This is a genomic window from Shewanella sp. 10N.286.48.B5 (assembly GCF_002874355.2).
Taxonomy (GTDB): domain Bacteria; phylum Pseudomonadota; class Gammaproteobacteria; order Enterobacterales; family Shewanellaceae; genus Shewanella.
This window is the reverse complement of record NZ_MCVG02000003.1, coordinates 346,030-403,700: the sequence shown is the minus strand read 5'-3', so window position 1 is coordinate 403,700 and position 57,671 is coordinate 346,030. Positions and strand designations below refer to the sequence as shown.

The window sequence follows — 57,671 nt, the reverse complement described above, 5'->3', positions numbered from 1 at the left end:
TTTCACGGGCTTTACGCGCCGCTTCACGAGCACGTGCCGCATCAACGATTTTACCAACAATTAATTTTGCATACGTTGGGTTTTCTAATAGGTAATCATTTAATTGCTCACCCATTGTTTGTTCAACCGCACCTTTCACTTCACTCGACACTAACTTGTCTTTAGTTTGTGAACTGAATTTAGGATCTGGCACTTTTACTGAAATAACCGCGGTTAACCCTTCACGAGCATCATCACCCGTTGCATTGGTTTTACCTTTTTTATTGAAACCTTCACGCTCCATATAGTTATTTAAGTTACGGGTTAATGCACCCCGGAAACCCGCTAAGTGAGTACCGCCATCACGTTGTGGGATGTTATTGGTAAAACAGAAAATCTTTTCTTGATAACCGTCATTCCACTGCATTGCCACTTCAACGGTAATGCCGTCTTCACGCTCTTGAGTAAAGTGGAAAACCTCTTTATTCACCGGCGTTTTATTGAGGTTAAGGTAATCAACGAAAGCACTGATGCCGCCTTCGTATTTAAAGAATTCATCACGGCCATCACGTTCATCAACTAAACGGATACCCACACCTGAGTTCAAGAATGATAATTCACGAACACGTTTAGCCAAGATGTCAAAGTGGAATAGCACATCTGAGAATGTTTCACTGCTTGGCCAGAAACGGATTGAAGTACCGGTTTTTTCTGATTCACCCACTGGGGTGATTGGCGTATCAGGTACACCCATTGAATAAAACTGCTCGTAAACTTTACCGTTACGACGAATGGTCATTTGCAGTTTTTCAGATAATGCGTTTACAACCGAAACACCAACACCGTGTAAGCCACCTGATACTTTATAAGAGTTATCATCAAACTTACCACCGGCATGAAGTACCGTCATAATAACTTCGGCAGCGGACACACCTTCTTCTTCATGAACCTCTACAGGAATACCACGGCCATCATCTTGTACTGATACCGAGCCATCTGAATGAATGGTGATAGTAATGTCACTACAGTGGCCTGCTAAGGCTTCATCGATAGAGTTATCGACCACTTCGAATACCATGTGATGAAGACCTGTACCATCGTCAGTATCGCCGATGTACATCCCTGGTCTCTTACGAACAGCATCAAGGCCTTTTAAAACCTTAATACTCGAAGAATCATAACTATTCTCTGACATATTTCTCTCTCGTTTTTATTCAACTACCGTGACTTGCCCATGTTCCACATGAAACATCTTACTTGGTGGGCTAGCCAGCGAATCGACTATTGCAACAGGATCAATCGCTGTGACAAAAATTTGTGCACCGGTTTCGGTTAACTGTTTTAGTAATAGTTGCCTATGCTGAGCATCTAACTCAGATGGAAGATCATCCACTAGGTAAATACTATGCTTGTTTTGCTGTTTTTGAAGCAATTTACCCTGTGCAAGGCGCAGTGCACAGACTAATAATTTTAACTGTCCTCGGGATAACGCATCCTGTACCGGTAAGCTGCCAACGCGTAATCGTAAATCCGCTTTATGTGGTCCACTGCCGGTATTTCCCGATGCTAAATCTCGGTGATATTGAGTTTTAAGTAACTCGGCAAATTCCGTTTTGCTATCCCAGCCACGGGTAAAGGAAACCTTAATATCAACCCGTGGTAAAAACTCTTCGATTATACCCTTAAGTAGCTCATTTAACGAGTCCACATATTGATTTCGTATCGAAGTAACCTGCTCAGCATAACGCACCAATTCCTTATCCCAAAATTGTATATTGGTGTAAGAGGCTCCATCTCTAAGAAGCTGATTTCTTTGCTTTAAAATTCTTCTGGTATTCACCCATGCCGTATAAAAATGACTGTCAGCATGAAAAGCTCCCCAGTCGATAAACTGCCGGCGTGCTTTTGGGCCTTCAAATAGTAAAGAAAAACTTTCAGGGGTGATAACTTGAATAGGTAACGTCTCAGCTAATACCGATAATCGCTTCACGTTATCGCCATTAAATTTAACATCAATGTCGCCATTGCGGAACCGTCTAAGGCCTAATTTAGCTTCGCCATTAGGCATTTCGAGCTTGGCAAACAAGGTCAGTTGATCTTGCTCAATATTGATAACCCGCTGGGACAGATGGCTACGAAACGAACGCCCCATACCGAGAAAATAAATGGCTTCTAAAATGCTGGTTTTACCACTGCCATTTTCACCATAAATTAAATTAAGCCCATCACTTGGCGCTAATGTCGCTGACAAAATATTTCGGAAATGTTCGATACTGAGGCGGGTTAAACTCATGGAAAATAAACAGACCCTAATTTAAAAAGAGTGAAACGAAAGAAGGTGCATTAATGTAGCACCTTCTTGGGGTAAAACGTTATAGTTAAACGGCGCTTAATCAAGTTTAAGCGACTATTTACTTATAAGCGCATTGGCATAACCACGTACATAGAGTCTTCTTCTGCGTGGTTTTCAATTAGTGCGCTTGAGTTACCGTCTATTAAGGTTATTCTAACATCATCACTGGCTAAATTATTTAATACGTCCAATAGATAGCTGACGTTAAAGCCAATTTCTAGGTTATCTGAGTTGTATTCAACATCGATAATCTCTTCTGCTTCTTCTTGCTCCGGGTTATTGGCGGTAATGCGCAATAATCCCGGCTCAAGCTGAATACGCACACCTCTGAACTTCTCATTCGACAAAATAGAAGCACGGGTTAACGCTTGTTTTAATTGATTACGACTAGCCACCACAATTTTGGTGCCGCCTTTAGGTAATACGCGGCGATAATCAGGGAAACGACCATCAACTAATTTACTGGTGAATACCGCATTGGCAGTAATCGCACGAATCGCACTATCACCAATCGCAATGGTAATATCACTGTCTTCACTTTCAAGTAAACGCGCCATTTCAACCACGCCTTTACGCGGCACAATCACTTGCTTCTCAGGTAAGCTGGTTTCTATTTGACGATGACTTAATGCTAAGCGATGACCGTCTGTGGCAATGGCCTTTAAGGTGTTACCTGCGGTTTCAAATAACAAGCCATTTAGATAATAACGCACATCTTGGTTTGCCATTGAAAATTGTGTCGAGTCAATAATCGACTTCAAAGTGCCCTGCTTTAAGCTAAATTCAATTTCAGCTTCAAACGCTTCAACATTGGGATAATCTGATGCTGGCAAGGTCGCCAGTGAAAAACGACTACGGCCTGAGCGTAATAACCATTTGTTCTCTTGCTGCTCAATTTTAATTTCAACTTGCTCAGGAAGAGATTTAACAATATCTAATAATTTTTTAGCCGGAACTGTGGTGCGTCCCACTTCAACTTCACCTTGGATGGGCGCTTGACCGACAAGCTCAACCTCTAAGTCCGTACCTGTAAGCTTAAGTGAGCCCTCACTAACTTCAACAAGTAGATTAGATAAAATTGGCAAGTTATGGCGTCTTTCTACTGCGCCACAAACCAACTGAAGTGGTTTTAATAGGGCATCCCTATCAATTGAAAATTTCATTCGTCTCAATTTCCCGATATTAAGAAGATAAGGTACGTATCAAGTTAGCATAATCTTCTTTAATGTCATGACTTTCTTCACGTAACTGAGCAATTTTTCTGCATGCATGTAATACAGTAGTATGATCACGACCACCAAATGCGTCACCAATTTCAGGCAAGCTTTGGTTAGTTAACTCTTTTGATAATGCCATTGCCACTTGACGTGGTCTGGCAACACTGCGCGAACGGCGCTTAGATAACATGTCAGCCATTTTAATTTTGTAATATTCAGCAACGGTTTTCTGAATATTATCAATGGTGACTAACTTTTCTTGTAACGCCAGTAAATCACGTAATGCTTCACGGACAAAATCAATGGTAATTGGACGTCCGGTAAAATTAGCATTAGCAATAACGCGATTTAATGCGCCTTCTAATTCACGCACATTTGAGCGCAAACGCTTAGCAATAAAAAATGCCACTTCATCAGGCAGATTAATGCCGCTCTCTTGTGCTTTACGCATTAAGATCGCCACACGGGTTTCAAGTTCTGGCGGTTCAATGGCAACGGTTAGGCCCCAACCAAAGCGAGATTTTAAGCGATCTTCAACACCATCGATTTCCTTGGGATATTTATCCGAAGTTAAAATGACTTGATGGTTACCTTCAAGTAATGCGTTAAAGGTATGGAAGAATTCTTCTTGAGAACGATCTTTATTGGCAAAAAATTGAATGTCATCAATAAATAATGCATCAACACTGCGGTAGTAACGTTTGAAATCTTCAATGGCGTTATTTTGCAGTGCTTTAACCATGTCCTGAACAAAGCGCTCAGAATGCATGTAAACCACTTTGGCATTGGGATTATTTTTGATGATCCCATTGCCAACAGCGTGTAATAAATGGGTTTTACCTAAACCAGTACCACCATATAAAAATAGTGGGTTATAGGCGCCACCTGGATTTTCAGCCACTTGAAGTGCAGCCGCTTTACCCAGTTGGTTTGATTTACCTTCAACAAAATTATCAAACTGGTAAGTCGGATTAATGTTACTGCGGTGGTTAGCATGCTCAACCGGTTCAGCTTGAGTATTAAACGAAGTACTAACGCGCGCTTTAGTATGGGTATTTTGAGGTTTCTTTATTTCAGCAATCACTGGTGCTGCAGGTTTAGCTGCAGACGGACGACTACCAATATCAAAACGCAGCTTAGGCGCATTGCCACCTAACTGTTCAGTGAAAAATTGATTAATGATATTGATATACTTATCACGAACCCAATCGAGCACAAAACGATTCGGCGCATAAAGTACCAAGGTATCACCATCCATTTCAGCTTGCAGCGGACGGATCCACATACTGAATTGCTGCGCAGACAATTCGTCTTGCAGTCTGCCGATACATTGTTGCCACAGTGAAACCGCCACTAAAAATCCTTAAATACCGTTTGTTGAAGGAGGGGTATTCTATCGTTAGATCTCAATGATCGCTATCGATAAAAAAAATTTTATCCCCAAGCTGATCATTGTATGTGGATATCTGTGATCTTTGAAGATCAAAATCGATCTATTTATTATGAATTGTTCATAGATCCTGCTTTATTAACCGATCAACATTGATCTATAATAGCGCGACTTTGATCTAGTAAAACTATCTTAGATCCACTACATATTGTGTTGGTACACAGAGTTATCCACATCCTGTGGTAGATTTTTAGGGTACTTATCAAAGTTAAATTGGTAAAAATTGTTCATATAGTCATTTTCCTAGTTGACGGTAGTGATTAAAGTGATTACAATTCGGCCTCTTTTTTGCCCTTGCGTCTTATTTCAAGAATGTAAGGTTTATTAACTACTAAATATACGGATTGCCAAAATGAGTAAACGTACTTTTCAACCAAGCAACCTGAAGCGTAAGCGTTCTCACGGCTTCCGCGCACGTATGGCCACTGTAGGCGGCCGTAAAGTGATTGCACGTCGTCGTGCAAAAGGTCGCGCTCGTTTATCTGCTTAATCAGTAGATATTCATAGTGACTAGCTATGCTTTTACGCGGGAGTTGCGTTTGCTAACTCCCGCGCAATTTAAATCTGTATTTTCAAATCCCATCAAAGCATCTTCTGCTGAAATAACTCTGCTTGCTATTCCAAATTCAGAGCAACATCCTCGTATTGGATTAACTGTCGCAAAACGTTTTGTTAAAAATGCCAGTGACCGAAATCGCATTAAACGAGTGATAAGAACTAATTTCCGTTTACACCAGCATGATATTCCAGACCTTGATATAGTTGTCTTGGTAAGAAATGGCGTGGTTGATATGGAAAATGCAGACCTACATAAATTAATAGAGAAGTTATGGCGCAAACTCAGTCGCCGTTACAATGGTTAGCCACAAAGGCTATTCGTGGCTACCAACTCTTTATCAGCCCTATGCTGGGACCCCGCTGTAGATTCAATCCAACATGCTCTTATTATGCAATTGATGCAATAAAAACGCATGGAACTGCGAAAGGTTGTTGGCTTGCGGCGAAACGCATACTAAAATGTCATCCTTTACATCCCGGCGGAAGTGATCCCGTCCCCCCTAAAAACGACAGGTGTAACAAATAGGCTATGGAATCTCAACGTAATTTAATGCTTATCGCTCTGCTTTTTGTCAGCTTTTTAATGTGGCAAGCATGGCAAGACGATAAAGCCCCGCAACCAGTAGCGGCCCAAACAACGTCACAGACTACTAATGTTGCGTCACAAAACGTTAGCGATGTACCAGAGGCTGATGCAGGCATGCCTGTTCAATTACCTGCTACACAAAATTTAATTACTGTGAAAACAGATCAACTAGACATTAAAATCAGCCCAGTAGGCGGTGATATTGTTTATGCTGCATTAGTTGATCATAAAGTTGAAATAGACAGTGATGACCCATTCGTAATACTTGAACAAAATGGTTCATTTAATTACATCTCACAAAGTGGTCTTATTGGCCGCGATGGTATTGATAGCAGCCGCCATGGTCGCGCTCAATTTTCAGCAGAATCTGAAAATTATGTGTTAGCCGATGGCCAAGACTCTTTATCAGTACCGCTTAATTATGTTGATGCTAATGGCGCAGCATATACCAAAGTATTTACCTTCACCCGTGGTCAATTTGATGTGACTGTTGATTACAATGTAAACAACACCACTTCAGCACCGCTGCAAATGCAAATGTATGGTCAAATAAAACAAACTGTACAAGCATCTGAAAGCAGCATGATGATGCCAACTTACCGTGGTGCAGCATACTCGACTAGCGATGTTCGTTACGAAAAGTATGACTTTGATGACATTGCAAAAAGTAACCTAAACCAACAGACACTAGGTGGTTGGGCAGCAATGCTACAACACTACTTTGTATCAGCTTGGGTGCCGCCTGCAGCTGATTCAAATACTATTTTTACCAGCATGAGTGCTGGCGGCCAAGCCAATGTTGGTTTCCGCGGCGCGGTACATGATATTGCACCAGGTGCACAGCAAACCATTAGTGCCCAATTCTATGTTGGCCCTAAAAACCAAGAAGCTTTATCTAAAATTTCTGAAACATTAAACCTTGTTGTAGATTATGGTTTCCTTTGGTGGTTAGCTATCCCAATTCACTGGTTATTGATGTTCTATCAATCCTTTGTAGGTAACTGGGGTGTGGCGATTATTTTAATTACCCTAACCGTGCGTGGTCTTTTATACCCGCTAACCAAAGCACAATACTCGTCAATGGCTAAAATGCGTAACTTGCAGCCTAAACTGACAGAAATGAAAGAACGCTTAGGTGATGACCGCCAGAAAATGGGTCAAGCCATGATGGAGCTGTATAAGAAAGAGAAAGTTAACCCTATGGGTGGCTGTCTTCCTATCTTGCTGCAAATGCCAATTTTCATCGCCTTGTATTGGGTATTACTAGAAAGCTATGAATTACGCCATGCGCCATTCATGCTTTGGATTACCGATTTGTCGGTTCAAGATCCTTACTATGTATTACCATTATTAATGGGTGTGTCTATGTGGTTAATGCAAAAAATGCAACCAATGGCACCGACTATGGATCCTATGCAAGTGAAAATGATGCAGTGGATGCCAGTTATCTTTACTGTGTTCTTCCTATGGTTCCCAGCCGGTCTAGTTCTATACTGGTTAGTAGGTAACTTAGTCGCTATTACCCAGCAAAAGATTATTTATGCAGGTTTAGAGAAAAAAGGCTTAAAATAAGTCATAGCTCAAACTGATATAATCAACAAAGGCGGCTATTAAGCCGCCTTTTCCTTTACTATTTCAACAAGGTTTTCCTCAATGACAGACACTATCGTGGCACAAGCAACCGCACCAGGTCGTGGCGGCGTAGGTATCATTCGTATTTCAGGCGATAAAGCCACGGAAGTCGCACATAGCGTATTAGGCCATTTACCTAAAACCCGTTATGCCGATTACTGTGATTTTAAAAACGCGTCAGGCGAGGTCATTGATCAGGGAATCGCACTGTTTTTTAAAGGACCAAACTCCTTTACCGGTGAAGATGTATTAGAGCTTCAAGGCCATGGCGGCCAAATTGTGCTTGATATGCTGATCAAACGCGTGATGGAAGTAGATGGCATTCGTATCGCTAAGCCCGGTGAATTTAGCGAGCAAGCCTTTATGAACGACAAGCTGGATTTAACCCAAGCAGAAGCCATTGCCGATTTAATTGATGCCACCAGTGAACAAGCGGCTAAGAGCGCGTTAAACTCACTTCAGGGCGAGTTTTCTGATGAAGTACATCAGTTAGTCGAGCAAGTGACTAATTTGCGCTTATACGTCGAAGCAGCCATTGATTTCCCTGATGAAGAAGTCGACTTTTTATCTGACGGTAAAATCGCTAACTCACTGTATAACATCATCGCCAAATTAGACTTAGTCCAAGCCAGTGCCAAGCAAGGCTCAATTATTCGTGAAGGCATGAAAGTGGTAATTGCTGGTCGTCCTAATGCCGGTAAATCAAGCCTATTAAATGCCCTAGCAGGTAAAGAGTCTGCCATTGTCACTGAAATTGCAGGGACTACCCGTGATGTACTGCGCGAGCATATTCACCTTGATGGCATGCCACTGCATATTATAGATACCGCCGGTTTACGTGACACCGCTGATACCGTTGAAAAAATTGGTATTGAGCGTGCGTGGGATGAGATAGCAACCGCCGATAGAGTGTTATTTATGGTTGATGGCACCACTACCACCTATGTAAACCCTCACGATATTTGGCCAGATTTTATTGACCGTTTACCGAAAAAACTCGGCGTCACAGTTATTCGTAACAAAGCGGACTTAACCGGTGAGCCAGTAATGACCACTGATGAGCACGGCTATAGCGTTTATCGCATTTCAGCGAAAACCGGCTTAGGGGTTGAAGAGCTTAAACAGCACCTTAAATCATTAATGGGTTATCAAAGTAACCTTGAAGGCGGTTTTATTGCCCGTCGTCGTCATTTAGAAGCCCTAGATTTAGCTGCCAGTCACTTACAACTGGGTAAAGAGCAGTTAGAAGTGTATTTAGCCGGCGAGTTATTAGCAGAAGAATTACGTATGTGCCAAATGGCGCTATCTGAAATTACCGGTAAGTTCACCTCAGATGATCTGCTGGGTAAAATCTTTAGCTCATTCTGTATTGGTAAATAGGATCGCTCATGATATTGGCAAATAAGGTTATCGTGCTCGATTTCGAAACCACAGGCTTATCACCTAATAATGCAGATCGCGCCATCGAAATTGGTGCGGTAAAACTCATTGATGGCGTGATCGTCGATAGCTTTCAAGAATTAATGAATCCGGGTAGATCGGTAAACAGTTTTATTGAAAATTACACCGGCATCACCAATGCCATGCTTAAAGAGGCAGATTCTTGTGAAGCAGTCATGACTCGCTTTGCCGATTTTATTGAAGACTTTAACTTAGTGGCCCACAACGCCAGCTTTGATAAGAAGTTTTTAGATGCCGAGTTTGAGCATTGTCAGCAACAATATTCTGGCCAATTTGCCTGTTCATTATTACTGTCGCGCCGCATTAGCCAAGATGCGCCAAACCATAAATTAGGCACCTTAGTTGAATATCATCAGCTGCCTAATGATGGCGTGTTTCACCGCGCATTAGCCGATGCCACCATGACAGCACATTTATGGAATCATCAACTGCAGCTGCTGCAACAGCAACTGCCCCATAAAGCGATTACTTTTGAGCTGATTAACCAGATTTCAAAGCGCCCTAAAGCCCAAGTTAATGGTTACTTACAATCTTTATAACGGCTAACTTATAGCAACTAAAATAACCCATAATACGGCTCGTTAAGGTAATTCAGCGGCGAGCTTATCCACCAGTAACCTCACTTTGGGTGACAAATGCCGATTGTGAGGATACAAAGCCCAAATCCCCTCTTGCTGCTGTTTATACGACTCTAAAATAACTGAAAGCTTGCCCTCTTTTATCGCGTCGGCCACGTAGTAACCCGGTAGTTGTACAATCCCCAAACCTTTAATGGCTGCATTGAGTAAACTAATGCCACTACTGCACTGTAAATTGCCCTGCACTTTAATACTTCTAGCTTGGCCCTGTTCATTAAAATGCCAGTGCGGCTGCGAGCCAATCAAACAATTGTGTTGAGCTAATTCAGATAATGAATAAGGCGCGCCGAAACGATTAATATAATCAGGGGCGGCGCAAACAAACTGCTCACGGCTGGTTAAGCGCTTTGCCATCATGCTCGAATCAGGTAAACGCCCTAACCTAATCGCTAAATCATAGCCGCCTTCCACTAAATCTAACTGCCTGTTAGTTAACTCACAAATCACTTCAACATCAGGGTGCTGCTGCATATAGTCAGTGACAATCGGCATCACAAATGACTCACCATAGGTCACTGGTGCGGTAAGCTTAATTAACCCTTGGGGTTTATTTTGCAAACTACTTATAGCCCGCTCAGCTTCTTCAAGGCCATCGATAACTTGGCGGCAATGGCGATAAAATATATGGCCTTCTTCAGTTAACGACACTTTACGGGTGGTGCGATAAAACAATTTTGTGCTTAACCTATTTTCAATTTGGCTAATTTGGCGGCTCACTTGCGCGGTCGAAATAGCTAAACGTTTACCTGCTGCCGTAAAGCTATCCGTTTCAGCCACCGCGACAAATTCGTAAACCCCTTCCCATGGCAACATTATTACCACCTCGTAAAAGTAAATTGTATTTACAGCCCATTATCAACTGACAGAAAATAAATACAATAGATCCATCATCTACTGAGCCTCATCTACACTAAGTAGATCCACTTTTATGGTTAACGTTAAAAGGACAAACACAATGTCAGCACAATTTATGAAATCTAAGGCCGCTATTGCATGGGGACCAGGACAGCCATTATCGGTTGAAGAAGTCGACGTGATGTATCCAAAAGCGGGTGAAGTCATGGTGAAAATCATCGCTTCTGGTGTTTGCCACACCGATGCATTTACCTTATCTGGCGATGATCCAGAAGGTGTTTTCCCGGCTATTTTAGGTCATGAAGGTGGCGGAATTGTAGAGATGGTTGGTGAAGGTGTTACCAGTGTCAAAGTCGGCGACCATGTTATTCCGTTATACACCGCAGAATGCGGTACATGTAAATTCTGCACTTCAGGTAAAACCAACCTTTGTAGTGCAGTTCGTGAAACCCAAGGCAAAGGCTTAATGCCTGATGGCACTACCCGTTTTTATAAAGATGGCCAGCCTATTTTCCATTACATGGGGTGTTCAACCTTCTCTGAATATACTGTATTACCGGAAATTTCATTAGCGAAAGTCAATAAAGACGCACCACTTGAAGAAGTGTGTTTACTCGGTTGTGGTGTAACAACCGGTATGGGCGCGGTATTGAACACAGCTAAAGTCCAAAAAGGCGATACTGTGGCAATCTTCGGTCTAGGCGGTATTGGTTTATCTGCCATTATTGGCGCAACTATGGCCGGAGCATCACGCATTATCGGCATTGATTTAAATGAATCTAAATTTGAACTCGCCACCAAACTTGGCGCGACTGATTGCATTAATCCAAAAAATTATGACAAACCGATTGAGGATGTCATTGTGGAAATGACCGATGGCGGCGTAGATTTCTCATTTGAGTGTATTGGTAACGTCAACGTTATGCGCAGTGCGCTTGAGTGTTGTCATAAAGGCTGGGGCGAATCCGTTGTTATCGGCGTTGCCGGTGCTGGTCAAGAAATTTCAACTCGTCCATTTCAACTAGTTACTGGTCGAGTATGGAAAGGTAGTGCATTTGGCGGCGTTAAAGGGCGTAGTCAGTTACCCGGTATTGTTGAGCAATACTTAAATGGTGAATTTAAACTAGATCAATTCATTACTCATACCATGGGTCTTGAAGGAATAAATGATGCCTTTGATTTAATGCACAGCGGTGAAAGCATCCGCAGTGTCATTCACTTCGATAAGTAAATCTTATTCGTGTATTGGATTAATATCATGCCCTTAACCTTATGCTAAGGGCATTTTTATAAAAAGTGACCAATCAAATGACTTTAGAAAACGTCAGTAGTAATAAAATGTTCGGCGGCTGGTTAAAACAATATAGCCATCACTCTGATACGTTAAACTGCCAAATGCGCTTTGCCATTTATCTGCCGCCACAAGCAGCATCGCAAAAAGTGCCGGTGCTATATTGGTTGTCAGGCTTAACCTGCACCGACGAAAACGTAATGCAAAAATCAGGCATTCAACGAGTTGCAGCAGAGCTTGGCATTGCTATTGTGGCTCCAGATACCAGCCCGCGCGGAGATAATGTCGCAGATGATGTCAATGGCGCTTATGATTTTGGTTTAGGCGCCGGATTTTATCTTAATGCCACCCAAGCGCCCTTTAATACCCACTATCAAATGTATGACTATGTGGTAAAAGAATTGCCAGCCTTTATTGAGCAGCATTTTCCAGTGACAAGCATGCGCAGTATCAGTGGCCACTCTATGGGCGGTCATGGCGCCATTACCATCGGGCTTAAAAATCCGCAGCAATATCAATCTATTTCGGCATTTAGTCCGATCTGTAATCCGATAAGTTGCCCTTGGGGGCAAAAGGCTTTTAACGGTTATTTAGGATCAGATCAAACAAGCTGGGCTGAATACGACAGCAGCGAGTTAATGAAAAACTCGATGGTTAAGGTACCTATGCTGGTGGATCAAGGCACTGAAGATAACTTTCTAGTTGAACAACTAAAACCTGAAAGCTTAATTGAAGCCGCTAAAGCTCAGCAATACCCGCTGACCTTACGCATGCAGGAAGGCTATGATCACAGTTATTTCTTTATCAGTAGCTTTATTGAAGATCATCTTCGGTTTCATGCAAAGTACTTATTAAAGTAAGTCATTATTTGTTATGACCGAACACAAAAAGGGAGTGAATAATCACTCCCTTTTTGATCCGTTATAATGAATATATTTTAGAATTCACGACACATTTATGAATTATTTTGCGCCAATTTTGCAAAGTACTTCTTAGAAGCGGCTCTGACTTTAGGGGCTAATAAAATTGCAGAGGTCATGGTTGGAATCGCCATTAAGGCATAGGCAGCATCAATAATATTAACGATTTCTTGAATGGTTGCTGTTGCAGCAAACAGTATCGCCAGCAAGAAAAATAATTGATATAGGCGTAATCTTTTGCGACCAAATAAAAATGCAAAGCACTGACCACCATAAAATGCTTGAGTAAAAATGGTGCTGATACTGAAAAATACCACGCAAAGGATCAGCAAATACGGACCAACGCCAGGCATAGTAACTTCAAAGGCTTGAGCCGATAAATTAACCCCCTCAGCTTCAGTTCCTTGCCACACCCCCGAAATTAAAATGATCATTGCCGTGGCGGTGCACACTAATAAGGTATCAATAGCAGGACCCAGCATGGCCACTAAGCCTTCTTTTACTGGTTCGTTGGTTTTGGCACTACCATGCGCCATTACTTCAGTGCCAATACCCGCTTCATTTGAAAAAGCCGCTCGGCGGATACCGATCAACATGGTGCCCAATATGCCACCACCAACCGAATTAAGTGAAAATGCTTCAGTGATAATAAGCTTAAAATAACTCGGTATATCAGCAATATTGGCAGCAATAACATAAAAAGCGCAGCCCATATAAATGACGATCATTAACGGCACGACTTTAGTGGCCACCGAAGCAATGCGTTTAATCCCGCCTAATATCACGCTGGCAACGATCAGCATAACCACAATCCCTAAGCTTAAATCCACCCAAAAGGTGGATTGATCACTGGGAAAATAGCCAGGTTTAACAATTAACCACTCACGAATAATCTGTACTAATTGATTGGCATTAAACAACGGAAAATTACCAACAAGACCAACAACACAAAAAAATACCGCTAAAAAGTGCCATTTTTTGCTTAAACCTTGAGTGATTATGTACATGGGCCCCCCTGCACATCACCATTTTCATCCTTGCCGCGATACATAATAGCTAAGGTACAGGTGAAAAATTTAGTCGCCATTCCCACAATAGCGCTAATCCACATCCAAAAGATGGCCCCCGGTCCACCCACCATAATAGCCACTGCAACACTACCAATATTACCCATACCAACGGTGCCGGCCATGGCACTGGATAACGCCCCTGCGTGGCTAATATGCCCCACAGCGCCTTTATCAGGATATTTACCACGGACAATATTTATAGCGTGGCCAATGTAGCGAAAAGGAATAAAACGTGAATAAATCAGGAAGAAAAGCCCACCACCTACCAGTAAAACCAGCATGTGAGGCCCCCATGCTAAATCAGCCATTTGAGCCGTAATTGAAACCAGAGACATAATAAAAGTTAATTTCTTGTTAATTGTAATTATTGAAAATACGGATAAAAACCACTTTGTGCAATGCTAAATAGGCGTAAACTAACCCTATAAGTAGTGTTTAACAGTAATCATCTAGGATAAAACATGGCAAAAATAGATATTTTAGTGGGCTCAACTCAAGGCGGAACCGAATATGTGGCCGACGATATGGCGGCTCAGCTTAACGAAATAGGCCACCAAACCTGCATTCATTTAGCCGCAAACTTGGATGATCTTGACCCTAAATCACTGTGGATCATTGTCAGTTCAACTCATGGCGCAGGCGATCTTCCAGACAATTTAGCCCCCTTTTATCAGCAATTATTGACCTCAAATAGCGATCTAAGCGAGTTAAAATTTGCTTTGTGCGCAATTGGCGACTCAAGTTACGACACTTTTTGTCTTGGGCCTGAAAAAATAATTTCAAGACTCGATCAGCTCGGTGCAAAACAGTTTGTGAATAAGATCCAAATTGATGTTCAAAAGGATCCTGTCCCAGAAGATCCGGCACTAGCTTGGCTTTCAGAATGGCAATCCTCCATTTAGATCCCCAAAAAGCCAGAGAGCTTGGTTAACATCTTTATTTATACCCACAATAACAACCCATCTTATCCACAAAAAGCAAAATACGATCATAACTTTGTGGATAAGCTATTATTTTTACCGATCATAACGCTGTACAGATCTTAAGGTGATCTACTCGAAGATCACCCCTGTGGATAACTAGCCGATCTATCCCCAAGTTATATTGAGTTTGATCCTTCATTGATCACAGGATCGTTTTGTCGTTAACCTATGAAAATAAACAAATAAATGAGTTACCCACAGAAAAGTGCGATCCTAATAGTAATAGTAATAAAAAGATCTATTTAAAGATCTTAAGATCTATTAAGCGAAGCCCGTTAGATCGAAACTAGAAAATTGATCATTCCCGAAAAGCAAACCAAGTGCTAAAATACTCGGCTCAAGCAAGCCCTAGATTTGAAATCTAGTTAAATTTTGCAATATCGAATTTACTTTTATCCAAGGTCACAAAATGCATTTTCATGAACGGTTTGATGTAATTGTTGTTGGTGGTGGTCATGCCGGAACTGAAGCTGCCCTAGCAGCCGCAAGAATGGGGTCAAAAACATTATTGTTAACACATAACATTGATACTTTAGGTCAAATGTCTTGTAACCCTGCCATCGGTGGTATTGGAAAAGGTCATTTAGTTAAAGAAATTGATGCTCTTGGTGGTGCAATGGCTACTGCAACAGATTTTGCAGGTATCCAATTTCGAACATTAAATTCCAGTAAGGGCCCAGCAGTCAGAGCGACTCGAGCTCAAGCTGACAGAGCGCTTTACCGTCAAAAAATCCAACAGATTTTACAACACCAGCCTAATTTACGCATTTTCCAACAAGCGGTAGATGACTTAGTTGTTGAAAATAATACAGTAATTGGTGTAGTCACTCAGATGGGACTCGCTTTTGAAGCGCCAAGCGTAGTGTTAACTACAGGCACATTCCTTAGTGGTAAAATCCATATTGGTTTAGAAAATTACAGTGGTGGCCGAGCAGGTGATCCGCCAGCGATTGCCTTAGCAAATCGACTAAAAGAATTGCCAATTCGTGTTGGCCGCTTAAAAACCGGTACTCCACCACGAATTGACGCTAATAGCATTGATTTTTCCAAGATGGCTGAGCAAAAAGGTGATTCACCTTTGCCAGTTATGTCGTTTATTGGTGATGTTAGTCAACACCCTGAGCAAGTATCTTGTTATATCACTCATACCAATGAAAAAACTCACGATATTATTCGTGGAGGTATGGATCGTAGCCCAATGTATTCAGGGGTGATCGAAGGTATTGGACCACGTTATTGTCCATCGATCGAAGATAAAATAAATCGCTTTGCAGATAAATCATCGCATCAGATCTTTATTGAGCCTGAAGGCTTAACTACCAATGAGATCTATCCAAATGGGATCTCAACCAGTTTGCCATTTGATGTGCAATTGAATTTGGTGCGATCGATTCAAGGCATGGAAAATGCTGAAATCATTCGTCCTGGTTACGCTATTGAATATGATTATTTTGATCCAAGAGATTTAAAAAATTCACTTGAAACTAAAAATATCAATGGTTTGTTCTTTGCTGGACAAATTAACGGTACTACCGGTTATGAAGAAGCCGGTGCTCAAGGGTTGCTAGCTGGTATGAATGCGTCATTGCAAGTTCAAGGCAAAGAGGCTTGGTGCCCACGCCGTGATCAAGCTTACCTAGGGGTGTTAGTTGATGACTTATCAACCTTAGGTACCAAAGAGCCATACCGTATGTTCACCAGTCGTGCTGAATATCGTTTGCTACTACGTGAAGACAATGCTGATTTGCGCTTGACAGAAAAAGGTCGTGAATTAGGTTTAGTTGATGATCATCGCTGGGCATTATTCAGTGAAAAAATGGAATCGATTGAAACTGAGTTGCAACGTTTACGCAGTAATTGGGTTCATAATAATTCACCTTTGCTTGATGTATTAAACCCAGAGCTTAATACCCCAATTTCTCGTGAAGCATCATTTGAAGATCTACTTCGTCGTCCAGAAATGGATTATAAGAAATTAATGAGTTTAGAAGGTTTTGGACCGGGGATTGAAGATCCACGTGCTGCAGAGCAAGTTCAAATTCAAGTGAAGTACTCTGGTTATATTCAAAGACAGCAAGGTGAAATTGATAAAGCGATTCGTAATGAAACCACAATCTTGCCGCTTGATCTTGATTATCAAGAAGTTCCAGGCCTTTCAAATGAAGTGATCGCTAAGATGAATGAGCATAAACCTGAAACCATTGGTCAAGCATCAAGAATTTCAGGAATGACGCCGGCAGCGATCTCAATCTTGCTGGTTCATCTTAAAAAGCGTGGTTTATTGCGTAAAAGCGCATAAATCCCAGCAAAAAGTTGTCTTTTGACCAATAAGGGAAGCTTTGAGGCTTCCCTTAGTCATTTTCGCCATTCATAATACCCGATGATTTTATTATTCCCATTGCTTTTCGAGGTCACCCAGCGTGCTAGCAACTCAACTTAAAACCTATTTAGCTGAAACAAATATTTCAGCCACAGATACACAGCAAAAACAACTGGTTGATTTTGTTGCCATGCTGAATAAGTGGAATAAAGCCTATAACTTGACCTCGGTTAGAGATCCTGAACAGATGTTAATCCGACATGTGATGGACAGTTTGGTGGTTTCTCCTTATCTTAAGGGGCAACGCTTTATTGATGTCGGAACTGGACCTGGTTTACCAGGGATCCCATTAGCCATTTTAAATCCGGATAAAGAGTTTGTATTACTCGATAGTTTAGGCAAACGGATCCGTTTTCAAAAACAGGTTCAATTTGAATTAAAAATAAATAACATCACTTCAATTGAAAGTCGTGTAGAAGCGTATGAGCCTGAGCAAAAATTTGATGGCGTCATCAGTCGCGCTTTTGCATCAATCGAAGATATGCTCAGCTGGTGCCATCACCTTCCTGCTGCAGATGGTATTTTTTACGCCCTAAAAGGTCAGCTTAGTGATACGGAGTTAGCGACAATTCCTCAGGGTTTTGAAATAGCAGAAACGATAGTGCTTAATGTGCCAAAGTTAGATGAACAAAGACATCTATTAAAGCTGGTTAATAAAAAATAACCATAGCTAATAATTTATATTATCGGACATCGTAAATCAGTCATTAGGGTGAACTTGTGGGTAAAGTAATTGCCGTTGCCAATCAAAAAGGTGGCGTAGGAAAAACAACAACTTGTGTAAATTTAGCAGCATCACTTGCAGCCACAAAGCGCAAAGTGTTGTTAATTGATCTTGATCCACAAGGTAATGCCACTATGGGCAGTGGCGTCGATAAATACGACGTTGAAAACACCGCTTATGAATTATTAGTCGAAGAAAAGCCCTTCGATGACATAGTGATCAAAAATACCTCAGGTAAATACGATCTGATCGCAGCCAATGGTGATGTTACTGCTGCCGAAATTAAATTAATGGAGTTTTTTGCCCGAGAAATTCGTTTAAAAAATGCCATTGCAGCTGTTAAAGATGATTACGATTACATTTTTATTGATTGCCCGCCTTCATTAAATATGTTGACCGTCAATGCTATGTCAGCTGCTGACTCGGTACTGGTACCAATGCAATGTGAGTATTATGCATTGGAAGGCTTGACCGCCTTAATTGATACCATCACTAAACTGGGGGCTATGGTTAATCCTAGCCTTAGCATCGAAGGGATTTTACGCACCATGTACGATCCGCGAAATCGTTTATCCAATGACGTGTCTGATCAATTAAAACAACATTTTGGTGAAAAAGTGTATCGCACCGTGATCCCCCGTAATATCCGTTTAGCTGAAGCGCCAAGTTTTGGGGCGCCAGCAATGTATTACGATAAATCCAGTGCAGGGGCGAAAGCTTATTTAGCACTGGCTGGTGAAATCATTCGCCGTGCTGAGCAACAAACAGAATCTAAGTAAGTATTAAGTGTAAGGGAATAAAATGACGTTAAAAAAACGCGGTTTAGGAAAAGGCTTAGATGCATTATTGAGTAACAGTAGTGCTGCGAGTCGCAAAGCTGAACTTACACAACCTAAAGCTGAAATCAGTGAGCCACAAGTGGTTACTGAAGACGGTTTACTGATGCTTGATCTCGACTTACTGCAATCAGGTAAATATCAACCTCGTAAAGATATGTCACCTGAAGCACTTGATGAACTGGCTGAGTCGATTCGCTCACAAGGGGTTATTCAACCGATTGTTGTGCGTAAGGTTGATGATACCAAGTATGAGATTATTGCCGGTGAACGCCGCTGGAGAGCCGCTCAAATTGCTCAATTAAACAAAGTACCTTGTATCGTTAAACAGGTTGCTGATGAAGCTGCCGTTGCCATCGCTTTGATTGAGAACATTCAACGTGAAGACTTAAATGCCATGGAAGAAGCCATTGCATTACAACGTTTACTCGAAGAGTTTGAACTGACTCATCAACAAACGGCTGATGCCGTCGGAAAGTCTAGAGTAAGTGTGTCTAATTTATTACGCTTAAACAGTTTAAATGAGCCTGTAAAACGTTTACTGGAATATGGTGATATTGATATGGGTCATGCCAGAGCCTTGCTTGCCATTGAAGGTGAGGAGCAAACTAGCTTAGCTAGATTGGTCGCATCTAAAGAAATGACAGTTCGTGAAACTGAACGATTAGTCAATAAAGCGCTAAATCCGGCTAAAGAGCCTGAAAAAGTAACTCAAGACCATGATGTAAGCCGCTTAGAGCAACAGTTAATTGAACGATTAGGCGCAAAAGTTGCCATTAATCATGGCAGTAAAGGCAAAGGTAAGATTGTAATAAACTACCAAGATCTTGCTGAATTAGATGGTATTCTCAGTAAAATTCACTAAATTCCTCAACAAAATCATTTCAAAGGTAACTTAGCAACAAGGCGTATTTTTAACTTTTAGAATATTAAACGTTAAATATCAGCTTATATCACTGATAAACCACATATCAAAGTTGCAAACAAGGTGTGAAAAGGTATACTTTGCATGCTTTTTTTTCCCAATAGATTTGTTAATAAATACATTAATAAATTAAGGGAAAATTAAGTATTAATGCGGAGATAAAAAATTGAGTAAGGTTTTAGCGCGTCGTGGCCTATGGTCAGCCTATCGGATAGTGTTGCTACAGGCGGCGATAGCTGGGGGAACTTCAATTTTCTTTTTCGCTCTGTGGGGAGCTCAGTACGGATTTTCTGCTTTAGCAGGAGGTCTCATTGCTGTACTCCCTAATTTTGTATTCGCAACCCTTGCTTTCTCTCATGCGGGAGCTAGAGCATCAAGAAAAGTCGTTTGGTCGTTTTTCTTGGGGGAAGCGGTAAAGTTGCTGCTAACCATAGTGTTATTTGCCTGTGCATTTGGCCTGTTAAATACGTCATTTATGCCGTTATTCATCAGCTATCTGTTGGCATTATTAATACCTTGGACGGCCCCTTTATACTTCAAGCAAAATTAAGTGAGATTAATCATGGCGACAACTGGTGAAGCATTAAATGCTTCCGAGTATATCCAGCATCACCTGACTAATGCGAAAATGTGTTCTGCCGATGGCGGAATCGCTTTTAACTATGCATGTCAAGATGCCGGGTTTTGGACTTGGCACATTGACTCACTTTTGTTTTCAGTAGGTCTTGGGGTTCTATTTTTGTGGGCTTTCTACAAAGTAGGACGAAAAGCAACAACTGGCGTTCCAGGCAAATTTCAATGTTTCGTTGAAATGTGCGTGGAAGGTGTTGATAAAATCGTTAAAGACTCATTCCATGGGCGTAACGCGGTTATCGCACCATTAGGTCTGACTATTTTTGTCTGGGTTTTCCTGATGAATTTAATGGACTTAATTCCGGTTGACTTTGTACCTGAAGCCGCAAACAGATTATTAGGTGTTCCTTACCTTAAAATTGTACCAACAACTGACTTAAACGTAACTCTTGGCTTAGCTTTGAGCGTGTTTGCGTTGATTGTTTTTTACAGTATTAAAGTTAAAGGATTTGGTGGTTTCACAAAAGAAATGACCTTACAACCTTTCAATCATTGGGCACTAATTCCAGTAAACTTAGTATTGGAAACAGTAACCTTGGTTGCGAAGCCGATTTCATTATCGCTTCGTCTGTTTGGTAACCTGTATGCAGGTGAGTTGATCTTTATTCTGATAGCACTGATGCCTTGGTGGGCTCAGTTTGCACTATCAGTGCCTTGGGCTATTTTCCATATTTTGGTTATTGTGCTGCAGGCGTTTATCTTCATGATGCTTACGATTGTATATCTAAGCATGGCACATGAAGAACATTAATTTAATAAAATTAGTTATTTATCGGAGATAAAATGGAAACTGTAATTAGCTTTACAGCAATAGCTGTTGCAATCATGATTGGCTTAGCAGCGCTAGGTACTGGTATTGGTTTTGCTATCTTAGGCGGCAAGTTCTTAGAAGCTTCTGCTCGTCAACCAGAACTAGCTCCAGCATTACAAACTAAAATGTTCATCGTAGCTGGTCTACTTGATGCGATCTCAATGATTGCAGTTGGTGTTGCATTATTCTTCGTATTCGCTAACCCATTCGTAGGTCAGTTACAGGCTGTTGGTTAATCGTCCCTCTTAGTAAGGAGTTGTCGTTATGAGTATTAACGCTACCCTGCTAGGCCAAGCGATTTCTTTTGCTCTCTTCGTGTGGTTTTGCATGAAGTTTGTATGGCCACCATTGATGAACGCTATCGAAGAACGCCAGAAGAAAATTGCCGATGGACTAGCTGATGCAGGACGTGCTGCAAAAGATCTAGAGTTGGCTCAAGCGAAAGCAAATGAGCAACTAAAAGAAGCGAAGGCGACTGCTAACGAAATTATTGAGCAAGCTAATAAGCGCAAAGCTCAAATAGTTGAAGAAGCAAAAATGGAAGCTGATACAGAGCGTGCGAAAATCATTGCTCAAGGTCAAGCTGAAATTGAAAACGAACGTAATCGCGTTAAAGATGACTTGCGTAAGCAAGTTGCTACTCTTGCCATCACTGGTGCAGAGAAGATTCTTCAACGTTCGATTGACCCAGAAGCTCACAGTGACATAGTTAATAAACTTGTTGCTGAAATTTAATTAAGGAAGCGGAGTTATGGCTGAAATAAGCACCATTGCTCGTCCTTATGCAAAGGCAGCTTTTGATTTTGCTGTTGAGCACAAAGCAATTGAAGCTTGGGCAGAAATGCTTAACTTCGCGGCATTGGTAAGTGAAAACGAATCAATTAAGCCGTTGCTAGGTGGCTCATTAGCGAGTGCCAAGCTTGCATCATTATTCATAGAAATATGTGGTGATCAAGTGAACGCGCAAGGTCAAAACCTTTTGAAGGTTATGGCCGAAAACGGTCGTTTAGAGATACTACCTACAGTATCGCTACTTTTTGCTGAATATCGCAATGAGTGGGCAAAAGAAGTTGAAGCCGATGTTGTTTCAGCGACTGAGCTAAGCTCTGAGCAACAAACGCAAATTAGTGTTTCTCTTGAGAAACGTCTCGCACGCAAAGTAAAGCTGAATTGTAGCGTAGATGCATCACTGATTGGTGGTGTAATTATTAAATCAGGCGACTTAGTCATTGACGGCTCTGTTAGCGGTAATTTATCGCGCTTGTCTGATAAGCTACAATCGTAATTGGGAGTTTGAGCATGCAACTGAATTCCACTGAAATCAGCGATCTGATTAAGCAGCGGATCGAGCAGTTCGACGTCGTTAGTGAAGCTCGCAACGAAGGTACAATCGTTGCAGTAAGTGACGGCATCATTCGCATTCATGGCCTAGCCGATGTAATGCAAGGTGAAATGATCGAACTGCCTGGTGGCCGTTTTGCAATCGCGTTGAACTTAGAACGTGATTCTGTCGGTGCCGTAGTAATGGGTCCTTATGCTAATTTAGCAGAAGGCGCAAAAGTTAAGACCACTGGTCGTATTCTTGAAGTACCAGTAGGTCGTGGTTTATTAGGCCGCGTTGTTAACACTCTTGGTGAGCCAATTGACGGAAAAGGACCTATCGACAACGATGGTTTCTCTCCTGTTGAAGTAATTGCTCCTGGTGTTATTGAACGTCAGTCAGTAGATCAACCTATCCAAACTGGTTATAAAGCCGTTGATTCAATGATCCCAATCGGTCGTGGACAACGTGAATTGATCATTGGTGACCGTCAGACTGGTAAAACAGCGATGGCTATTGATGCAATTATCAACCAGAAAGATTCAGGCATTAAATGTGTATACGTAGCAGTAGGGCAAAAAGCTTCTACAATCGCTAACGTGGTACGTAAGCTTGAAGAGCACGGTGCATTAGCTAACACTATCGTTGTAGTTGCAACAGCTTCTGAAGCTGCAGCATTACAATACTTAGCACCTTACTCAGGTTGTTCTATGGGTGAATACTTCCGTGACCGCGGTGAAGATTCTTTAATCGTATATGATGATCTATCTAAGCAAGCAGTTGCTTACCGTCAGATCTCGCTACTATTGAAGCGTCCACCAGGACGTGAAGCATACCCAGGTGATGTATTCTATCTACATTCTCGTTTATTAGAGCGTGCTTCACGTGTAAACGAGCACTATGTAGAAAAGTTCACTAACGGTGAAGTAAAAGGTCAAACCGGTTCTTTAACTGCGTTACCTATTATTGAAACCCAAGCTGGTGACGTATCTGCATTCGTACCGACCAACGTAATTTCTATTACAGATGGTCAGATCTTCCTTGAGACTGACTTGTTTAACTCAGGACTACGTCCTGCTGTTAACCCAGGTATTTCTGTTTCTCGTGTTGGTGGTGCGGCTCAGACTAAGATCATCAAGAAACTGTCTGGTGGTATTCGTACCGCGTTAGCACAGTATCGAGAGCTTGCTGCGTTCTCACAATTTGCATCTGACTTAGATGATGCAACTCGTGCTCAACTTGAGCATGGTGAGCGTGTTACCGAACTTATGAAGCAAAAGCAATATGCTCCAATGAGCGTTGCTGATCAAGCTATCTCAATCTTCTCAGCTGAAAAAGGCTACTTGAAGACTGTAGAATTAAGTAAAATCGGTAGCTTTGAAGCCGCTCTGCTTTCATATATGAACAGCGAACATGCTGAGCTTATTAAAACTATCAATGCAACTGGCAACTACAATGCAGACATTGAAAGTGAATTAAAAGCGGGCATGGACAAGTTCATTGAAACCCAAACCTGGTAATGAATAGAGGTGTCGTAAGACACCTCCGGTCCAGAATTGGAGAGTAAAGATGGCCAACGCTAAAGAGATTAAAACCAAGATCGCGAGTGTTAAAAACACTCAGAAGATCACTTCTGCTATGGAAATGGTTGCAGCCAGCAAAATGCGTAAAGCGCAGGAACGCATGGCTTCAAGTCGTCCATATGCAGAGCATATGCGTCAGGTGATCGGTCACGTTGCGCAAGGTACTCTTGAATATAAACATCCATATTTGGAAGTGAGAGATGCCAAGCGGGTTGGTTACATTGTTGTGTCAACCGACCGTGGCCTTTGTGGTGGTTTGAACGTTAACCTTTTCAAAAAGGTTGTGTCAGACGTGAAGAGCTGGAAAGACCAAGGGGCAGATGTTGAATTTTGTCCTATTGGTGCACGAAGTGTGCAGTTCTTCAAAAGCTTTGGTGGAGAAATCTCTGCCCATGCATCTGGTTTAGGCGATGCGCCTAAATTAGCCGATTTAATCGGTACCGTACGTGTGATGCTACAAGCTTACAACGAAGGTAAATTGGATCGTTTGTTTATTGTGTTCAACAAATTCGTTAACACAATGACTCAAACTCCTGTGATCGAGCAGCTGCTACCTTTGCCTAAGTCAGAAGAAGAAGTAGCTAAGTATCCTTGGGATTATATTTACGAGCCAGATCCAAAAGAAATTTTGGAAGTATTACTGACTCGTTATGTGGAGTCTCAAGTTTATCAAGGTGTTGTTGAGAATATTGCCTCTGAGCAAGCTGCCAGAATGGTAGCGATGAAGGCGGCAACAGACAACGCTGGCGAACTGATCAATGATCTGCAATTAGTCTACAACAAGGCACGACAAGCTGCGATTACGCAAGAATTGTCGGAAATTGTTGCAGGTGCTGCAGCGGTTTAGGTTAGGTAACGAAAACAAGTTTAGAGGATTAATCATGAGCACAGGTACTGTTGTCCAAGTAATTGGCGCGGTTGTGGACGTAGAGTTTCCACAAGATGCTGTACCTCAGGTATATGACGCTCTGAAGATCACAGGTGAAGGCGACTGTAATGGTTTGGTGCTGGAAGTTCAGCAACAACTAGGTGGTGGTGTTGTTCGTGCCATCGCTATGGGTTCTTCTGATGGTCTGCGTCGTGGTCTAGAGGTAGCAAACTCAGGTTCACCAATTTCTGTTCCGGTAGGGGTTGCAACCCTTGGCCGTATCATGAATGTATTGGGCGAGCCTATTGATGAATGTGGCGAAATTGGTGAAGAAGAGCGTTATGAAATTCACCGTGAAGCTCCTTCATATGAAGATCAATCAAGCTCAACTGAACTTTTAGAGACTGGTATCAAGGTTATTGACCTTGTATGTCCATTCGCTAAGGGTGGTAAAGTTGGTTTATTTGGTGGTGCTGGTGTTGGTAAAACCGTCAACATGATGGAATTAATCAACAACATCGCAAAAGCACACTCAGGTCTTTCTGTATTCGCTGGTGTTGGTGAGCGTACTCGTGAGGGTAACGACTTCTACTACGAAATGAAAGATTCTGGCGTACTCGACAAAGTAGCCATGGTTTATGGCCAAATGAACGAGCCTCCAGGTAACCGTTTACGTGTTGCATTGTCTGGTTTGACAATGGCTGAGAAATTCCGTGACGAAGGTCGTGACGTACTGTTATTTGTTGATAACATCTACCGTTATACCTTAGCCGGTACTGAAGTATCTGCACTGTTAGGTCGTATGCCTTCTGCAGTAGGTTACCAACCAACACTAGCTGAAGAAATGGGTGTTCTACAAGAACGTATTACTTCAACTAAGTCTGGTTCTATTACCTCTGTACAAGCGGTATATGTACCTGCGGATGACTTAACCGATCCGTCACCAGCAACAACCTTCGCTCACTTAGATGCGACTGTTGTACTGTCTCGTAACATTGCATCGCTAGGTATTTACCCTGCGGTTGACCCATTGGATTCGACTTCACGTCAATTAGATCCATTAGTAGTTGGTCAAGAGCATTATGATGTTGCGAACGGCGTTCAAACTGTACTTCAGCGCTACAAAGAGCTGAAAGATATTATTGCGATCCTAGGTATGGATGAATTATCTGATGAAGATAAAACAACTGTATTCCGTGCTCGTAAGATTGAAAAATATCTTTCACAGCCTTTCTTCGTTGCTGAAGTATTTACAGGTTCTCCAGGTAAATACGTTTCTCTTAAAGACACCATCCGTGGCTTTAAGGGTATCTTGAATGGTGAGTTCGATCACATTCCTGAGCAAGCGTTCTACATGGTTGGTTCAATCGACGAAGCTGTCGAGAAAGCTAACAAAGCAAAATAACTGAGCATTAGCTTAGTATTTTAGGAGAACTTGATGGCAGCCATGACAGTCCAACTTGATATAGTAAGTGCTGAAAACAGCATGTTCAGCGGTGAAGTAAGCTTCTTAGAAGTGAGCGGCACCGAGGGTGAGTTAGGCATTATGCCTAACCATGCTCCATTACTTACTAGAATCAAACCTGGCATGGCGCGCATGATCAAGCAAGATGGTAGTGAAGAAGTGATGTATCTTTCAGGTGGAATCCTGGAAGTACAACCTGCTTCAATCTCTGTTCTTGCTGACGTCGCTTTGCGTGCCGATGATATTGATGAGCAAGCTGCATTAGAAGCTAAGCAAAAGGCTGAAGCGAATATCGCTAATGCTGGTGCTGACTTTGATTATGAAGCTGCAACAATTGAATTAGCTAAATCATTAGCTCAACTTCGTGTTGTTGAAACCATCAAAAAGAACATTGCCAGATAAAGGTTATTGTTTTGAAAAGGCGACCCTAGGGTCGCCTTTTTTGTATCTAGAATTTGAATCAATTGCATCATAATAGTCGTGCTTATACGCCAATTTTTGACTAATAGTGTAATAATTTCCATACTGATTTCCTGTCCCCCATAATCTAGGTTAAAATCAGCGTCAATAAACTGCATTAGCCAAAATTGAATACTTGTATAAAGGAATCCCGATGTCATTAAATGTTGTAATTTTAGCTGCTGGTAAAGGAACACGGATGCGTTCAGACTTGCCAAAGGTACTGCACCCTATTGCCCACAAAAGCATGGTGCAACATGTTATTGATACTGCAAACTCATTAGGCTCAAACGCTATTCAATTGGTTTATGGCTATGGCGCAGGCAAGCTGCAAGCTTCTTTAGGTGAGCAAGCGGTTAATTGGGTATTGCAAGCTGAGCAATTAGGTACAGGCCACGCCGTCGCGCAAGCCAATCCAAACATTAACGATGATGACACTGTGCTGATTTTATATGGGGATGTGCCGTTAATTAAGCAATCTACCTTAGAAAGCCTACTTGCTGCTCGCCCTGAAAATGGTTTAGCAATATTAACGGTTAATTTAGCTAACCCAAGCGGTTATGGCCGTATCGTGCGCGAAGGTGGCAAGGTTGTTGGTATTATTGAGCAAAAAGATGCTAATGCTGAGCAACTACTTATCAATGAAGTGAATACCGGCATTATGGCGGTACCTGGTAAGCAATTAAAAGCGTGGCTAGGGCGTCTTTCAAACAGTAATGCCCAAGGTGAGTATTACCTAACCGATATTATTGCTATGGCCCACGAAGATGGAGTGGCAATTGATACCGCGCAGCCACAATCAGCAGTGGAAGTTGAAGGCGCTAATAACCGCGTTCAGTTAGCGCAATTAGAACGTGCTTATCAAGCCCGTGAAGCTGAAGCGTTAATGCTGGCTGGCGCAAATTTACGTGATCCTAGCCGTATCGATATCCGCGGTGATGTGACCGTGGGTATGGACGTGATGATTGATGTTAATGTCATCTTTAATGGCAAAGTGACTTTAGGTAACAATGTCACTATTGGCGCAGGCGCGATATTAACTGACTGCGTTATCGCTGATAATGCTGAAATTAAGCCTTACTCAATCGTTGAAGGGGCAAAGCTTGGAGTTGCAGCCAGTGCTGGACCATTTGCTCGTTTACGTACAGGCGCTGAGCTAAAAGATAATGCCCATATTGGCAACTTTGTTGAAATGAAAAAGGCAGTGTTAGGTGAAGGCTCTAAAGCTGGCCATTTGGCTTATTTAGGCGATGCCAATATTGGCGCAGGGGTTAACATTGGTGCAGGTACTATTACCTGTAACTATGATGGTGCGAATAAATTCTTAACCACCATAGAAGATGGCGTATTTGTGGGGAGTGATACTCAATTAATTGCCCCAGTGACCATAGGTAAAAATGCCACTTTGGGTGCTGGTTCAACAATTGCTAAAGATGTCGCTGAAGGCGAGTTAGTTATTACTCGTGTTAAACAGCGCCATATCAGTGGTTGGGCAAGACCAGTTAAAAAAGTCAAATAGACTAAAAAACGATTGAATATCAAACGACAAGCATAGTTGCTTGTCGTTTTTTTTTACATAAAAAACACAAAGGTAAAGGCAATGTAAATAAACTTTAATAATAATCATTCTCATTTATAGTTGCGCCACATAAATACACAATTGCGAAACTTTAGAGGGTGAAGATGTTAACAAAGCTATCTTGTTTGTCACTTGCGGTAACGAGTGCAATTTTATCAATGTCTGTTATAGCAGAAGAACAGAGCCATACCAATCAAGCCAGCTCTCCAGGTATCGAGCATATTGAAGTCACAGGTAGACAATTCAATGACTATAAAGTCGGTACGGCATCCGGCGCAATGCGCGGTGATATTAGCATTTTAGATACCCCTCAATCAGTTACCGTCATTCCTGATTTTATTACCGACGAGCAATTAGCCACGAATTTATCAGAAGTGCTAGTTAATGACTCCAGTGTGACTGGCGGCAGTGAAAAGTGGAATCGTCAGGTATTTAACCTTCGCGGTTTTGAGCTATCTTCAGGCTCAGGTTTCTTGATTAATGGTCAGCAGCAGTGGTCTCACTATGTACAGCCAATCGAAACATTACAGCAAGTTGAAGTGTTAAAAGGGCCTTCAAGCATGTTGTACGGTCAGTCAGGTCCCGGTGGACTGATTAATATGGTTACCAAAAAATCGACTTATGATTCAATGATCGATATCGGTTTTGACATTGATGAGCATGGTTCTACTCGTTTGCAACTTGATGCGGGTGGCAGTTTGAATGAAGCGCAAACGCTGCGCTATCGCACCGTGCTGGTGAAACAAGATACCCAGTATTGGCGAGAGTACCGCGATGACTCTAATCAAGAACGAGATCGTTGGTTAGGCTATTTAAATGTAGAGTTTGATGTCACTGATGATTTGTTGTTGTCGGTTAAATATGACCATACCCAAGACAAAACCGGAATCGATCGTGGTGGTTGGTTAGATGCTGATGGAGAACTTATTGGTGGACGTGACACGATTTGGGATATGCCTTGGGCATTTACCGATAACACCATTAGTAATTTAGGTGCTGAATTAACTTATCATTTAACTGATGATTGGAAAATTAAAGCTGGTTATAACGACCAACAATTTAACCGTCAGCGTTTAGATTCATCGCCAAGCCTATGTACTGCATGTGGTGATGATCCGCTAACAGATGGCTACTATATCAGTCCATTTGATCGTTATGATGATTGGCAGCATAAGACTGGCTTTGTTGATTTAACGGGTAATTTTCAAACTGGTAATTTAGGTCATCAATTGTTAATTGGCGCCAATATGCTTGATTATTATTACGGTCAGCTCAAAGAATCTGGCGACAAATATCAAGTTGTGATGCCTGGGCTGCCCATGCCTAACCCTCAACTTGATTATCGTAATGATGACACTAAATCTGAAAGTGAATACAAGCATTACGGCTTTTATATTCAAGATTTAATAACAATCAATGACTCATGGAAAGCGCTGGCTGGTATGCGTTATGACGAGCAAAAGAAAGAAGGTGCTGGTAACAATAGCTATGCAGTGTCACCTAAGTTTGGGCTTATTTACTCGCCAGTAGAAAGCGCAAGCATTTACCTTAATTATTCAAAAAGCTTCACACCACAAGGTATGGTTAACGATATTAATGATCTTAATGACCAAATGAACCTTGATCCTGAATACGGCGAACAGTATGAACTTGGTGCCAAGTGGGAGCTATTTGACGGCAGTTTATTGCTGACTGGCGCTGTATTTGATATCACAGTGAATAATGTCACAGTAAAAGAGCAGATTGAAAACTCTGAGCAAACCATTACCACTCAATCAGGTGAGCAGCGCCATCGAGGTTTTGAAATAGGTTCACAAGGCCAACTAAGCGATAAATGGTTTATGACCGGTTCAATGATGTATTTAGATGCAGAGTATATCCGCCCAGATCAAGATAGCTTGAATGGCAAAACCCCAGTAGATGCGCCTGAATTATCGGCGAATATCTGGACTCGTTACGAAATGACCCAAGACTTAGCCTTTAATTTCGGGGCAATATATGTTGGCGAACGTTTTGCTAATACCAGCAATGCCATTGTAAAAGACGACTATGTTCGTTTTGACTTAGGTGCTGCCTATTCAATGCCGGTAATGGGAAGCGATATTAGCGTACGCATGAATATCAAAAACCTATTTGATACCGACTATCTTGATGGTGGTTCAGAAACTGATGTCACCGTTGGAGAGGGACGGAACTTTAGCTTAGCATTTGAAGCAAAATTCTAAGTATTAATAAGGCATTAAGTAAATTACTGCCACAATTGTTACAGTGACACTGCTAGCTTACTTTAACTTTTGATTATCAATATCAAGCCCCTATATCAATGATAGGGGCTTTTTGTTGGGCTAAATTTGAAATAGCTAACTTTCAAAGGCTAGTAAAAAAGTTTCGTTTAGTTATAATATGTCTTTCGAACCGAAACTTAAGCTACTGAACATGAATAAAAGAAACACACAGCAGCGACGCCATAGCATTATTAGCCTGTTGAATAGCCAAGGTGAAGTCAGTGTTGATGAGTTATCCTTACGGTTCGAAACTTCTGAAGTCACCATTCGTAAAGACTTAGCCACTTTAGAAAAAACCGGACTGTTATTACGCCGCTATGGTGGCGCAGTTGCTATACCTGATGAAGTCACTCAGGCATTTAGCAGCAAAATAGCCCCTAATAAATTATCAATCGCCAAAGCTGCGGCTGAATTAATTAACGATCACAACCGCATTATCATTGATAGCGGCAGTACCACCTCAGGGTTAATTCAACAGCTCAATCATAAGCGCGGTTTGTTAGTGATGACGAACTCATTGCAACTGGCAAACGCCATCCATGAGTTAGAAAATGAGCCGACATTATTGATGACCGGCGGCACTTGGGATCCGCATTCAGAGTCGTTTCAAGGTCAAATAGCGGAACAAGTACTACGCTCATATAACTTTGACCAGCTATTTATTGGCGCAGATGGCATTGATTTAGCCCGTGGCACCACCACCTTTAACGAATTAACTGGCTTAAGCAAAGTGATGGCAGAGGTCTCAAGAGACGTTATCGTGATGCTTGAATCGGACAAGTTTGGCCGCAGGATCCCCAACCTCGAATTACCTTGGAGCAATATCAGTGTATTAGTCACTGATGACAAGCTACCTGCAGAGACTGTGGCCACAATTACAGAATATGGTGTGAGAGTCATTTTGGCTCCTCACAAAGAATAGTTTTTCATTTTTACTAAATTAAATAATTGGACATAAATTATGTGTGGAATCGTAGGCGCAGTAGCGCAAAGAGATGTGGCTGAAATTTTAGTAGAAGGCCTTAAGCGCCTTGAATACCGTGGTTATGACTCTGCAGGTGTTGCCATCATCAATAATGATCAACTTGGCCGTACTCGCCGCGTCGGTAAAGTACAAGAGTTATCAGATGCGTTAGCCGCAGCACCACTGGCTGGCGGCACAGGTATTGCGCACACCCGTTGGGCAACCCACGGTGAGCCAAGCGAGCGTAATGCTCATCCACATGTGTCTGAAGGCGATATTGCCGTAGTGCATAACGGTATTATTGAAAACCATAATAAACTGCGCGAAATGCTAAAAGGTTTGGGTTACAGCTTTGCATCAGATACTGATACCGAAGTGATTTGTCACCTTGTTCATCACGAGTTGAAAACACATGACACCCTAGTTGCCGCTGTGCAAACTGCTGTTAAACAACTAGAAGGTGCTTACGGAACTGTAGTTGTCGATCGCCGTGATAACTCTCGCATGGTTGTTGCCCGTAGTGGTAGCCCGTTAGTCGTGGGTTACGGTTTAGGTGAAAACTTTATCGCATCAGATCAGCTGGCTTTATTACCTGTTACCCGTTCATTTGCCTTTTTAGAAGAAGGTGATGTAGCCGAAGTGACTCGCCGTGAAGTGAATATTTTTGATGTTGATGGCAATGCAGTAGAGCGTGAAGTGAAAGAGTCAGAAGTCACCCACGATGCCGGTGATAAAGGTGAATACCGTCACTACATGCTTAAAGAAATCTACGAGCAGCCAACTGCCATCGCCCATACTTTAGAAGGCCGTATTGCTGGTGGTAAAGTATTAGATACTGCTTTTGGTGACAACGCAGCCGAGTTCTTAAAAGACATCAAACACGTACAAATCATTGCCTGTGGTACCAGTTACCATGCGGGTATGGCGGCGCGTTACTGGTTAGAAGACTGGGCAGGCGTATCCTGTAATGTTGAAATTGCCTCTGAGTTCCGTTATCGCAAATCGCACTTATTCCCTAACAGCTTGTTGGTGACGATTTCACAATCAGGTGAAACAGCTGATACTTTAGCGGCAATGCGTCTAGCAAAAGAAATGGGCTATAAAGCCACCTTAACCATCTGTAATGCACCTGGTTCATCATTAGTGCGTGAATCTGATATGGCTTACATGATGAAAGCCGGCGTTGAAATTGGTGTGGCTTCAACTAAAGCCTTTACCGTGCAATTGGCTGGTTTATTAATGCTAACCACAGCAATTGGTCGTCACAATGGCATGAGCGAAGAAATGCAAGCCGCTATCACCCAAAGCCTACAATCTATGCCTGCGAAAGTTGAGCAAGCCCTTGGTTTAGATGATGCCATTGCTGAGCTAGCCGAAGACTTTGCCGACAAGCACCATGCACTATTTTTAGGCCGAGGTGATCAATACCCAATCGCAATGGAAGGCGCACTAAAGCTGAAAGAAATTTCATACATTCATGCAGAAGCCTATGCCTCTGGTGAACTAAAGCACGGCCCATTAGCGCTTATTGATGCTGACATGCCAGTTATTGTTGTCGCACCTAACAACGAGCTGCTTGAAAAGCTTAAATCAAACGTCGAAGAAGTGCGTGCTCGTGGTGGCTTAATGTATGTGTTTGCCGATAAAGATGCCGAGTTTGAGTCTGATGACACCATGAAGGTGATCCCAGTGCCACATTGTGATGAGTTTATGGCACCGCTTATCTACACCATTCCATTGCAGTTATTGTCTTATCACGTAGCCTTGATTAAAGGTACTGATGTTGACCAACCACGTAACCTCGCCAAATCCGTAACGGTTGAGTAAGTAACATGATTGCTGTTGGTTGATTGTGTGATATTAACTAAATATCAAAGCGACTGTTCTAATGAACAGTCGCTTTTTTTTACCTTGTCGGTAGCTTTTATGTTGTGCGGCCTAAGCGGCCGAGGTAAGTCGTGGTGCTTCGACCATACTAGATATCGAACACAAGTTTTCTTTAAGTATTTCCAAACTCCGTTTGGATTAACATCGCAGGATTCCATCCTGCACCGGCCAAAAGGGTATCAACAGCAATGCCCTCTTTACTTTTAATTAAAGAATTAGGCCCAGCCGCCCCAGACGAAAAATGCTGAGAAGCGCATAGTTTTCGATGGGGATTGATCCAGCTTCTGACTTCACTTGTAGCCTGCTTCGGTCTTATTCGAAAATGCTAACGCTTCCGATGGTGCATCTGAAGTACATGGATTTACAAATGTCACGGTGGCATGGATGCTAAGGAGTGACCCAGCACCTCGAAAGCTATGCTCACATCCATGTGAGCATCACGCTATTTTCTTCAACGTCCTCAATTCAAATTGAGTATTTTAGCTGATTAGATTCTTGGTCTTTTAGCTTTTTAATTGCCACGAATATAGTCAAATCGAAGAGATAAAAATCCCAGTGTAGATGCAGCAGCGAGCTTCCAAAACATGGATGTTTTGGCAGAGCTTACATGGACGTACTCGCAGCGTCTCGCAGTTGTATCTGCACATAAGCCTGCGGCAGGCAATTGGTTAAGTTAAGGTGGTGGACTACAGTAACGGATCCAATATAAATGAAGTATAAAGTTGGTGGTCGTAAAACATTTTGCCTCAAAGTTTGTTTCAAGTATGAACCTGTGGCCACAGCATTCCAGACGAAAAATGCATCATTTCGATGGGGGCGTACTGCTTAACACTTTATTAGTATCAGGCTTATAAATATCGGATACGTATCCTCTGTAAACCATATTTCCCACCTTTATGTTGTGTGTTGTATATAAAAACAGTTGTAATGGTTTTTAGGGCTTTTTTAAGTTAAATCGGCTAATAAGTGAACTAAAGTGGTACGGTAAACAATAGGTTTGTTTTGTAATACATTGAAATAAACGTATTTTTGTTTTCTGTTGAATATTAAGTCCACTTTAACGCGCAACCTCGCTTTTACTTTGTCATTCTAGCTAAATAAAACGGCTTTACATCAAGAAGATAGTAAATGTAGGATGATATTAATCAATAACTTAAAAGGGCGGCTTTATTGGACGAGCCCTTCAATAAGCGTTAGGGATCTCCTAGTAAAGTAACATAGGGTTAACAAAATAATGTTAGATAAATTAGTTGGTAAGGTTCTTAATTTCAAAGCGGTCACTAAAACAAAGGTACAGTTTGAATTAAGTGAGCATAATTGTGTAATCGAACTTCAAGTATCTGATGCTTGGGTTATTAATCGTAATGATGAAGTTACTGTTGTCGGCGAGCGGGACTCAAAAACAGGTAAGTTTATTGCCTATGCTTACAATAACCACACAAAGGGAGTGTTTGGTAAGTATGATGCCCAAGTAGCAGGTGGATGGTTGTTTGTTGTTATTGGGCTATTCTTTTTTTGGGCTATTTTCCCACTGTTCTTTCATGTTCCTGCAGGAATCAAACAGATTTCACTTGGGAAAAAAGTTAACGAAGCTTTTGACTTGGTGACACAGAGCAACGTGCTCTAATCGGGTAGCCGGAGGTATCTAGCCTCCAGGCCCCACACCACCCAGCATGCGGCTCCGCACAGGGCGGTTCCCAAAGATTTTCAGAACATGTTGGCCGATTAGCTCCGACATATCCCAATGCTGGCTGCTGTATTATCAACGCCAACACTCCTCGAACCCGGTCGGGTATGGAATATTGAGTTGCACAGACTCCTCACTGATCTTCAGGTTCAGGCCTTCACCATATTCCAACCATTACGATGGGCGTTGGGCTACTCGGCAACTGCTCCTGCGTTGCTCTACCTCCTGCATCCATGCAGTCGTATGCCGTCTGCTGAAATCTCCATGGAAGGAGTGAATGCCAAAAAATGTCGGGAACATTTAGGTCTTCTGCTTAATCATATGCCGAGTTGCCCCGTCATGCGCTATCGGTTTTCATCTGATTCGCTCTTTTCACTCGATGACACTGAAAAGCCAAGGCAGTTATAAACCAGAGCCTTACTGGTTAGCTTGTACAAAAACTTCGCGATCGTGAGTTAAACAGATCTTCCCACTCTTTATTGGTTGTTTAGTGCGGCGTTAATTCATCGAAATGTTAATCTGAAGCTCACAGAATGGAGTTAAATGTCTAACGCATTCTGTCCAAAAATAAGCTAAACAGACTTTGAATCTGTGGCCGGCTTTCATTAACCACTACAGTCCTAAAATGTCCTACAGTTACACTCAGCCAAAACCAGCAAAAAAGGGAACACTTAGGTTCCCTTTTTGCAGTCTAACACTTGGTCATTTCATCAATAGCCAAGCCTGAATTAGCTGGTAATTACCATACTCTGGCAACTAACCCTTTCAGATAATACCCTTCAGGGAAGGCACTGCTAATTGGGTGGTCGCTGGCTTGATGTATCCGCTCAACAAATTGCACTTCGCGCTTGGCATCGAGTGCGGCGTCGGCAACCACTTTTTGGAATAGATCTGACTGCATTAACCCTGAACATGAGAACGTCAACGCGCCTCGCTTGGGCTCGTTGAATGCGGCGGGCAAAAAACTCGGCGTCGATGGTTTCTTCTTTATCAAAAGTCCAAACTCTTACTTGAATTTGTGACTCTGGTGACCAGGCTCCACGGGCTAGCCAGCGGCCATCGTGACCAACAACCTCAACCGTATCGCCCGCTTGTGGCTTGCCGCCATTGACGTTATGAATACCGTTAGAGAACACCCAAGGGTGACGTCGCTCTAATGAACGTTCGCGTTTAGGTTTGAGTTTGATTCTGATAGCCATGGTATTGGCTAAAGTAATTGTAAAAGTGGTAAATGCAGTTCAGCTCATCAGGTTTAACATCGCCTGTGGCTAAGTTTAAAGCCTATGCTGTGTAAGGGCAGATCGTAGCGTGTTTTGAGCTTAAAAGCCTGATAAATCACCCAGAACAGCATGATTCCCTTAACGCTTTGATGACGAATTGTTATTAACCTTTTGTACAAAGCAGAAAAATGGACAGATTTATTATCATATCGGCTGCAGTGACTCACTTTGGCGAGTTTTAAATGCTTTACATGTAAAAAATCGTATATATACTATTTCGTATGTTCTGGTTGGGTGAAATATTAATATGACAAAAGCACGGGTATTGTTTCTGTGTACGGGAAATTCAGCTCGTTCGCAAATGGCTGAAGTGTTGTTAAAGCATCGGGCGGGGGATCGCTTTGAGGTTTATAGTGCGGGTACTCAGCCTGAAGCGGTGGATCCTCGTGCTATTGATGCCTTGCACCGTTTTGGTATTGATACGGCTAATATGACTCAGCTTGTTTCAAATCCTATTAGCGACTTTAAAGCGCAGCAGTTTGATTATGTCATCACCCTTTGTGATCGTGCCACTGATGAGTGCCGCAGTTATGAAGGTGCGGGTAAACAACTGGCATGGGATTTTCCCGATCCAAAATCGCGTCAAGGTTATCATCCATTTTTAACCACCTTAAATGAACTCAATAATCGCTTGTCGATGTTTCTTTTGGTCGAAGCTATTACCCCAGAAACGATTACCTCAGAATCAGCCACCAGCAATGAGGGCATAACTAGCCTTGAACCCAGCGTTTTTTATAAATGCCTGACAGATGATATTCGCTTAAAAACCCTAATGCTGACCCATTACCACGGCGAGCTGTGTGTTTGCGAGTTAATGCAAGCGCTGGCAGAAGATAGCCAGCCTAAGGTGTCGCGTAATCTGGCGGTGCTTAAAAAAGCCAACATTATCAGCGATAGGAAACACGGCCAGTGGGTGTTCTACCGCATTAATCCAGACTTACCCATGTGGGCTAAGTGTGTTATTGCCCAAACTACTGAAAATAATATTCCATTGATTTCAGAAGACTTACAAAGATTGGCATTGATGCAATGTCGTCCGAATAAGGCCAGTTTTTGTAAGTAATGTTCACCTATTTCAAAATAACCTTAAAAGTAATTGATTAGTAATAGCAGAGGATTTTCACATGACGATTAAAATCGGAATTAACGGCTTTGGCCGTATGGGACGTTTAACAATGCGCGCCGCATTTGATTGGGATGACATTGAAATTGTGCATATCAATGATCCCGCGGGCGATGCCGCAACATTAGCCCACTTAATGACATTTGATTCAGTCCATGGCCGCTGGCACCACGAGGCGACCCATACTGAAGTGAATGGCGCTCAAGCTATGCTGATAAATGGCAAAACCATCCCATGTACTCAAAATGTGGCAACCCAAGATACTGACTGGTCACAGTGTGATGTGGTGGTTGAGGCGTCGGGTAAAATTAAAACCAAAGCATTGCTGCAAGCTTATTTAGATCAAGGCGTAAAACGTGTCGTTGTTACTGCGCCGGTTAAAGAAGATGGGGTGCTGAATATCGTGATGGGTGTTAACGAAGGCTTATATGATAAAGCGCTTCACCCTATTGTGACCGCAGCCTCTTGTACCACTAACTGTTTAGCCCCTGTGGTTAAAGTTATTCATGAAAAAATTGGTATTAAGCATGGCTCGATGACCACTATTCATGACATTACTAACACCCAAACCATTATTGATGCACCGCATCAAGATTTACGCCGCGCCCGTGCGTGTGGCACTAGCTTAATTCCTACCACCACAGGTTCAGCAACGGCAATTACCCATATTTTCCCTGAGCTAAAAGGCAAGCTTAATGGTCACGCAATTCGAGTGCCATTAACCAATGCCTCTTTAACCGATTGCGTATTTGAAGTTGAGCGTAAAACCGATATTGCTGAGATTAACCAAGTACTAAAACAGGCTGCAGAAAACGAGCTTAAAGATATTTTAGGTTATGAGGAGCGTCCGCTGGTTTCAATCGATTATAAAACCGACCCGCGCTCAAGCATTATTGATGCCTTATCCACTATGGTGGTCAATGACACTCAAGTAAAACTGTATGTGTGGTACGACAATGAGTGGGGCTATGCAAATCGCACTGCGGAATTGGTACGCATGGTTGGTTTGGCTGACAAAAACTAGATATAGGTTATGAGTTAATGGGGCTTTTATCATTAAGCAATTTATCACCACAGATTAAGCAGTACTTGGTGATAACCGGTAATTATTGGGCGTTTACCTTAACCGATGGTGCACTGCGGATGCTGGTGGTGCTGTATTTTCACCACTTAGGTTATAGCCCGCTCAATATTGCCATGCTGTTTTTGTTTTATGAAATCTTTGGGGTGGTCACTAACTTAGTGGGCGGTTGGCTTGGGGCGCGTTTGGGGCTGAATAAAACCATGAATATTGGTTTGGGGCTGCAAATTATCGCCTTAGCCATGTTAGCGGTGCCGGCTGACATGCTTAGTATTGGCTATGTTATGTTGGCGCAGGCACTGTCAGGTATTGCTAAAGATTTAAATAAAATGAGTGCTAAAAGCGCCATTAAACTCTTGGTGCCTGTAGGGGCTGAGGGCAAGTTATATCAGTGGGTCGCAATTCTTACCGGCTCTAAAAATGCCTTAAAAGGGGTGGGTTTCTTCTTAGGCGGCTTATTACTGACATTACTTGAGTTCAGAGGGGCGATTATCTTAATGGCGTCACTGTTGGCGCTGGTATGGCTATTTAGCTTAGTTACGCTTAAGCAGGATCTAGGTAAAGCCAAGAGTAAACCCAAGTTTAAAGAGGTGTTTTCAAAAAGTCGTTCAATCAACATATTGTCTGCAGCGCGAATGTTTTTATTCGGCGCTCGTGATGTGTGGTTTGTGGTGGCCTTGCCAGTGTTTTTGGCGGTTACCTTTGATTGGGATCACTGGTGGGTTGGCGGCTTTATGGCAAGTTGGGTTATTGGTTACGGCATTGTGCAATCCTTCGCACCTTACATTACTGGTAAAAAGCATGGCCAAGTGCCTAGCGGCCGTGCAGCGGTATTGTGGGCCAGCTATTTATGCGTCATTCCTGCGGCTATCGCACTGGCGTTACAGATGGATTTTTATGTTCAAAGCAGCATTATCATTGGCTTACTGATATTTGGCGCTGTGTTTGCGGTGAACTCATCATTGCATAGCTATTTAATCGTGAGCTATGCCGACAGTGATGAAGTGTCCCTTGATGTGGGCTTTTACTATATGGCTAATGCCATGGGGCGATTAATCGGTACGGTATTATCTGGGCTAGTGTTTCAGTTTTATGGCCTAGAAGCCTGCTTGTGGATCTCGGCGGCTTTTGTTGCTATTGCAGCAGGGCTATCGACCAAGTTACCTGTGACCAAACTGAGCACGCACTAATTTACGCACTAATTAATAGTCACAATTATTGCCGACAGTGATGAAGTGTCCCTTGATGTGGGCTTTTACTATATGGCTAACGCCATGGGGCGATTAATCGGTACGGTATTATCTGGGCAGTGTTTCAGTTTTATGGTCTAGAAGCCTGCTTGTGGATCTCTGCGGCCTTTGTTGCTATTGCAGCAGGGCTATCGACCAAGTTACCTGTGACCAAACTGAATACGAACTGATTTATCGTTACAGTTACCGCTGTGCTATTTAATGGTCATTCTAAATAAAAAGCCCGTTTAACGGGCTTTTTCATCTTCATCTATCTTATTTGAATCATTGTTCTTGTTTGAGTACTTCGAAAGTGAAGCATTTGGGGGCTAATTTTTAACGTTTTTTAGTGTTGTAAAATTACTTAATTGTAATCATTTGATCGGATAAAGTGACATTTTATTCTGTTTGAAATCACGCCGCTATTGATTCAGTTGGTCACCCTTGTGAGGTTGATGTTGGTGATGTTTTTAAGTTGTAATTTGATTGCTACCTGTCTGCTCCTTATGAAAGCGCTATTTAGGCTTTGTGTTGTTATTTATAAGGCGTTATCAGGCTTTTAATCATCTAATAAAAATAATCATCCCGACTGGTATCTATTGCTTGAGTCCGTGCCATTGCTCGCTAAACTGCTCGTATCGTAGAGTTTAGTGAGTTAAAAATGTATGGATGTTTTCATCAGTTTACTAGGCATGTGTGCCTTGATTGGTTTAGCTGTTTTACTGTCAGAACGAAGAAAGGCTATTAACCTAAGAACGGTTATCGGTGCGTTAGCATTCCAAGTCGCCTTTGGTGCATTTGTAATGTACGTGCCAATGGGTCAAACCATATTGGATAGCGCTTCTAATGGCGTGATGCACGTTATTAGCTACGGCAATGAAGGCTTAAGCTTCGTGTTTGGTGACTTAGCCAAATTCAGTGTTGGATTCATCTTCTTAATTAACGTGTTATTTATTGTGGTATTTATTAGCTCGCTCATCGCCGTGCTGTATTACCTTGGCATCATGCAGCTGTTTATTGGCATTATTGGCGGCGCATTATCAAAAATACTTGGCACTAGCCGCGCTGAGTCCTTATCGGCAACCGCCAATATTTTTGTGGGACCGATTGAAGCCCCTTCAATGGTGCGTCCTTTTGTAAAACACATGACCCGCTCAGAGCTATTTGCAGTGATGACTGGCGGTTTAGCCTCTGTTGCTGGTGGCACCATGATTGGTTATATCCAAATGGGTGTTGATATTAAGTACGTGCTGACCGCTGCCTTTATGACTGCACCAGCAGGACTGTTGTTTGCCAAAATTATGTGGCCAGAAACTGAAACGCCTCGCAATGACATTGGTAAGGTCATGGATGAGCAAGAAGACAAACCGAGCAATGTACTTGATGCTGCCGCCAATGGCGCAGCGATGGGCATACAGCAGGTGATGATGGTTGCTGCGCTACTGATTGCATTTGTGGGATTGATTGCAATGGTTAACGGTCTTATCGGTGGCGTAGGTAGTTGGTTTGGTATTGCAGATCTAACGCTACAAGCCATCTTAGGTTACTTATTAGCGCCACTTGCATGGTTAATGGGTGTGCCTTGGTCTGAAGCGACCCAAGCGGCTTCATTTATCGGCCAAAAAATGGTGATTAATGAGTTTGTTGCCTATCTCGACTTCTTAAAAGTGGCTTCAGAGCTGTCGCCAAAAACCCAAATTATTATCAGTTTTGCCCTTTGTGGCTTCGCTAACATTGGCTCACTCGCCATGGTGATTGGCGGTTTAGCGGCATTGTGCCCAGAGCGTCGTCATGACCTAGGTGAAATTGGCATGAAAGCCTTAATTGCCGCTGCACTAGCAAACTTAATGAGCGGTACTATTGCCGGTTTATTATTTAGCTTAGCCGGCTAATAACCTTAATTTTTTACGCCTGCTTATCAGTAGCAGGCTTTTTATTGGAGTAACACATGACCCCACATATTAATGCCCCAGAAGGTGCTTTTGCTAAGACAGTTTTAATGCCTGGCGACCCTCTACGTGCTAAATATATTGCTGAAAACTTCCTTGATAACCCTAAGCTAGTGACTGATGTTCGTAACATGCTGGGTTATACCGGTGAGTTTCAAGGTAAGCCGATTTCAGTGATGGGTTCTGGTATGGGCATTCCGTCAATCTCTATCTATGCTAAAGAGTTGATCACCGAATACGGCGTTGAGAACATTATCCGTATCGGTTCTTGTGGCGCTGTGAGCGATAAAATTAAATTGATGGATGTGGTTATGGCAATGGGTGCAAGCACAGACTCAGCGGTTAACCGTTCGCGCTTTGCTAATACCGATTTTGCTATGATTGCTGACTTTAACATGTTGCGTTTAGCGGCTGATGCAGCTGAAAAACAAGGTGCAAGTTACCATGTCGGTAACCTATATTCTTCTGACTTATTTTATAGTGCAGATGAAGAACGTTACGACCTAATGGAAAAGTACGGCATCTTAGGCGTTGAAATGGAAGCGGCTGGGCTTTACGGCGTCGCTGCGGAATACGGCGCTAATGCATTAGCAATGATGACAGTGACCGATCATTTAAGACAAGGTTTACACTTGAGCGCTGAAGAGCGTCAACAGACCTTGAATGACATGATCAAGCTGACATTAGAAGCGGTAAGCCATTTAGACTAATGATGATAAGTGCTTACCTGGATGTAAACGCTAGGTGAGACTGCTTGTTAGTATGAAACCGTTATGCCACCCAATACCTTATGGTAATGGGCGGCATTTTTTATGGGCTTTATCAGCAGCGGGTCGATTAGCTTGTTAAGCGATGACTTGAATAACGCAGCGACTTAATAGACTTTATTTCATGGTTACCTTGCCGCCAATCATCTTAAAGGCAGGGGTACCAAGAACCAAGGTGTCTCTGGCAAAAGTGCTTTCACATTGCGGACATATACATGGGCTGGTGGTGTAATCATTTACAATGCGCTCTTTAAAGCATTTTACTAATGCGCCTTTACCCCCTTTGCGGTACTTAAAAAGTTGGGTTTTACATTTGCCACAGAAGATATCGACAGTGCGACTAGGGCCTTTAGGGTTGGGTTTTGCCATTAAAGTCTCATTCAGTAAGGTTAGCGACATCTTTTAAGCTGCTAATTGAGAAAGTGTGCAACGCACTTAGGTGCTATTATAATGCTTGTTGCTGTCACTTACTATGAGTGCAGTGCTGTCAAACTTTTTGAATATTAATTAAGTGTATTTTACACACATAACAGCTTTTTGAGGTGGTTTGAAAGTGACTTTGTTTAATCTTCGTGAGTGAAATCTCTCTCTAAATAGTTAATAAATACTACAATTGGGTGGTTGTGGTGAAAGAGTAACTACTCTTAACTGTCATAATGTAATAATTATTTGTGTTTTTTCTTTAAGATAAAATGTGTGAACTCACTCACTCAAATTTGATATACTACTGTTTTTTATCGTTTTATTTTCTTTTTGGTTTTTGTTGAAAATGAATCTAAATCATAAAATGCGACTGCAAATAAAATAGCCGAATAACTATTATGTGTTTGATCACACATTTGCTATATTGTAGTACAATTAAATGGGGCTTTTAGATTATAGTCAACTCAAGCGTATTAGATTAAGGTTGAACAATGGAACTTAACACGATTGTTGTCGGAATATATTTCTTATTCCTGATTGGTATTGGTTGGATGTTTAGAACGTTCACTAACAATACAAGTGATTACTTCCGTGGCGGCGGAAACATGCTGTGGTGGATGGTTGGTGCATCGGCGTTTATGACGCAGTTTAGTGCTTGGACCTTTACCGGTGCTGCAGGTAAAGCGTACACCGACGGTTTTGCCGTCGCAATATTGTTCTTAGCCAATGCCTTTGGCTACCTGATGAACTACCTCTACTTCGCTCCTAAATTCCGCCAACTTCGCGTTGTTACCGTAATTGAAGCCATTAGAATGCGCTTCGGTAAAGTTAACGAGCAAGTGTTTACTTGGACTGGCATGCCAAACAGCGTTATTACCGCGGGTATTTGGTTAAATGGTTTGGCTATTATTGCCTCTGGCATCTTTGGCTTTGACATGACCACCACCATTATCCTAACGGGTCTTGTGGTATTAGTGATGTCAGTGACTGGTGGTTCTTGGGCGGTTATCGCCTCAGACTTCTTGCAAATGCTGGTGATTATGGCCGTAACCGTTACTTGTGCGGTAGTGGCAATTATTCAAGGTGGTGGCGTAAATAACATCATTGAAAACTTCCCAACTGAGTCATTCATTGTTGGTAACGACATGAACTACTTGAGCATCTTTGCTATGTGGGGTGTGTTTATCTTCTTAAAGCAGTTCAGTATTACCAATAACATGCTGAACTCATACCGTTACCTTGCTGCAAAAGACTCTAAAAATGCCCGTAAAGCAGCATTGTTAGCGTGTATTTTAATGACCATGGGCCCATTAATTTGGTTCATGCCAAGCTGGTTTATAGCTGGTGAAGGGGTTAACTTGGCACTGGCTTACCCAGATGCAGCTGGCAAAGCCTCTGATTTTGCTTACCTTTACTTTGTAGAAACTTACATGCCTGCAGGTATGGTTGGGTTATTGATTGCGGCCATGTTTGCAGCAACCATGTCTTCTATGGATTCTGGTCTGAATAAGAACTCAGGTATTTTTGTTAAAAACTTCTATGAGCCGATTGTTCGCCCAACAGCGAACGAGAAAGAGCTAGTGGTGGTTTCTAAGCTAACCTCTACTTTCTTTGGTGTTGCGATTATCTTGGTGGCATTGTTTATCAACTCGCTCAAAGGGTTAAGCTTATTCGATACCATGATGTACGTGGGCGCCTTGATTGGTTTCCCGATGACTATCCCTGCTTTCTGTGGCTTCTTTATTAAGAAAACGCCGGACTGGGCTGGTTGGGGTACCTTAGTTGTCGGTGGTTTTGTTTCATTCTTTGTGGGCTTTATTATTACCCCAGAAATGATAGAAACTGCGTTTAACTTAGACAATCAGTTAACCTCTCGTGAGTGGTCAGAGCTTGTGGTTGCCATTGGTTTAGTGGGTCACTTAGTGTTTACTGCTGGCTTCTTCGTGGCATCAACATTGTTCTACAAGCCATTAACTGCAGAGCGTCAAAAAGATGTAGATAAATTCTTCGAGAACCTTGATACACCGTTGATTTCAGAAGGTGAAGAGCAGCAGAAATTAGATAACAAGCAACGTAAAATGCTCGGTTCACTGATTTCGGTGGCAGGTATTGGGATCATGTCAATGTTCTTCATTCCTAACGAAATGACCGGACGCTTTATCTTTATCTTGTGTGGCGGCATTGTACTTACCGTGGGTCTAGTGTTGATTAAAGCGGTAGACGACAAGATTGAAGATGCAGCCCTTGAGGCAGAAGCAAGCAATAGCTAAGCTTTAAATATGGTTAGATTGAACCGTTAACTCAGTTCCCTACAAAATGTTGACCATGAAAACCACCTAGTTATCTAGGTGGTTTTTTTTTGGCTATTTGCCAATGGGAAATTGAGTATTTCAAACTTGGTTTGCTGATTTAAAAAGATTAACGTTGTAATTAGAAGTGAGTGTTGGCCATTAAGCCTACTCGTTATTTCGATTTCGATTTTGATTTGCTAGAGTACTTATTAATCAATAGCTTTGCTGAATGTACAGTCATTGGCTGGCTATAAACGTTATGTTCTAAAGGGATTTAGATGCAAAGAAATAATTTACTTATTGTTGCTGCGTACTTAAGCTTTTTCGCTGCGTTATTACACATCGGCTGTATTTTCGGCGGGCCGGATTGGTACCGTTTTTTCGGTGCTGGAGAGGGGATGGCGCAGATGGCTGCAGCTGGTGACTCATACCCAACGATAGTCACGCTTATCATCGCTGCTATTCTAGCGGGCTGGGGCTTTTACGCCCTATCTGGCGCAGGGGTTATCTTCAAGCTTCCTCTATTAAAAACCTGCTTAGTCTTAATCTCCGCAGTGTATTTAGTGCGCGGTATTGCAGGGTTAATTGTACCGTTTTTCACATCCGATCCCCTGGTGCACCAAAACTCGCTAACATTTTGGGTTGTCAGTTCTGTCATTTGTTGTATTTTCGGTGCTTATTACCTGCTGGGCACAATAAGGTTATGGCGATAGGTTTTTAGTTATCAAACTTCGTTTGCAGTTTAAAAAATCAAGATCTCAAGCTCGAAATTAACGATAAATGCTAGCTAATGAGTGTTATTTTTAGCCAAAGAAAGCCAGCTTGTCGCTGGCTTTTTTTGGCTTGTAGCTGGCTTAGTTACTGACTTAAATGACCCACAACACTACTGTTTCAAGTTCAGCTTATAAAAACTCACTTGGGTGTAATCTCCTGCGGCGACGCCGTTGTTAGTGCATCCCGTGCCCCAAACTGGGTGCGCAGTACCTTGATTACATTGGTTATAAGCACCGGCTTTAAAGTACATGTTGTCGCTGCCATAACCTTGGTCAATGGGGTGACCTGGGTAAGGCTGACTTAAATCGGTTTTAAATACCTTGGTTTGGGCGGCATCGGTACCAGGATTTTTGACAAAGGTTAGCGTCATCAAGCTGCCGACAACATTGACGTCATAGCTAAATAGCTCCCCTAGCTTGATGCCATCAACAGGGTCGTCACTTTGCTTGGTTAACGTATCGCTGCCCCAAATTGGAATAGGGATATCGTAGCGTTGGTCTATATCTGCTGGGTAAACTTCATAGTTCCAAAACAGTGAACCATATTCATGGTTTGGCATTTTGCGGTAGTAAATTTTAAGTGGTTCAACTTTACTTGATCCATGAATTTGGCCAACCACCACCGAGTGGGATGGGAATTTACTGTCATCGCCACTAACACTAACCCAATCAACCGCAACGGTGGCACTTAACTGGCCGCCGATAGCGCCATAAGCTTGCTTGTTAGGGTGAGTATCAATGACAAAGTTATTGCTTGGGTGCTTGGGGTTGACCTTGGTCCCTTCACCATTGAGCATGATCCGCAGTTCAGAGCGGGCATTAGCGCTGTTTTTAGTAGTGGGTGCTGTGTTAGGTGATGCCATTACCATGGCGCCAGTTTCAGGGTGGCTGTAAAACCAAAAGTGGTTAGTGTACGGGCGCACGCTATCGTTAAGTTCATCCACTTCAATTTCCATTACTTGACCTTGGCGCGCAGGGCGATGATCAGGAATAGGCAGATTGATTTTCATTTGCGATAAATCAAAATTTTGCGCAGGTGCCAGCGTCGGGCTTAATGCTTGGCTGAGTTTGGCTTTGTAGGCTTGCTGCTGAGTGGCTAAGTCTGTGGCGGCATAGGCGCTTGAACAAAGCCCTATTGTCATCGCTGTAGCAATGGTAGTTTTTATTAAACGGTGTGGCATCTTGCCTCCTGTTTGACACTATAAATAACACACCCAGTAGCGTTTGCGACTGGGTGTTAGGATTTTATTAATGATTATTGCTTGTGATAAAGCAGCTCAATGTCACGCTGCTCCCACACTTCGGCTAAGTTCTTTTTAACGCTGAACTGGCTAAAGTCGGTGTCTTTGGCAAGCTTTATCCACTCAGGTTTATTCAGTGACTCACCGGCTTTTAAGTAGATGCTAGTCATGCGCTCAACGCGGCGACGGTCATCTTTTTGTGAGTAAGGCCATTTCACTGCGGGATCATGGTAGTTGGCCATTAACTGGATACCTTGAGCCATCGAGCCGCCTTTGTCGTTTTCATAGTTCCACAAATCAACCCCGACTTTTTCACCGAGTTCAGCAATGCCCACTAATGGCACAATACTGAAATAGTGGTAATGGTAGGCACGAGTACGCTCAATCTCATGTGGTTGTGAGCCGTCAGCTTCAAACTGGGTATCAACCCGCATTTTTCCTTTTTGCACCATCTGTTTAGTCAGGTGATCATTACCAATAAAGTAAGCGATGCTGGCCACTTGGAAGTCATACCAAGTGCCATGGTTATTAGCCGCTGCCGCCTCACCTTTAGGGCCGCCAGACAGATCATCAACAATTAGCCAATCTAAGTACTCGCTGTACCACTGCTTAATTTGCTGCTCATCTTGTTCAGTCCAATGCTTTGATTGCGACAAAATAGCAATGGCATCTAGCATTCTGTCGGCAAGGGTGCGGGTATCAATAATACCGCCTCGACGTCCTTCTGCTCTGCCGGGAACCCCTTGACCGTAATTGACGTTAGGGTTCATTTTAGTGGCTTCATTCAAGAACCATGTACGCACAAATTCGATGCCTTTTTTGGCATAGGCTTCATCTTGGCTAAAGTAATACGCTAAGGCGACCGCGCGGGTTGAGCGGGTAAAGTTGCCAATGCGTCTAGAGTCAGTTTCTGTGGTTTTTGAGGCTGGGTTGGTTTTGCCATCGTGGCGGAACCACGGCAAACCATCAGCTTTGGTTTCATCTGGCCACCAATAAGGGCTGATACTCATGTAATCATGTTTGTCGCCACTTGGTGGAGTCATGCCTTTTTCAGCCACACTAAAAGGTGCTTGTTTCATGGCGATGTCGGCTTCTTCAAGCAAGCGTTCATAAGCTTGCTTCATTGAGGCGCTAGCATCTTTGCTTTGAAGGATGGTGCGATTTTGCTGCAAAACATCTTCATTTAAGAACACAAAATCGGCGGCTTGTACTTGGTGACTGAGTGCTAATGCACTTATAAGTAGTGCAATTGGGCGTAGGGTCATTTGGGTCACAATATCATCCTTCATAGAATTTGTTATAAAGATTAAATAATACAAATAGGGTAGTTGTCTAGCGGTTTCGATGCTGTGATCCAGATCTTATTGTATTGTGTTAATGGCAAACTATTGCGCCATTTGCTACTAACTTAGGTTTATTTGGTTTTTAATTAATGGTTTGAGTGTAGTCTTATATGGCGTCAGCCACTGCTTATATAAGGTTTATAGTAAATAGTGCTGCTAACCCTTATTGTAAATTTGTCATACATTAATGCGGCGTTTGGGCTGAATGGAATTAACGCTTATAAGTTAATGGCAGCCTTATATTACGGCTGCCATTTACGTTTAACGCTACTGGTGCTGGATTGTGATCTTGTCAAATGACACTTCAAAAATCTGATTTTGGTAGTCTTCGTCAGGTTGGATTTGCGGATAAATTCCAGCTTTGAAGTAGTAAGTCTCCTCTAACCAAGCTTCTGTTAAGCTGTAATACTTACCGTCTTTTGCCAGTACAGGCTCGCCCCAAGCTAGGGTTCTTGCTGTGGTGGTATTATTGATCTCAGTGGTGATTGTTAATCCTTGCTGGTTGGCCACAATGTCATAGTGCCACTGAGTACCGGCATCCACTGTGCCTAGTTCAACACTGAACGACTGGCAGCTATCACAGCTGTCGTTATTAGGGGCAAAGCTATCGTTCAAAATGGCGCGGATTGGTTTGTTTGGTCCATCCCATTGCAGTTTAACCAGTGCTTGTTTTATTTGATAAGCGTGGATTTGGCCGACAATCACTTTAGGATCTTGGCCATTTATCTGTGGGTATTGCTCTATGCGCAGGCTGCTTGATAGTTGATGTTGTTGATTTATAGCCCAGTTTTGATTGCTGCTACTGCAAGGGTCTTGGGTTTGATAGTGATATAGCTCTCTTAATTCTGAACGTACATAAGATGAATTGATGGTAGTCGCGCCACTATCACCTAAGTTGACCTGAAAATACATGCGCTCATCACTGTCATCAACCCAGAAGTAGGGTTCGTTGGTGTCGTTTGATAGTCGAGTTTTACCGCTACAATCAGCTGGAATTAGCTCTGCGGCAGAGTCGCCACCCGTGCCGTAGTAATCATCTTTACTCACAGGTAGGGTGAGTTTCCATTGATCTATGTTCCAACTGCAACTTTCACATTCTTCAGGCGGAACCGTTTCTTCGGGCGGAACCGTTTCTTCAGGCGGAACCGTTTCTGAACTGCCACCTCCGCAAGCAATTAGCATAAAAATAACACTGGTTAAAAGCGGCACTGATGTCTTTTTAGTCATTTTTTATCCAAATCCCCTCTAATTAATAAATAATACAATAGATCCAGTGCTTTTTGATTGCTATTATCCGAACCATAAATGTGACCCGCGTCAAAAAACAAGATTAACGTTTTTTGACTTAAATGGTCAAGTTTTTTAAGTTGCTGTTTTTTATAGTTTATATGGTTTAATTTTGATTGTTGCACTTTTGATAATAAAAAAGTTTAAAAAAGTTTGCGCAATATCACAGATATGATGCGACAAAAATAAAACAATAACATAATACAAATAAGGGGGACGGTTTAATGAAGATTAGCTTAATTGCAGGTTTAGTTACGTTAAGTTTACTGGGCGGATGTGCCACCGAAAATTATTCAAAAGTTGATGAGGGTACACAGACTAATAAGGTCGCAATAGACAATATTGTTGCTCACGAAAAAGCAGTGATTACTTCAGGCTCAATCAAGGCCATTGATAGCGCAGCGTTAAAAAGCAAGCTGGCTTCACTTGCTGATGGGGAAGAGTTAATTCTTGAACCGGGCAAATATGCTGATTTAGGTCGTCTCGATATCACCGCGAGTAACGTTGTTATTAAAGCAAAAGTACCAGGGCAAACTTGGTTTACCGGCTTAGTGCAGCTAAACCTTGTGGGTAACAATATTACCCTCGATGGTGTGGTCTTTACCGAAGGTGGCCCTGCTGAGCGTATGGGCGGCATCACTTTCCGCGGTAATAACAACACTCTACAAAACTCGATGTTTTACTTCTTCAATGATAAATACGCTTATCAGCCAGATTCTAAGCGTGATGAATATCCAAAGTATTTATGGTTATCGCTTTACGGCAAAAACAATCAATTATTGAACAACACCTTCGAAGGTAAGCATAAACGCGGCACCTTGATAGGTATTCAGAAAGCTAAAGGTGACGAAACTGCAGATAACCATGTCATTAAAGGTAATTTGTTTTATGACCAAAAGCATAACCAGTATGAAGAGTTCGATATTAGCGATGCGATCCGTTACAACTCAAATAGCTGGGAAGCCATTCGTGTCGGCGATTCAAAAAGCTCAATCTATCCATCAAAAACCACCATTGAAGGTAACCTATTTTACGAGTGTGATGGTGAAACAGAGTTAGTGTCATTTAAGTCAGCTGGCAACGTGCTACGTGGTAACACCATTATTAACAGCGCTTCAATGGTGTCATTGCGTCACGGTATCAACAATGTGGTTGAAGACAATGTCATCCTTGGTAATGGCAAACGTTACTCAGGTGGTATTCGCTTATATGACGAAGGCCATATTATTCGTAACAACTACATTGAGCGAGTCATGGGTACCGGCAATGTCCGTGGTGGCATCGCCATTAATACCGGCATTACCGATGTGCAACAAGGTGAGCGATTAAGCCAAGACGTCAAAGGTAAAGGCTTAAACAAACAAGCGACGCCAAACAAGGTGTTAATCGAAAACAACACTGTTATTAACTCGCGTCAAAACGTCTTATATTCAGACAAAAAACACCGCGTAAGCCTCTATGACAATCAAAAAGTATCGACGGTATTTGCTGGTGTCGATATGACCTTTAATAACAACTTATCTTACGCAGCAGTGAAAAAGTCTTTAGCCCTAAAAGGTAATGATGAAGTAGCTAAGCTGGTTAACCCTACCTATAACAACGAAGTCTATTTTGGTCCTATTCAAGCCGTGAATCTACCAGCAGAAGGTATTAGCACTGCTGAGCCAAAGCTTATTGTTGCACCGAATGGTTTGCTTGAAGCGGCAGATTTAGATGTGGGCGCGAAGGGCTTAAAAGTACTGACCATGGCAGATGTTGGTGCCAGTTACACAATCCAAAAGTAATGCAAAAAAGAATTCGATTAAAATAATAAACTTAGAAAAAAGGAAGTTGTATGAAACTTAATAAATTATCGTTATTTATTAGTGCTGTTTTCGCTGTAACAACGCTATCTGCCTGTGATTTTTATGATAAGCCGATAACTGAAGATCCAACAGACCCTACTGATCCAACAGATCCAACCGACCCAATTGAACCGGTAGGCGATTTAGTCCCTGATTTGGTATTTAGTGATGCTGATTTGAGCACTCTTAAAGCGGCTATTGACGGCGCGACTGACGTTAATGAAGATGGTCAAATCGTTATCTTATTAGATAATACTGCCAGCTTTAGCGGTTTAAGCAATTTAGTCTTAGACAGTGAAACCCCATTAGTATTATTAGGTGGTGAACCGACTTATGATGGCCTAGAAGGCTCTGAATATGGCGCGGCGGCACAAATTACAGGTGGCGAAGGTTGTGTGGTTATCTCTGCTGATAACATTCAGTTACGTAACATTACTTTTAAAGACGTTACTCCAATCTGTAAAGACAGTTCAACCACCACCCTAATCAACGTAGGTACTTCATCATCAATGGGTGAGGCTTATGAAACCGTTGAGAGTAAGCCTGCTGGCGTGGTGTTATCACAACTGACCATTGATGGTGAAAACCTTGCATCAAATGGCCAGGATGATCCATTAGATTGGATTATGGTGCGCGGTGAAGGCACTCAAATCATCTATAACGCCTTTACTAACAAACCGACAGAAGAAGGCTCTTTCATTACTGTTCAAGGTACGAGTTCATCACATAAAGATGTGGTTATTAGTCACAACCATTTCAGCAACTTAGCCCTTGATAACCCTTTTAGCGGCACCAATGACGTGTTTGCGATTCGTTTAGGCACTTCAAGCTCATCTAAAACAGACTATGTGACCAATACACTCATCAGCGACAATCTATTTACTGACGTAAATGCATCACGCCGGATGATCTATGTGCGTTTAAGTAGTAACACTATTGAAAATAACACTTTTATTAGCAGCAATGGCTTTGTGTCATTAGAAGGTGGTGAAAACAACACTGTAGCTAGCAATATTATGATCAACGATGGCTCAGGTGAAGATGATGGTAAGTACGAAGCGGGTATTCGTATTATCTCTAAAGGCCACACAGTGACTAATAACTATGTCTACAACAATAGCCGTTCTAAAACCGGTAATGAAGTGGGCGCTATTTCAGTACTAGATGAAGAAATCGATGCTGGCGTAACGCTCAAAGCCCCATCAACAGTTGCTAACAACACGATTGTGAGTGCCAAACAAGGTTTCATCTTTGGTAAATCTGGTGCATGTACCGATGACTCAGTGGTTAATCTTACCGACAACCTAGTGGCAAACGGTGTTGACGGTGTTGATTCTAGTGACAAGGGTGTACGTGATGACTGCTTACTTGGTGAAGGTTCTACTTGGTCTGGCAACATGTTTGCGGTAACCACGTTATCAAGCAATGGTAACTACGAAGAAGTGACAGGAGAGCGTGAAAACTTAGGTAATGGCACTGCTGAATTAACAGAATCTGCTGAAGATTCAAAATTATTCCTTGCAACTCCAGAAGGTAATGTTGCTGGTAAAGGCGCAACAGGCTTAGTGATCCTTACTGAAGCAGAGGTTGGCCCAGAGTCAGCTGAATAAGCTCGCGTTATTAACTGGATTTGATTAAAAAAATAATTAGGAATATCAGAATGAAAAAGTATTTAGCAATTGCTGTTTTAGGTGCCTTAAGCTTTAACGCTGCAGCAGAAGATGATGATAATCTACGCCCTGGTAAAAGTACCATTGCCATTAAATGGGAACATAAACTGCTTGATGGTCGTACCGACCGCCCTAAAGTCGAGTTTGGCCATCGTATGCGCAACGGCTTTAAGTTTGGTGTTGAACAAGCGTGGCAATATGATCGCAGCAAGTCTGAAAAAGAAGTGGGTTTTGCCCCTGAGCAGTACGAGTTGACATTCAAAACAGATTATCAAACGCGTTGGGGCGATAATAACGAGCACCAGGCGGGCCCAGTATTAGATTATCAAACCAAAGAAACTGCCAACAGTATCCGATTTGGTGGTTACTATGGTTATAAAATTAATAGCGATTGGCAGGTAAAAGTGCGTGCACGTTATAGTCAGCACCTTGACCGTATCTCACTAAAAGATGATCCGGCCGATAGCTACTACCGCGATGACAAAAACAAAGAAATGCGTTACGACATGTGGCTGACGTACCGTTGGGATAACTTCCGCTTTGTTTATAACTTGATCCACTATAGCAAAATCTCATCATACAAGAACGACAGTGGTGTAGAGCAGCATGTATACAGTAATGGTGATCGCAGTTTATTTGAGCACGAGTTTACCGCGAACTACCGTTTCCCACATGCGAAAAAGCACACAGTATACGGTAAATTTAAGCTGAAAACTGAGATGCTTAAAGACAGCCATATGGTAGAAAACAGTGGTTACGATTGGTACGGTAAGCGTGATAACGCTATCGAGCTTGGTTATAAATACAGCTTCTAATGTTTAGCTGTTAATTTAATGAATAAATAACTATTGGGATTTTATCTAATTCCTTGGTTTTTAGTGATTAATTAACAAGAAGTCTGACTTGAAATGCTGCTTTGTCCTTGGTGACAGGCAGCATTTTTTTTACCCTTAACACTGAAATAAAGATTATTTTTGATTTTTGTGAGCTTGTCAGTATTAACTATGAACAAGGATTAAGTATTAATCTTCAATTAAGGTTATTATAATTACATTAATATTATTACTGGTCTAAAACTGGTGAATGTTAAACGATGCCATATACTAGTTAAAAGAGTATCAGTCGGCGTTATAGTTCATTGTAAAAGACATAGTTTAACAAACTTTATTGGCTGACAAGTGTAATAGATTTCACTGTTATTACTTGCTAATCATCTAATATATAGAGTAAAAATATTTTATACTGCTGACTTTAATATTTGCGTCAAGGCCTAACTTAGCTAAAATGTTGTGGTTATCAATTGCCATTGTTAAACCTCTGCTTATCAGCAAGGCTCCTTTGCTTTGTATCTTTGTGATACAAGTTATTATGTCTTTTGTATTAATTAATGTGTAAATCATAGGTGGGTATTACTACATGAGCACAAAATTTACACCAATTGGTGGCGAAAAACGCAGCTTACATGTGCAAGTGGCATGTGAAATGGCTCGTAGTATTATTTCTGGTGATTTGCCACAGGGTGAGATTATCCCTGGGGAAATGGACCTTTGTACTCAGTTTGGTGTCAGCCGTACCGCATTGCGAGAAGCGATTAAGCTATTGACCTCTAAAGGTTTGTTGGAGTCTAAGCCCAAAGTCGGTACCCGAGTGCGAATGCAAGAGTATTGGAATTATCTTGATTCTCAATTACTTGACTGGCTCATTGACATGGAAAAAACCGAGCATCTCTATCAAGAGTTTTTATCGCTGCGTAAAGCGATAGAGCCTGAAGCCTGTGCTTGCGCCGCCCGCAATGCCACGGTTGAGCAGCGGATGCAGTTATCCGCACTATTTCAAGAAATGGATCGAATTTCTAAAGGGTTTGACCATGAAGGTTGGGTCGATGCCGATTTAGAGTTTCATCGGTTAATCTTTATTTCGACTGGTAACAGCTTCTTTTTACCGTTTGCCAATGTGTTGACCACCATGTTTAAGAGCTTCTTCCACCATGCCTCAAAGCGTGGCACTACCTGTATTGAAGAGCATCGTTTAATTTACGAAGCGATTATGGCGGGTAATGCAGAAAAGGCTCGTCAAGCCAGTGAAGAGTTGCTAAATCAAAGTGACCAAGAATTAGAAGCGATTCAGCAGTAAGCTTTAATCGCTAAAAAAGGCCAACTTGTTACTGACAGGTTGGCCTTTTTTTGTGAGCTGTTCTATAAGTTAAAAAGTAGCAGTTTTTCGCAGAAGATTGCTGTCTGGTTAACGTTTTATTCCTCAAAATGCGTTAATATTAAATCATACAAATGCCAAGGTTTTTGACCTTGGTATCTACCCGTCGCTGATTGAGAGAAGATAATGGATGAATCGCTAATTCCTAATATTGTTGATTTTATTGGGCAAATTGACCCGTTTGATCAACTGTCAGGGGACGTTTTAAAAGATGTTGCCAGCTGCATTAGTATTACCTACCTTGGCCGTGGTGAGCAGATCCAATTCAGCGACGGTTCGAATGAAAAATATTTATATATTATTCGTACCGGCTCCATGGAGCAGCGTAAGCCTGACGGGGTGTTGCGTTCAAAAATGGGCCCTGAAGACTTATTCGGGTTTACCTTTTTAGAGCCCCTAAAGAATATCCTCGATGGTTATACCGCGACCGCCATCGAAAACACCTTGCTGTATTTAATTCCTCATTCAAAACTGCTTAAACTGACCGCCCAACATCAACAGTTTAGTGAAAGTATCTCCTCAGCGGCGCAACTGCGCTTACGTTCGGCCTTAAATGTGGTGTGGTCCAATAAAGAGAAAGGCCTATTTTTAAAGAAAGTTTCTGAAGTGGCCAGTGGTCATGCTGCAGTGGTTGATATTGATATGAGCATTCAAGATGTCGCCAAAGAAATGCGTGATACCTGCCGCACCTCAACCGCAGTTATCAAAAAAGACGCTAACATTGTTGGCCTTATTACCGACCGAGATATGACCAAGCGAGTCATTGCAGATGGCCTTGATATTAGTTTGCCTATTCATACGGTAATGACTACGCCTGCTATTACCATTGGCCCTGATGATTTAATTTTAAAAGCGGCATCTTTAATGATGCAGTCGGGTATTCGCAGCTTACCTGTGGTACGTGGCAATGAAGTTTTGGGGTTACTAACCTCGTCGCACTTGGTGCAAAAACATCGGATGCAGGCGATTTTCTTAATTGAGAAAGTCAAATACACCGAGACTACAGCAGGGTTGGCAGAGTTAACTTCAGAGCGGCAAGCGATTTTTGAGGCCCTAGTTGATGGCAAGGTAAGCGCCGAAATTATCGGCCAAGTGATGTCGATGATCATGGATGCCTATAATCGCCGCTTAATTCAAATGGCCGAAGAGCAATTTGGCGCACCACCTTGTGATTACAATTGGGTGGTTGCAGGCTCCCACGCCCGCAATGAAATTCATATGCTGTCAGATCAAGATAGCGCCATTATTATGGATGACAGTGCGACAGAAGAAGATAAAGTTTACTTTATTAAGCTTAGTGAATTCGTTAATCAAGGCTTGGATGGTTGCGGCTATCCCACCTGTACCGGTCATTACATGGCATCGAACCCTAAATGGTGTCAGACCTTATCTGTATGGAAACAGTTTTACCGCAAGTGGGTCAGCAATCCCCAATATGGCATGCTGATGAATGTCAGCGTATTTTTAGAGGTGCGAAGCTTACATGGCAATGCTAATTTTTCCGCTGAACTGCAGCAGCACTTACATCAATTAATTGCCCAAGATCATCAGTTTTTGCATTCGCTGGTTACTGATGCCGTTCGAGTGCAGCCACCTTTAGGGATTTTTAATAAATTGGTGGTAGAAAAAAGCGGTAATAACACTAAGGTGCTTAATATTAAAAAGTATGCCTTGAATTTAATTGTCGATTTAGCACGTATTTATGGGTTAGCTGTGGGGTGTTCAGAGTCAGGGACTCGACATCGTTTTGAGTATGCCG

At 42.2% G+C, this 57,671-nt stretch carries 48 protein-coding genes and 4 pseudogenes (2 of these 52 only partly in view); 40 read left to right on the top strand and 12 right to left on the bottom strand.

Annotated features, from left to right (window positions below):
* From gyrB to dnaA, 4 genes are all read right to left on the bottom strand, one after another.
* Positions 1-1,174: the 5' portion of a DNA topoisomerase (ATP-hydrolyzing) subunit B gene (gene gyrB, locus BCU57_RS18765; protein ID WP_102436416.1), read on the bottom strand. Its footprint begins 1,244 nt before the window's first position; the window shows 1,174 of its 2,418 coding nt (coding positions 1-1,174); its start codon is at positions 1,172-1,174; its stop codon lies off the left edge, out of view.
* A 15-nt stretch (positions 1,175-1,189) separates the two neighbouring features.
* Positions 1,190-2,272, bottom strand: coding sequence for a DNA replication/repair protein RecF (gene recF, locus BCU57_RS18760; protein ID WP_102436414.1), 1,083 nt, complete (start codon positions 2,270-2,272; stop codon positions 1,190-1,192).
* 122 nt (positions 2,273-2,394) lie between these two features.
* The gene (gene dnaN, locus BCU57_RS18755) at positions 2,395-3,495 is read right to left on the bottom strand and encodes a DNA polymerase III subunit beta (RefSeq protein ID WP_102436412.1); all 1,101 of its coding nucleotides are present in this window, start codon (positions 3,493-3,495) and stop codon (positions 2,395-2,397) included.
* A gap of 19 nt (positions 3,496-3,514) precedes the next feature.
* Positions 3,515-4,903, bottom strand: coding sequence for a chromosomal replication initiator protein DnaA (gene dnaA / locus BCU57_RS18750; RefSeq protein WP_076541770.1), 1,389 nt, complete (start codon positions 4,901-4,903; stop codon positions 3,515-3,517).
* A gap of 448 nt (positions 4,904-5,351) precedes the next feature.
* Between dnaA and rpmH the strand changes: the two genes are divergently transcribed.
* From rpmH to BCU57_RS18720, 6 genes are all read left to right on the top strand, one after another.
* Positions 5,352-5,489, top strand: coding sequence for a 50S ribosomal protein L34 (gene rpmH, locus BCU57_RS18745; protein ID WP_011867659.1), 138 nt, complete (start codon positions 5,352-5,354; stop codon positions 5,487-5,489).
* Positions 5,490-5,505: 16 nt separating this feature from the next.
* Entirely contained in the window at positions 5,506-5,862 is a 357-nt protein-coding gene (gene rnpA, locus BCU57_RS18740) for a ribonuclease P protein component (protein WP_076541772.1), read from the top strand.
* On the top strand, positions 5,829-6,083 hold the full coding sequence (gene yidD, locus BCU57_RS18735) for a membrane protein insertion efficiency factor YidD (RefSeq protein ID WP_076541774.1): 255 nt from the start codon (positions 5,829-5,831) through the stop codon (positions 6,081-6,083). Before rnpA ends, yidD begins: the two co-directional genes overlap by 34 nt.
* A gap of 3 nt (positions 6,084-6,086) precedes the next feature.
* Complete coding sequence (gene yidC, locus BCU57_RS18730; RefSeq protein ID WP_102436410.1) at positions 6,087-7,715, top strand: membrane protein insertase YidC; 1,629 nt, start codon at positions 6,087-6,089, stop codon at positions 7,713-7,715.
* Positions 7,716-7,796: 81 nt separating this feature from the next.
* Positions 7,797-9,155 carry a tRNA uridine-5-carboxymethylaminomethyl(34) synthesis GTPase MnmE gene (gene mnmE / locus BCU57_RS18725; protein ID WP_102436408.1) on the top strand — a complete coding sequence of 453 codons (1,359 nt, stop codon included), beginning with the start codon at positions 7,797-7,799 and terminating at the stop codon, positions 9,153-9,155.
* A gap of 8 nt (positions 9,156-9,163) precedes the next feature.
* Complete coding sequence (locus BCU57_RS18720) at positions 9,164-9,775, top strand: PolC-type DNA polymerase III (RefSeq protein ID WP_102436406.1); 612 nt, start codon at positions 9,164-9,166, stop codon at positions 9,773-9,775.
* Positions 9,776-9,817: 42 nt separating this feature from the next.
* On the opposite strand, the gene BCU57_RS18715 is transcribed toward BCU57_RS18720, so the two are convergent.
* Positions 9,818-10,687, bottom strand: a complete 870-nt coding sequence (locus BCU57_RS18715; protein WP_102436404.1) for a LysR substrate-binding domain-containing protein — start codon at positions 10,685-10,687, stop codon at positions 9,818-9,820.
* 142 nt (positions 10,688-10,829) lie between these two features.
* On the opposite strand from BCU57_RS18715, the gene BCU57_RS18710 reads away from it, so the two are divergent.
* Both BCU57_RS18710 and fghA read left to right on the top strand, forming a co-directional pair.
* Complete coding sequence (locus BCU57_RS18710) at positions 10,830-11,960, top strand: S-(hydroxymethyl)glutathione dehydrogenase/class III alcohol dehydrogenase (protein ID WP_102436402.1); 1,131 nt, start codon at positions 10,830-10,832, stop codon at positions 11,958-11,960.
* Between the two features lie 77 nt (positions 11,961-12,037).
* The gene (fghA, locus tag BCU57_RS18705; RefSeq protein WP_102436400.1) at positions 12,038-12,880 is read left to right on the top strand and encodes an S-formylglutathione hydrolase; all 843 of its coding nucleotides are present in this window, start codon (positions 12,038-12,040) and stop codon (positions 12,878-12,880) included.
* Positions 12,881-12,975: 95 nt separating this feature from the next.
* Here the strand turns inward: fghA and BCU57_RS18700 are convergent.
* Positions 12,976-14,114: pseudogene (locus BCU57_RS18700) on the bottom strand (alanine/glycine:cation symporter family protein).
* Positions 14,115-14,471: 357 nt separating this feature from the next.
* Between BCU57_RS18700 and mioC the strand changes: the two are divergent.
* The 19 genes from mioC (at position 14,472) to BCU57_RS18605 (ending at position 35,340) form a co-directional block, all read left to right on the top strand.
* Positions 14,472-14,912, top strand: coding sequence for an FMN-binding protein MioC (gene mioC, locus BCU57_RS18695; protein WP_102436396.1), 441 nt, complete (start codon positions 14,472-14,474; stop codon positions 14,910-14,912).
* A 490-nt stretch (positions 14,913-15,402) separates the two neighbouring features.
* Positions 15,403-17,292, top strand: a complete 1,890-nt coding sequence (gene mnmG / locus BCU57_RS18690) for a tRNA uridine-5-carboxymethylaminomethyl(34) synthesis enzyme MnmG (protein ID WP_102436394.1) — start codon at positions 15,403-15,405, stop codon at positions 17,290-17,292.
* Between the two features lie 121 nt (positions 17,293-17,413).
* Complete coding sequence (gene rsmG, locus BCU57_RS18685; RefSeq protein ID WP_102436392.1) at positions 17,414-18,037, top strand: 16S rRNA (guanine(527)-N(7))-methyltransferase RsmG; 624 nt, start codon at positions 17,414-17,416, stop codon at positions 18,035-18,037.
* Positions 18,038-18,093: 56 nt separating this feature from the next.
* A complete protein-coding gene (locus BCU57_RS18680; RefSeq protein ID WP_076541796.1) occupies positions 18,094-18,876 on the top strand; it encodes a ParA family protein in 783 nt (260 codons plus the stop codon).
* A gap of 22 nt (positions 18,877-18,898) precedes the next feature.
* Complete coding sequence (locus BCU57_RS18675; protein ID WP_102436390.1) at positions 18,899-19,798, top strand: ParB/RepB/Spo0J family partition protein; 900 nt, start codon at positions 18,899-18,901, stop codon at positions 19,796-19,798.
* Between the two features lie 226 nt (positions 19,799-20,024).
* Positions 20,025-20,408, top strand: coding sequence for an ATP synthase subunit I (locus BCU57_RS18670; protein ID WP_102436388.1), 384 nt, complete (start codon positions 20,025-20,027; stop codon positions 20,406-20,408).
* A 12-nt stretch (positions 20,409-20,420) separates the two neighbouring features.
* Complete coding sequence (gene atpB, locus BCU57_RS18665; protein ID WP_076541877.1) at positions 20,421-21,242, top strand: F0F1 ATP synthase subunit A; 822 nt, start codon at positions 20,421-20,423, stop codon at positions 21,240-21,242.
* Positions 21,243-21,274: 32 nt separating this feature from the next.
* Complete coding sequence (gene atpE / locus BCU57_RS18660; RefSeq protein ID WP_076541802.1) at positions 21,275-21,538, top strand: F0F1 ATP synthase subunit C; 264 nt, start codon at positions 21,275-21,277, stop codon at positions 21,536-21,538.
* 28 nt (positions 21,539-21,566) lie between these two features.
* Complete coding sequence (atpF, locus tag BCU57_RS18655; protein ID WP_076541804.1) at positions 21,567-22,037, top strand: F0F1 ATP synthase subunit B; 471 nt, start codon at positions 21,567-21,569, stop codon at positions 22,035-22,037.
* Positions 22,038-22,053: 16 nt separating this feature from the next.
* On the top strand, positions 22,054-22,587 hold the full coding sequence (atpH, locus tag BCU57_RS18650) for a F0F1 ATP synthase subunit delta (RefSeq protein WP_102436386.1): 534 nt from the start codon (positions 22,054-22,056) through the stop codon (positions 22,585-22,587).
* Between the two features lie 14 nt (positions 22,588-22,601).
* Positions 22,602-24,143, top strand: a complete 1,542-nt coding sequence (gene atpA / locus BCU57_RS18645; protein WP_102436384.1) for a F0F1 ATP synthase subunit alpha — start codon at positions 22,602-22,604, stop codon at positions 24,141-24,143.
* Positions 24,144-24,192: 49 nt separating this feature from the next.
* Complete coding sequence (atpG, locus tag BCU57_RS18640; RefSeq protein WP_102436382.1) at positions 24,193-25,053, top strand: F0F1 ATP synthase subunit gamma; 861 nt, start codon at positions 24,193-24,195, stop codon at positions 25,051-25,053.
* Between the two features lie 34 nt (positions 25,054-25,087).
* Positions 25,088-26,479, top strand: coding sequence for a F0F1 ATP synthase subunit beta (gene atpD / locus BCU57_RS18635; protein ID WP_102436380.1), 1,392 nt, complete (start codon positions 25,088-25,090; stop codon positions 26,477-26,479).
* Between the two features lie 33 nt (positions 26,480-26,512).
* Positions 26,513-26,941, top strand: coding sequence for a F0F1 ATP synthase subunit epsilon (locus BCU57_RS18630; RefSeq protein WP_076541813.1), 429 nt, complete (start codon positions 26,513-26,515; stop codon positions 26,939-26,941).
* A 211-nt stretch (positions 26,942-27,152) separates the two neighbouring features.
* Positions 27,153-28,517, top strand: coding sequence for a bifunctional UDP-N-acetylglucosamine diphosphorylase/glucosamine-1-phosphate N-acetyltransferase GlmU (gene glmU, locus BCU57_RS18625; protein ID WP_102436378.1), 1,365 nt, complete (start codon positions 27,153-27,155; stop codon positions 28,515-28,517).
* Between the two features lie 164 nt (positions 28,518-28,681).
* Positions 28,682-30,802 carry a TonB-dependent siderophore receptor gene (locus tag BCU57_RS18620; protein WP_102436376.1) on the top strand — a complete coding sequence of 707 codons (2,121 nt, stop codon included), beginning with the start codon at positions 28,682-28,684 and terminating at the stop codon, positions 30,800-30,802.
* 211 nt (positions 30,803-31,013) lie between these two features.
* Positions 31,014-31,784 (top strand): DeoR/GlpR family DNA-binding transcription regulator, encoded by a 771-nt coding sequence (locus BCU57_RS18615; RefSeq protein ID WP_102436374.1) that lies wholly within the window; start codon positions 31,014-31,016, stop codon positions 31,782-31,784.
* Between the two features lie 39 nt (positions 31,785-31,823).
* Positions 31,824-33,653 carry a glutamine--fructose-6-phosphate transaminase (isomerizing) gene (gene glmS / locus BCU57_RS18610; protein ID WP_102436372.1) on the top strand — a complete coding sequence of 610 codons (1,830 nt, stop codon included), beginning with the start codon at positions 31,824-31,826 and terminating at the stop codon, positions 33,651-33,653.
* 1,294 nt (positions 33,654-34,947) lie between these two features.
* Entirely contained in the window at positions 34,948-35,340 is a 393-nt protein-coding gene (locus BCU57_RS18605; protein WP_102436370.1) for a hypothetical protein, read from the top strand.
* Positions 35,341-36,139: 799 nt separating this feature from the next.
* Here the strand turns inward: BCU57_RS18605 and BCU57_RS18600 are convergent.
* Positions 36,140-36,325 (bottom strand): annotated as a pseudogene (locus BCU57_RS18600) (23S rRNA (cytosine(1962)-C(5))-methyltransferase RlmI); the annotation flags it as partial.
* Positions 36,315-36,599: pseudogene (locus BCU57_RS18595) on the bottom strand (23S rRNA (cytosine(1962)-C(5))-methyltransferase RlmI); the annotation flags it as partial. The pseudogenes BCU57_RS18595 and BCU57_RS18600, both read right to left, overlap by 11 nt.
* 328 nt (positions 36,600-36,927) lie before the next feature.
* Between BCU57_RS18595 and BCU57_RS18590 the strand changes: the two are divergent.
* The 6 genes and pseudogenes from BCU57_RS18590 to deoD all read left to right on the top strand — a co-directional run bounded on the left by BCU57_RS18590 (position 36,928) and on the right by deoD (position 42,772).
* Positions 36,928-37,743 carry a metalloregulator ArsR/SmtB family transcription factor gene (locus BCU57_RS18590; protein ID WP_102436368.1) on the top strand — a complete coding sequence of 272 codons (816 nt, stop codon included), beginning with the start codon at positions 36,928-36,930 and terminating at the stop codon, positions 37,741-37,743.
* A 61-nt stretch (positions 37,744-37,804) separates the two neighbouring features.
* Complete coding sequence (locus BCU57_RS18585) at positions 37,805-38,827, top strand: ArsJ-associated glyceraldehyde-3-phosphate dehydrogenase (protein ID WP_102436366.1); 1,023 nt, start codon at positions 37,805-37,807, stop codon at positions 38,825-38,827.
* 17 nt (positions 38,828-38,844) lie between these two features.
* Positions 38,845-40,074 carry an organoarsenical effux MFS transporter ArsJ gene (gene arsJ / locus BCU57_RS18580; protein ID WP_102436364.1) on the top strand — a complete coding sequence of 410 codons (1,230 nt, stop codon included), beginning with the start codon at positions 38,845-38,847 and terminating at the stop codon, positions 40,072-40,074.
* Positions 40,075-40,104: 30 nt separating this feature from the next.
* Positions 40,105-40,304, top strand: a pseudogene (locus BCU57_RS18575) (hypothetical protein); the annotation flags it as partial.
* Positions 40,305-40,778: 474 nt separating this feature from the next.
* The gene (locus tag BCU57_RS18570; protein ID WP_102436362.1) at positions 40,779-42,005 is read left to right on the top strand and encodes a NupC/NupG family nucleoside CNT transporter; all 1,227 of its coding nucleotides are present in this window, start codon (positions 40,779-40,781) and stop codon (positions 42,003-42,005) included.
* Positions 42,006-42,061: 56 nt separating this feature from the next.
* The gene (deoD, locus tag BCU57_RS18565; protein WP_102436360.1) at positions 42,062-42,772 is read left to right on the top strand and encodes a purine-nucleoside phosphorylase; all 711 of its coding nucleotides are present in this window, start codon (positions 42,062-42,064) and stop codon (positions 42,770-42,772) included.
* Between the two features lie 174 nt (positions 42,773-42,946).
* Here deoD and BCU57_RS18560 read toward each other — a convergent pair whose 3' ends face one another.
* Positions 42,947-43,198: a hypothetical protein gene (locus BCU57_RS18560; RefSeq protein ID WP_102436464.1), complete on the bottom strand. Its 252-nt coding sequence runs from the start codon at positions 43,196-43,198 to the stop codon at positions 42,947-42,949.
* A 545-nt stretch (positions 43,199-43,743) separates the two neighbouring features.
* Between BCU57_RS18560 and BCU57_RS18555 the strand changes: the two genes are divergently transcribed.
* On the top strand, positions 43,744-45,522 hold the full coding sequence (locus tag BCU57_RS18555) for a sodium:solute symporter family transporter (protein WP_102436358.1): 1,779 nt from the start codon (positions 43,744-43,746) through the stop codon (positions 45,520-45,522).
* 299 nt (positions 45,523-45,821) lie between these two features.
* The gene (locus BCU57_RS18550) at positions 45,822-46,256 is read left to right on the top strand and encodes a hypothetical protein (protein ID WP_102436356.1); all 435 of its coding nucleotides are present in this window, start codon (positions 45,822-45,824) and stop codon (positions 46,254-46,256) included.
* A 170-nt stretch (positions 46,257-46,426) separates the two neighbouring features.
* Here the strand turns inward: BCU57_RS18550 and BCU57_RS18545 are convergent, their stop codons facing one another.
* From BCU57_RS18545 to BCU57_RS18535, 3 genes are all read right to left on the bottom strand, one after another.
* Complete coding sequence (locus BCU57_RS18545; RefSeq protein WP_102436354.1) at positions 46,427-47,497, bottom strand: polysaccharide lyase family 7 protein; 1,071 nt, start codon at positions 47,495-47,497, stop codon at positions 46,427-46,429.
* 74 nt (positions 47,498-47,571) lie between these two features.
* The gene (locus BCU57_RS18540; RefSeq protein ID WP_102436462.1) at positions 47,572-48,822 is read right to left on the bottom strand and encodes an alginate lyase family protein; all 1,251 of its coding nucleotides are present in this window, start codon (positions 48,820-48,822) and stop codon (positions 47,572-47,574) included.
* A 345-nt stretch (positions 48,823-49,167) separates the two neighbouring features.
* A complete protein-coding gene (locus tag BCU57_RS18535; protein ID WP_102436352.1) occupies positions 49,168-50,127 on the bottom strand; it encodes a polysaccharide lyase family 7 protein in 960 nt (319 codons plus the stop codon).
* A gap of 284 nt (positions 50,128-50,411) precedes the next feature.
* On the opposite strand from BCU57_RS18535, the gene BCU57_RS18530 reads away from it, so the two are divergent.
* The 5 genes from BCU57_RS18530 to BCU57_RS18510 all read left to right on the top strand — a co-directional run.
* Positions 50,412-51,971, top strand: a complete 1,560-nt coding sequence (locus BCU57_RS18530) for a polysaccharide lyase 6 family protein (RefSeq protein ID WP_102436350.1) — start codon at positions 50,412-50,414, stop codon at positions 51,969-51,971.
* Between the two features lie 50 nt (positions 51,972-52,021).
* The gene (locus tag BCU57_RS18525; RefSeq protein WP_102436348.1) at positions 52,022-53,641 is read left to right on the top strand and encodes a chondroitinase-B domain-containing protein; all 1,620 of its coding nucleotides are present in this window, start codon (positions 52,022-52,024) and stop codon (positions 53,639-53,641) included.
* A gap of 50 nt (positions 53,642-53,691) precedes the next feature.
* The gene (locus tag BCU57_RS18520; protein WP_102436346.1) at positions 53,692-54,516 is read left to right on the top strand and encodes a hypothetical protein; all 825 of its coding nucleotides are present in this window, start codon (positions 53,692-53,694) and stop codon (positions 54,514-54,516) included.
* Positions 54,517-55,117: 601 nt separating this feature from the next.
* A complete protein-coding gene (locus BCU57_RS18515) occupies positions 55,118-55,834 on the top strand; it encodes a FadR/GntR family transcriptional regulator (protein WP_076541842.1) in 717 nt (238 codons plus the stop codon).
* A 204-nt stretch (positions 55,835-56,038) separates the two neighbouring features.
* A protein-coding gene (locus BCU57_RS18510) for a DUF294 nucleotidyltransferase-like domain-containing protein (protein WP_102437251.1) crosses the window boundary here: on the top strand, positions 56,039-57,671 show its 5' portion. The gene runs 233 nt beyond the window's last position; the window shows 1,633 of its 1,866 coding nt (coding positions 1-1,633); its start codon is at positions 56,039-56,041; its stop codon lies beyond the right edge, outside the window.

Coding starts and splice junctions, on each gene's coding strand:
- recF (WP_102436414.1), bottom strand. CDS start 2,272: ATGAGTTTAACCCGCCTCAGTATCGAACATTTCCGAAATATTTTGTCA.
- dnaN (WP_102436412.1), bottom strand. CDS start 3,495: ATGAAATTTTCAATTGATAGGGATGCCCTATTAAAACCACTTCAGTTG.
- rpmH (WP_011867659.1), top strand. CDS start 5,352: ATGAGTAAACGTACTTTTCAACCAAGCAACCTGAAGCGTAAGCGTTCT.
- yidD (WP_076541774.1), top strand. CDS start 5,829: ATGGCGCAAACTCAGTCGCCGTTACAATGGTTAGCCACAAAGGCTATT.
- yidC (WP_102436410.1), top strand. CDS start 6,087: ATGGAATCTCAACGTAATTTAATGCTTATCGCTCTGCTTTTTGTCAGC.
- mnmE (WP_102436408.1), top strand. CDS start 7,797: ATGACAGACACTATCGTGGCACAAGCAACCGCACCAGGTCGTGGCGGC.
- BCU57_RS18720 (WP_102436406.1), top strand. CDS start 9,164: ATGATATTGGCAAATAAGGTTATCGTGCTCGATTTCGAAACCACAGGC.
- BCU57_RS18715 (WP_102436404.1), bottom strand. CDS start 10,687: ATGTTGCCATGGGAAGGGGTTTACGAATTTGTCGCGGTGGCTGAAACG.
- BCU57_RS18710 (WP_102436402.1), top strand. CDS start 10,830: ATGTCAGCACAATTTATGAAATCTAAGGCCGCTATTGCATGGGGACCA.
- fghA (WP_102436400.1), top strand. CDS start 12,038: ATGACTTTAGAAAACGTCAGTAGTAATAAAATGTTCGGCGGCTGGTTA.
- mioC (WP_102436396.1), top strand. CDS start 14,472: ATGGCAAAAATAGATATTTTAGTGGGCTCAACTCAAGGCGGAACCGAA.
- mnmG (WP_102436394.1), top strand. CDS start 15,403: ATGCATTTTCATGAACGGTTTGATGTAATTGTTGTTGGTGGTGGTCAT.
- BCU57_RS18675 (WP_102436390.1), top strand. CDS start 18,899: ATGACGTTAAAAAAACGCGGTTTAGGAAAAGGCTTAGATGCATTATTG.
- atpB (WP_076541877.1), top strand. CDS start 20,421: ATGGCGACAACTGGTGAAGCATTAAATGCTTCCGAGTATATCCAGCAT.
- atpE (WP_076541802.1), top strand. CDS start 21,275: ATGGAAACTGTAATTAGCTTTACAGCAATAGCTGTTGCAATCATGATT.
- atpF (WP_076541804.1), top strand. CDS start 21,567: ATGAGTATTAACGCTACCCTGCTAGGCCAAGCGATTTCTTTTGCTCTC.
- atpH (WP_102436386.1), top strand. CDS start 22,054: ATGGCTGAAATAAGCACCATTGCTCGTCCTTATGCAAAGGCAGCTTTT.
- atpA (WP_102436384.1), top strand. CDS start 22,602: ATGCAACTGAATTCCACTGAAATCAGCGATCTGATTAAGCAGCGGATC.
- atpG (WP_102436382.1), top strand. CDS start 24,193: ATGGCCAACGCTAAAGAGATTAAAACCAAGATCGCGAGTGTTAAAAAC.
- atpD (WP_102436380.1), top strand. CDS start 25,088: ATGAGCACAGGTACTGTTGTCCAAGTAATTGGCGCGGTTGTGGACGTA.
- BCU57_RS18630 (WP_076541813.1), top strand. CDS start 26,513: ATGGCAGCCATGACAGTCCAACTTGATATAGTAAGTGCTGAAAACAGC.
- glmU (WP_102436378.1), top strand. CDS start 27,153: ATGTCATTAAATGTTGTAATTTTAGCTGCTGGTAAAGGAACACGGATG.
- BCU57_RS18620 (WP_102436376.1), top strand. CDS start 28,682: ATGTTAACAAAGCTATCTTGTTTGTCACTTGCGGTAACGAGTGCAATT.
- BCU57_RS18615 (WP_102436374.1), top strand. CDS start 31,014: ATGAATAAAAGAAACACACAGCAGCGACGCCATAGCATTATTAGCCTG.
- glmS (WP_102436372.1), top strand. CDS start 31,824: ATGTGTGGAATCGTAGGCGCAGTAGCGCAAAGAGATGTGGCTGAAATT.
- BCU57_RS18605 (WP_102436370.1), top strand. CDS start 34,948: ATGTTAGATAAATTAGTTGGTAAGGTTCTTAATTTCAAAGCGGTCACT.
- BCU57_RS18590 (WP_102436368.1), top strand. CDS start 36,928: ATGACAAAAGCACGGGTATTGTTTCTGTGTACGGGAAATTCAGCTCGT.
- BCU57_RS18585 (WP_102436366.1), top strand. CDS start 37,805: ATGACGATTAAAATCGGAATTAACGGCTTTGGCCGTATGGGACGTTTA.
- arsJ (WP_102436364.1), top strand. CDS start 38,845: ATGGGGCTTTTATCATTAAGCAATTTATCACCACAGATTAAGCAGTAC.
- BCU57_RS18570 (WP_102436362.1), top strand. CDS start 40,779: ATGGATGTTTTCATCAGTTTACTAGGCATGTGTGCCTTGATTGGTTTA.
- deoD (WP_102436360.1), top strand. CDS start 42,062: ATGACCCCACATATTAATGCCCCAGAAGGTGCTTTTGCTAAGACAGTT.
- BCU57_RS18560 (WP_102436464.1), bottom strand. CDS start 43,198: ATGGCAAAACCCAACCCTAAAGGCCCTAGTCGCACTGTCGATATCTTC.
- BCU57_RS18555 (WP_102436358.1), top strand. CDS start 43,744: ATGGAACTTAACACGATTGTTGTCGGAATATATTTCTTATTCCTGATT.
- BCU57_RS18550 (WP_102436356.1), top strand. CDS start 45,822: ATGCAAAGAAATAATTTACTTATTGTTGCTGCGTACTTAAGCTTTTTC.
- BCU57_RS18545 (WP_102436354.1), bottom strand. CDS start 47,497: ATGCCACACCGTTTAATAAAAACTACCATTGCTACAGCGATGACAATA.
- BCU57_RS18540 (WP_102436462.1), bottom strand. CDS start 48,822: ATGACCCTACGCCCAATTGCACTACTTATAAGTGCATTAGCACTCAGT.
- BCU57_RS18535 (WP_102436352.1), bottom strand. CDS start 50,127: ATGACTAAAAAGACATCAGTGCCGCTTTTAACCAGTGTTATTTTTATG.
- BCU57_RS18530 (WP_102436350.1), top strand. CDS start 50,412: ATGAAGATTAGCTTAATTGCAGGTTTAGTTACGTTAAGTTTACTGGGC.
- BCU57_RS18525 (WP_102436348.1), top strand. CDS start 52,022: ATGAAACTTAATAAATTATCGTTATTTATTAGTGCTGTTTTCGCTGTA.
- BCU57_RS18520 (WP_102436346.1), top strand. CDS start 53,692: ATGAAAAAGTATTTAGCAATTGCTGTTTTAGGTGCCTTAAGCTTTAAC.
- BCU57_RS18515 (WP_076541842.1), top strand. CDS start 55,118: ATGAGCACAAAATTTACACCAATTGGTGGCGAAAAACGCAGCTTACAT.